Origin of the sequence: Pseudomonas sp. NFACC10-1, assembly GCF_900119195.1 — a bacterium.
Classification (GTDB): domain Bacteria; phylum Pseudomonadota; class Gammaproteobacteria; order Pseudomonadales; family Pseudomonadaceae; genus Aquipseudomonas; species Aquipseudomonas cerasi.
In genome coordinates this window covers 540699-598369 of sequence record NZ_FPJB01000003.1, presented here as the reverse complement: position 1 = coordinate 598369, position 57671 = coordinate 540699, and the positions used below count along the sequence as shown (strand labels likewise).

At 58.8% G+C, this 57671-nt stretch carries 51 protein-coding genes and 1 pseudogene (2 of these 52 cut by a window edge); 16 read left to right on the top strand and 36 right to left on the bottom strand.

What is annotated here, in order from left to right:
* From recA to BT119_RS27185, 3 genes are all read right to left on the bottom strand, one after another.
* A protein-coding gene (gene recA, locus BT119_RS11390; protein WP_002554688.1) for a recombinase RecA crosses the window boundary here: on the bottom strand, nt 1-764 show its 5' portion. Its footprint begins 301 nt before the window's first position; 764 of the gene's 1065 nt are visible here — the first part of the coding sequence; the start codon lies at nt 762-764; its stop codon lies off the left edge, out of view.
* 93 nt (nt 765-857) lie between these two features.
* On the bottom strand, nt 858-1373 hold the full coding sequence (locus BT119_RS11385; protein WP_003433344.1) for a CinA family protein: 516 nt from the start codon (nt 1371-1373) through the stop codon (nt 858-860).
* A 76-nt stretch (nt 1374-1449) separates the two neighbouring features.
* Nucleotides 1450-1692 carry a damage-inducible protein CinA gene (locus tag BT119_RS27185; RefSeq protein ID WP_158226020.1) on the bottom strand — a complete coding sequence of 81 codons (243 nt, stop codon included), beginning with the start codon at nt 1690-1692 and terminating at the stop codon, nt 1450-1452.
* A 153-nt stretch (nt 1693-1845) separates the two neighbouring features.
* Between BT119_RS27185 and mutS the strand changes: the two genes are divergently transcribed.
* Both mutS and fdxA read left to right on the top strand, forming a co-directional pair.
* Nucleotides 1846-4413, top strand: a complete 2568-nt coding sequence (gene mutS / locus BT119_RS11380) for a DNA mismatch repair protein MutS (protein WP_161937152.1) — start codon at nt 1846-1848, stop codon at nt 4411-4413.
* A 259-nt stretch (nt 4414-4672) separates the two neighbouring features.
* On the top strand, nt 4673-4996 hold the full coding sequence (fdxA, locus tag BT119_RS11375) for a ferredoxin FdxA (protein ID WP_003433347.1): 324 nt from the start codon (nt 4673-4675) through the stop codon (nt 4994-4996).
* A 545-nt stretch (nt 4997-5541) separates the two neighbouring features.
* On the opposite strand, the gene rpoS is transcribed toward fdxA, so the two are convergent.
* The 8 genes from rpoS to BT119_RS11335 form a co-directional block, all read right to left on the bottom strand.
* Nucleotides 5542-6549 carry an RNA polymerase sigma factor RpoS gene (gene rpoS / locus BT119_RS11370; protein ID WP_003364793.1) on the bottom strand — a complete coding sequence of 336 codons (1008 nt, stop codon included), beginning with the start codon at nt 6547-6549 and terminating at the stop codon, nt 5542-5544.
* Between the two features lie 103 nt (nt 6550-6652).
* Nucleotides 6653-7519: a peptidoglycan DD-metalloendopeptidase family protein gene (locus BT119_RS11365; protein WP_003364795.1), complete on the bottom strand. Its 867-nt coding sequence runs from the start codon at nt 7517-7519 to the stop codon at nt 6653-6655.
* A 207-nt stretch (nt 7520-7726) separates the two neighbouring features.
* Nucleotides 7727-8362, bottom strand: coding sequence for a protein-L-isoaspartate(D-aspartate) O-methyltransferase (locus tag BT119_RS11360; RefSeq protein ID WP_003364797.1), 636 nt, complete (start codon nt 8360-8362; stop codon nt 7727-7729).
* Between the two features lie 41 nt (nt 8363-8403).
* Entirely contained in the window at nt 8404-9153 is a 750-nt protein-coding gene (surE, locus tag BT119_RS11355; protein WP_003364800.1) for a 5'/3'-nucleotidase SurE, read from the bottom strand.
* Nucleotides 9141-10199 carry a tRNA pseudouridine(13) synthase TruD gene (truD, locus tag BT119_RS11350; RefSeq protein ID WP_003433352.1) on the bottom strand — a complete coding sequence of 353 codons (1059 nt, stop codon included), beginning with the start codon at nt 10197-10199 and terminating at the stop codon, nt 9141-9143. The genes surE and truD overlap by 13 nt, the downstream gene beginning before the upstream one ends.
* Nucleotides 10196-10669 carry a 2-C-methyl-D-erythritol 2,4-cyclodiphosphate synthase gene (gene ispF, locus BT119_RS11345; protein ID WP_058398124.1) on the bottom strand — a complete coding sequence of 158 codons (474 nt, stop codon included), beginning with the start codon at nt 10667-10669 and terminating at the stop codon, nt 10196-10198. Before ispF ends, truD begins: the two co-directional genes overlap by 4 nt.
* Before the next feature lie 54 nt (nt 10670-10723).
* Nucleotides 10724-11569, bottom strand: a complete 846-nt coding sequence (gene fghA, locus BT119_RS11340; protein ID WP_058398125.1) for an S-formylglutathione hydrolase — start codon at nt 11567-11569, stop codon at nt 10724-10726.
* 96 nt (nt 11570-11665) lie between these two features.
* Nucleotides 11666-12778 (bottom strand): S-(hydroxymethyl)glutathione dehydrogenase/class III alcohol dehydrogenase, encoded by a 1113-nt coding sequence (locus tag BT119_RS11335; protein ID WP_003391047.1) that lies wholly within the window; start codon nt 12776-12778, stop codon nt 11666-11668.
* Nucleotides 12779-12882: 104 nt separating this feature from the next.
* Between BT119_RS11335 and BT119_RS11330 the strand changes: the two genes are divergently transcribed.
* On the top strand, nt 12883-13779 hold the full coding sequence (locus tag BT119_RS11330; protein WP_003433355.1) for a LysR family transcriptional regulator: 897 nt from the start codon (nt 12883-12885) through the stop codon (nt 13777-13779).
* Here the strand turns inward: BT119_RS11330 and ispD are convergent.
* From ispD to rpsB, 23 genes are all read right to left on the bottom strand, one after another.
* Nucleotides 13739-14497: a 2-C-methyl-D-erythritol 4-phosphate cytidylyltransferase gene (gene ispD / locus BT119_RS11325; protein WP_003433358.1), complete on the bottom strand. Its 759-nt coding sequence runs from the start codon at nt 14495-14497 to the stop codon at nt 13739-13741. The genes BT119_RS11330 and ispD overlap by 41 nt on opposite strands.
* A 13-nt stretch (nt 14498-14510) precedes the next feature.
* Nucleotides 14511-14789 (bottom strand): cell division protein FtsB, encoded by a 279-nt coding sequence (gene ftsB, locus BT119_RS11320; RefSeq protein ID WP_003314315.1) that lies wholly within the window; start codon nt 14787-14789, stop codon nt 14511-14513.
* Between the two features lie 190 nt (nt 14790-14979).
* Nucleotides 14980-16266 carry a phosphopyruvate hydratase gene (eno, locus tag BT119_RS11315; RefSeq protein ID WP_003339565.1) on the bottom strand — a complete coding sequence of 429 codons (1287 nt, stop codon included), beginning with the start codon at nt 16264-16266 and terminating at the stop codon, nt 14980-14982.
* A 139-nt stretch (nt 16267-16405) separates the two neighbouring features.
* Complete coding sequence (kdsA, locus tag BT119_RS11310; protein WP_003314314.1) at nt 16406-17251, bottom strand: 3-deoxy-8-phosphooctulonate synthase; 846 nt, start codon at nt 17249-17251, stop codon at nt 16406-16408.
* A gap of 14 nt (nt 17252-17265) precedes the next feature.
* On the bottom strand, nt 17266-18897 hold the full coding sequence (locus BT119_RS11305; protein WP_003364819.1) for a CTP synthase: 1632 nt from the start codon (nt 18895-18897) through the stop codon (nt 17266-17268).
* Between the two features lie 263 nt (nt 18898-19160).
* Entirely contained in the window at nt 19161-20498 is a 1338-nt protein-coding gene (tilS, locus tag BT119_RS11300; RefSeq protein WP_072365695.1) for a tRNA lysidine(34) synthetase TilS, read from the bottom strand.
* Between the two features lie 135 nt (nt 20499-20633).
* Entirely contained in the window at nt 20634-21581 is a 948-nt protein-coding gene (gene accA / locus BT119_RS11295) for an acetyl-CoA carboxylase carboxyl transferase subunit alpha (RefSeq protein WP_003364825.1), read from the bottom strand.
* 128 nt (nt 21582-21709) lie between these two features.
* Entirely contained in the window at nt 21710-25231 is a 3522-nt protein-coding gene (gene dnaE, locus BT119_RS11290; protein WP_003433366.1) for a DNA polymerase III subunit alpha, read from the bottom strand.
* A 68-nt stretch (nt 25232-25299) separates the two neighbouring features.
* A complete protein-coding gene (gene rnhB, locus BT119_RS11285) occupies nt 25300-25953 on the bottom strand; it encodes a ribonuclease HII (RefSeq protein ID WP_003433370.1) in 654 nt (217 codons plus the stop codon).
* Between the two features lie 11 nt (nt 25954-25964).
* A complete protein-coding gene (gene lpxB / locus BT119_RS11280) occupies nt 25965-27107 on the bottom strand; it encodes a lipid-A-disaccharide synthase (protein ID WP_072365689.1) in 1143 nt (380 codons plus the stop codon).
* Between the two features lie 2 nt (nt 27108-27109).
* A complete protein-coding gene (gene lpxA / locus BT119_RS11275; protein WP_003364836.1) occupies nt 27110-27886 on the bottom strand; it encodes an acyl-ACP--UDP-N-acetylglucosamine O-acyltransferase in 777 nt (258 codons plus the stop codon).
* Nucleotides 27883-28323: a 3-hydroxyacyl-ACP dehydratase FabZ gene (gene fabZ, locus BT119_RS11270; protein ID WP_002554719.1), complete on the bottom strand. Its 441-nt coding sequence runs from the start codon at nt 28321-28323 to the stop codon at nt 27883-27885. The genes lpxA and fabZ overlap by 4 nt, the downstream gene beginning before the upstream one ends.
* 109 nt (nt 28324-28432) lie before the next feature.
* Entirely contained in the window at nt 28433-29488 is a 1056-nt protein-coding gene (lpxD, locus tag BT119_RS11265) for a UDP-3-O-(3-hydroxymyristoyl)glucosamine N-acyltransferase (protein ID WP_072365688.1), read from the bottom strand.
* A 2-nt stretch (nt 29489-29490) separates the two neighbouring features.
* Nucleotides 29491-29994 (bottom strand): OmpH/Skp family outer membrane protein, encoded by a 504-nt coding sequence (locus BT119_RS11260; RefSeq protein ID WP_003364839.1) that lies wholly within the window; start codon nt 29992-29994, stop codon nt 29491-29493.
* A gap of 45 nt (nt 29995-30039) precedes the next feature.
* A complete protein-coding gene (gene bamA / locus BT119_RS11255; RefSeq protein ID WP_072365685.1) occupies nt 30040-32436 on the bottom strand; it encodes an outer membrane protein assembly factor BamA in 2397 nt (798 codons plus the stop codon).
* A 74-nt stretch (nt 32437-32510) separates the two neighbouring features.
* Entirely contained in the window at nt 32511-33863 is a 1353-nt protein-coding gene (gene rseP / locus BT119_RS11250; protein WP_072365682.1) for a sigma E protease regulator RseP, read from the bottom strand.
* Nucleotides 33864-33980: 117 nt separating this feature from the next.
* The gene (gene ispC / locus BT119_RS11245) at nt 33981-35171 is read right to left on the bottom strand and encodes a 1-deoxy-D-xylulose-5-phosphate reductoisomerase (protein WP_003364848.1); all 1191 of its coding nucleotides are present in this window, start codon (nt 35169-35171) and stop codon (nt 33981-33983) included.
* Nucleotides 35168-35983 (bottom strand): phosphatidate cytidylyltransferase, encoded by an 816-nt coding sequence (locus BT119_RS11240; protein WP_003415535.1) that lies wholly within the window; start codon nt 35981-35983, stop codon nt 35168-35170. Before BT119_RS11240 ends, ispC begins: the two co-directional genes overlap by 4 nt.
* Entirely contained in the window at nt 35983-36738 is a 756-nt protein-coding gene (gene uppS, locus BT119_RS11235) for a polyprenyl diphosphate synthase (protein ID WP_024661502.1), read from the bottom strand. The genes BT119_RS11240 and uppS overlap by 1 nt, the downstream gene beginning before the upstream one ends.
* 16 nt (nt 36739-36754) lie before the next feature.
* On the bottom strand, nt 36755-37312 hold the full coding sequence (frr, locus tag BT119_RS11230; protein ID WP_003433381.1) for a ribosome recycling factor: 558 nt from the start codon (nt 37310-37312) through the stop codon (nt 36755-36757).
* Nucleotides 37312-38052 carry a UMP kinase gene (pyrH, locus tag BT119_RS11225; protein ID WP_003364856.1) on the bottom strand — a complete coding sequence of 247 codons (741 nt, stop codon included), beginning with the start codon at nt 38050-38052 and terminating at the stop codon, nt 37312-37314. The genes frr and pyrH overlap by 1 nt, the downstream gene beginning before the upstream one ends.
* A 205-nt stretch (nt 38053-38257) precedes the next feature.
* Nucleotides 38258-39121, bottom strand: a complete 864-nt coding sequence (gene tsf / locus BT119_RS11220) for a translation elongation factor Ts (protein ID WP_003364858.1) — start codon at nt 39119-39121, stop codon at nt 38258-38260.
* 190 nt (nt 39122-39311) lie between these two features.
* Complete coding sequence (gene rpsB, locus BT119_RS11215; RefSeq protein WP_003314293.1) at nt 39312-40055, bottom strand: 30S ribosomal protein S2; 744 nt, start codon at nt 40053-40055, stop codon at nt 39312-39314.
* 313 nt (nt 40056-40368) lie between these two features.
* Between rpsB and map the strand changes: the two genes are divergently transcribed.
* The 4 genes from map to BT119_RS11195 all read left to right on the top strand — a co-directional run bounded on the left by map (nt 40369) and on the right by BT119_RS11195 (nt 46135).
* The gene (gene map / locus BT119_RS11210) at nt 40369-41151 is read left to right on the top strand and encodes a type I methionyl aminopeptidase (protein ID WP_003391089.1); all 783 of its coding nucleotides are present in this window, start codon (nt 40369-40371) and stop codon (nt 41149-41151) included.
* Nucleotides 41152-41216: 65 nt separating this feature from the next.
* A complete protein-coding gene (locus BT119_RS11205; RefSeq protein WP_072365680.1) occupies nt 41217-43913 on the top strand; it encodes a [protein-PII] uridylyltransferase in 2697 nt (898 codons plus the stop codon).
* A 51-nt stretch (nt 43914-43964) separates the two neighbouring features.
* Entirely contained in the window at nt 43965-45158 is a 1194-nt protein-coding gene (gene dapC, locus BT119_RS11200; RefSeq protein ID WP_058416023.1) for a succinyldiaminopimelate transaminase, read from the top strand.
* Between the two features lie 131 nt (nt 45159-45289).
* Nucleotides 45290-46135, top strand: a complete 846-nt coding sequence (locus BT119_RS11195) for a matrixin family metalloprotease (RefSeq protein ID WP_072365678.1) — start codon at nt 45290-45292, stop codon at nt 46133-46135.
* 94 nt (nt 46136-46229) lie between these two features.
* Here the strand turns inward: BT119_RS11195 and BT119_RS27180 are convergent, their stop codons facing one another.
* The gene (locus tag BT119_RS27180) at nt 46230-46460 is read right to left on the bottom strand and encodes a hypothetical protein (protein WP_003314288.1); all 231 of its coding nucleotides are present in this window, start codon (nt 46458-46460) and stop codon (nt 46230-46232) included.
* Nucleotides 46461-46692: 232 nt separating this feature from the next.
* On the opposite strand from BT119_RS27180, the gene BT119_RS11185 reads away from it, so the two are divergent.
* Genes BT119_RS11185 through BT119_RS11170 form a run of 4 tightly spaced genes read left to right on the top strand, consistent with a single transcriptional unit; the run spans nt 46693 to nt 49791 of the window.
* Nucleotides 46693-47040 (top strand): ArsC family reductase, encoded by a 348-nt coding sequence (locus tag BT119_RS11185; protein ID WP_003364871.1) that lies wholly within the window; start codon nt 46693-46695, stop codon nt 47038-47040.
* 47 nt (nt 47041-47087) lie between these two features.
* Nucleotides 47088-48122, top strand: coding sequence for a 2,3,4,5-tetrahydropyridine-2,6-dicarboxylate N-succinyltransferase (gene dapD / locus BT119_RS11180; RefSeq protein WP_003364873.1), 1035 nt, complete (start codon nt 47088-47090; stop codon nt 48120-48122).
* 59 nt (nt 48123-48181) lie between these two features.
* Nucleotides 48182-49387 (top strand): aminotransferase class V-fold PLP-dependent enzyme, encoded by a 1206-nt coding sequence (locus tag BT119_RS11175; protein WP_003364876.1) that lies wholly within the window; start codon nt 48182-48184, stop codon nt 49385-49387.
* Complete coding sequence (locus BT119_RS11170) at nt 49384-49791, top strand: SufE family protein (RefSeq protein WP_003364878.1); 408 nt, start codon at nt 49384-49386, stop codon at nt 49789-49791. Before BT119_RS11175 ends, BT119_RS11170 begins: the two co-directional genes overlap by 4 nt.
* Here BT119_RS11170 and tcdA read toward each other — a convergent pair.
* A complete protein-coding gene (gene tcdA / locus BT119_RS11165; protein WP_072365676.1) occupies nt 49782-50612 on the bottom strand; it encodes a tRNA cyclic N6-threonylcarbamoyladenosine(37) synthase TcdA in 831 nt (276 codons plus the stop codon). The two genes, BT119_RS11170 and tcdA, sit on opposite strands and share 10 nt — an antisense overlap.
* A gap of 283 nt (nt 50613-50895) precedes the next feature.
* On the opposite strand from tcdA, the pseudogene BT119_RS11160 reads away from it, so the two are divergent.
* The 5 genes and pseudogenes from BT119_RS11160 to plsB all read left to right on the top strand — a co-directional run.
* Nucleotides 50896-53409 (top strand): annotated as a pseudogene (locus tag BT119_RS11160) (glycosyltransferase family 2 protein).
* Nucleotides 53410-53508: 99 nt separating this feature from the next.
* Nucleotides 53509-54660 (top strand): succinyl-diaminopimelate desuccinylase, encoded by a 1152-nt coding sequence (gene dapE / locus BT119_RS11155; protein WP_003433402.1) that lies wholly within the window; start codon nt 53509-53511, stop codon nt 54658-54660.
* Nucleotides 54660-55469 (top strand): putative RNA methyltransferase, encoded by an 810-nt coding sequence (locus BT119_RS11150; protein ID WP_003433405.1) that lies wholly within the window; start codon nt 54660-54662, stop codon nt 55467-55469. Before dapE ends, BT119_RS11150 begins: the two co-directional genes overlap by 1 nt.
* Before the next feature lie 19 nt (nt 55470-55488).
* On the top strand, nt 55489-55866 hold the full coding sequence (locus tag BT119_RS11145; protein ID WP_003433406.1) for a hypothetical protein: 378 nt from the start codon (nt 55489-55491) through the stop codon (nt 55864-55866).
* Between the two features lie 177 nt (nt 55867-56043).
* Nucleotides 56044-57671 carry the 5' portion of a glycerol-3-phosphate 1-O-acyltransferase PlsB gene (gene plsB / locus BT119_RS11140; protein ID WP_072365674.1) on the top strand. The gene runs 874 nt beyond the window's last position, so only the first 1628 of its 2502 coding nucleotides appear in the window; it begins with the start codon at nt 56044-56046; its stop codon lies off the right edge, out of view.

Sequence of the window (57671 nt, the reverse complement as noted above, 5' to 3'; positions counted from 1 at the left end):
CGGAACGGCGGAGCTACCTTGTTCTTCACGACCTTGACGCGGGTTTCGCTGCCGACAACTTCATCGCCTTCCTTGACCGCGCCTGTACGGCGGATGTCCAGACGTACCGAAGCGTAGAACTTCAGCGCGTTACCACCGGTGGTGGTTTCCGGGCTGCCGAACATCACGCCGATCTTCATGCGGATCTGGTTGATGAAGATCACCAGGCAGTTGGCGTTCTTGATGTTGCCGGTGATCTTGCGCAGCGCCTGGGACATCAGACGCGCCTGCAGACCCACGTGCATATCACCCATTTCGCCTTCGATCTCTGCCTTGGGTACCAGCGCAGCAACGGAGTCGACCACGATCACGTCGATGGCATTGGAGCGCACCAGCATGTCGGTGATTTCCAGCGCCTGCTCACCGGTGTCCGGCTGCGAAACCAGCAGGTCGTCGACGTTGACGCCCAGCTTGCCGGCGTATTCCGGATCCAGTGCGTGCTCGGCGTCGACAAAGGCACAGGTAGCACCCATTTTCTGGGCCTGAGCGATGACCGACAGCGTCAGTGTGGTTTTACCGGAAGACTCAGGACCGTAGATTTCCACGATCCGGCCTTTCGGCAGACCGCCAATACCGAGTGCGATATCCAGACCCAGCGAACCGGTGGAGATGGCAGGGATCGCCTGGCGATCATGATCGCCCATGCGCATCACGGCGCCTTTACCGAACTGACGCTCGATCTGACCCAAGGCCGCAGCCAAGGCTTTCTTCTTGTTGTCGTCCATTGAAGTCCTCACGTAATCAAATTCAATTAGGGCCTTGATGGCCACAACACCTGTATAAGTAGACAGTATTATTCCACAGCAGTGAGCGCGCGCCTACCCCTGTTTTGGCATTTCTCCGCGTGCAAGCTGTATCAGCCCGTGCAGCGCGGCTTCGACCGTCTGTCGACGGACCTGATCACGGTCGCCATCGAAGTGGCAACGCCGGGCGATCAGCGCATCATCCTTGCCCCAGCACAGCCACACAGTACCGACCGGTTTGTCCGGCGAACCGCCGCCAGGCCCCGCGACACCGCTGACCGCGACGGCGAATCGTGCACCGCTTTCACGCTGCGCGCCTCGCACCATGGCCTCGACAACCGGCTGACTGACCGCCCCGACCTGTGCGAACAACACCTCGGGCACCCCTAACTGGCGGGTCTTCTGGGCATTCGAATAGGTCACGTAGCCCGCTTCGAACCACGCCGAGCTGCCGGCAATGCGCGTGATCGCTTCGGCTATTCCGCCCCCCGTACAGGATTCGGCAGTGGTCACTTGCGCGCCCATTGCACCCAGAAGCCTGCCAAGCGTATCGGCAAGCCCGGTTATCTCATCCTCGGTGTAATCGTTCATGCTGGAAAGCCTGTAAAGGTGAATCCTGAGGCAGCGCACCTGCCGCGCAACGGGGCTGAGCATGCTGCTTTACTGGTCATTTTTCCTGCGCCCGGGCTTTTTGACCGTTTCCACCGTGGTTTCTCTCGGCCTTTTTCTGGCTTCTTCCAAAGGAATGAAGCGCCCGCTGACAGAGTCCCTTGCTCGTTTGTTCTTCATATAAAAATCCTTTTTTATAAGTTACCGCCCGGTTATCGGGTGGCAGCGATGAAAGTCTATACGCCAAATCGGGATGCATGGCTGTCTGGAAACGCCCGGTCACCAATACGCCGGAAGCCACGCGGTCACTGCACCACCCGGTCGAGCGTGATAACCTTGCCGCCATCGCACATACCCGGCAGACGCCCCTTGCTTCAGACAAGGGCCACCCGTCGCGTCTCAAGGTTGCCTCACTCCTCTCAAGAACTTGCCTAAGCCACTGATGAATAAAGCAATTTCCGACCTCTCCGCACACACTCCGATGATGCAGCAGTACTGGAAACTGAAAAACCAGCACCTGGATCAACTGATGTTTTATCGCATGGGCGATTTCTACGAGATCTTCTACGAAGATGCGAAGAAAGCCGCCAAGCTGCTCGATATAACCCTGACCGCACGCGGCCAGTCGGCAGGTCAGAGCATTCCCATGTGCGGGATTCCCTACCACGCAGCCGAGGGTTACCTGGCCAAGCTGGTGAAACTGGGCGAATCAGTGGTGATCTGCGAGCAGATCGGCGACCCGGCCACCAGCAAGGGGCCGGTGGACCGTCAGGTGGTGCGGATCATCACGCCAGGGACCATCAGCGATGAGGCATTGCTCGACGAGCGCCGCGATAACCTGATCGCCGCCGTGCTGGGTGACGAACGTCTGTTCGGCCTCGCGGTACTGGATATCACCAGCGGTAACTTCAGTGTGCTGGAGATCAAGGGCTGGGAGAACCTGCTGGCCGAGCTCGAGCGCATCAACCCGGTCGAGCTGTTGATCCCGGACGATTGGCCACAAGGTCTGCCTGCCGAGAAGCGCCGTGGTTCTCGACGTCGCGCGCCTTGGGATTTCGAGCGCGACTCAGCGCATAAAAGTTTGTGTCAGCAGTTTGCAACCCAGGACCTGAAGGGTTTCGGTTGCGAAAACCTGACGCTGGCCATCGGTGCTGCCGGCTGCCTGCTGAGCTATGCCAAGGAAACCCAGCGTACCGCCCTACCCCATCTGCGCAGCCTGCGTCACGAACGTCTCGACGATACCGTGATCCTCGATGCCGCCAGTCGCCGTAATCTGGAACTGGACACCAACCTGTCCGGAGGCCGTGACAACACCCTGCAATCGGTCATGGACCGCTGCCAGACCGCAATGGGGACACGGTTGCTGACCCGCTGGCTGAACCGGCCATTGCGCGACCTGACCATCCTTCAGGCACGCCAGACGTCGATCACCTGTTTTCTGGAACGCTATCGCTTCGAAAACCTGCAGCCACAGCTTAAGGAAATCGGCGACATCGAGCGGATTCTGGCGCGCATCGGCCTGCGTAACGCGCGGCCACGTGACCTCGCTCGCCTGCGCGACGCCCTGAGCGCCCTGCCCGAGTTGCAACAGGCGATGACCGATCTGGAAGCGCCGCATCTGCAGCAACTTGCGCAGACCGCCAGCACCTATCCCGAGCTGGCCGATCTGCTGCAGCGCGCGATCATCGACAACCCGCCAGCCGTCATTCGTGACGGTGGCGTTTTGAAGACTGGCTACGACGCTGAGCTGGATGATCTGCAGTCTCTGAGCGAAAACGCCGGCCAGTTCCTGATCGACCTGGAAGCCCGCGAAAAAGCCCGCACCGGTCTTGGCAACCTGAAAGTCGGCTACAACCGCGTACATGGCTACTTTATCGAGCTGCCAAGCAAGCAGGCCGAGCAGGCGCCGGCTGATTACATACGCCGCCAGACCCTGAAGGGCGCCGAGCGCTTTATCACACCCGAGCTCAAGGAGTTCGAAGACAAGGCGTTGTCGGCCAAGAGCCGCGCCTTGGCTCGGGAAAAGATGCTCTACGAAACGCTGCTCGAAGACCTGATCGGTCATCTTGCGCCGCTTCAGGATACGGCGGCGGCGCTGGCCGAACTGGACGTGCTGAGCAACCTTGCGGAGCGCGCGCTGAATCTGGACCTCAATTGCCCACGCTTTGTCGCCGAACCCTGCATGCGCATCGAGCAAGGCCGTCATCCGGTGGTGGAACAGGTTCTGAGCACGCCTTTCGTTGCCAACGACCTGGCGCTGGACGACAGCACTCGCATGCTGGTCATCACCGGCCCGAACATGGGCGGTAAATCGACCTATATGCGTCAGACGGCGCTGATCGTGCTGCTGGCCCATATCGGCAGCTTCGTGCCCGCTGCCAGCTGCGAACTGTCGCTGGTCGACCGGATCTTCACCCGCATCGGCTCCAGCGACGACCTGGCGGGCGGACGCTCGACGTTCATGGTCGAAATGAGCGAAACGGCAAACATCCTGCACAACGCTACCGATAAAAGTCTGGTGCTGATGGACGAAGTCGGGCGCGGCACCAGTACTTTCGACGGCCTTTCGCTGGCTTGGGCGGCAGCCGAGTGCCTCGCGCAGCTGCGCGCCTATACACTGTTCGCCACGCACTATTTCGAACTGACGGTATTGCCGGAAAGCGAACCGCTGGTGACCAATGTGCACCTCAACGCCACCGAGCATAATGAGCGCATCGTGTTCCTGCACCGGGTCCTGCCAGGGCCTGCGAGCCAGAGCTACGGTCTGGCCGTGGCGCAACTGGCCGGGGTGCCGGGCAAGGTCATCAGCCGCGCCAAGGAACACTTGCAGCGTCTGGAAACCACCAGCCTGCCGCACGAGCAGCCGCGCGCCAAACCCGGCAAGCCCGCAGTCCCGCAGCAGAGCGATATGTTCGCAAGTCTGCCGCACCCGGTGCTCGACGAGCTGTCGAAGGTCAAGGTCGACGATATGACCCCGCGGCAGGCGCTGGATTTGCTATACACATTGCAAACTCGCCTGTGACGCGAAGCGTTACATACTGTTAGAATCCCGCGCGGTTTGGGACGCTCTCGGCTTTTAGCCTGGTCGAGGCGTTTTTCGAGCCGCGTGAAAATGCAGCGAACCATCGGTAGGTAGCAGGGACAGGTAGCAGACGCCGCAGTCTTACCGCTTCAAGGCCACCCACCAAAAGCACGTGTTTTCATAGGGCCGGGAAACCTCCCGAACCTGGCACCCCTGTCTGGAAGGGCTCTGCCGCAGCCGCCTGAGGAGAAAATTAGAAATGACCTTCGTCGTCACCGACAACTGCATCAAGTGCAAGTACACCGACTGCGTAGAAGTCTGTCCGGTGGACTGCTTTTACGAAGGCCCGAATTTCCTGGTGATCCACCCGGACGAGTGCATCGACTGCGCGCTCTGCGAGCCAGAGTGCCCTGCCGTAGCCATTTACTCGGAAGACGAGATCCCTGCCGGCATGGAAAACTTCATCGAGCTCAACGCCGAGCTTGCCGAAGTCTGGCCCAATATCACCGAAAAGAAAGACGCTATGCCGGAAGCGGCAGAGTGGGATGGCAAAACCGGCAAGATCGCTGATCTGGAACGCTAGATTCCAGACAGACAAAAGGCCCTCAAGAGGGCCTTTTTTATTGAATGCGCTTTTCTGCAGACAAAAAAAGGGGCGGTATAACCCGCCCACGTTTTTCCCTGATCCCTGTATTCCCTTGTCATCATCCTGATGAATCGCATCCCGCGATGTCCTTGACCGTCATCCTTGATGGCCCGTGCCTGTCCGTTGGCACAGCTTCGATATTAGAGATTTAACCCTGGAGAGCAACACCCGAAACGCTCCAGAATATTTCCCGGTCGATTGTTTTACAGGATTAAAACCTTTTCTAAAACAAAGCCTTGCAACGAAAAAACCGTGAAATTGGCGACTAGCCTTACTCCGATTACCTGAATGACTTACAGCAAGCGTGCGCAATGACTTACAGGCTTTGAACCTTCCAAGTACACCGACCGCGAGATTGAACAGGCAAAACCGTATTGGCGGGTCCCGTGAGCAGCAATATTGAAATGACGAAAGACATATAAAAAGGCCGATATACACACACTGTGTTATATCGGCCCTGGATGGATGCTGCAGAGGGGGGATTACTGGAAGAGGGATTCGCTGGACAGACCATTTTTCTCGAGGATCTCACGCAGACGCTTGAGTCCTTCAACCTGAATCTGCCTTACACGCTCACGCGTCAGGCCGATCTCAAGCCCTACATCTTCAAGCGTGCTGCTTTCATGCCCGCGCAAACCGAAGCGGCGAATCACCACCTCGCGCTGCTTCTCGGTCAGTTCAGACAGCCATTGATCGATACTCTGTGAGAGATCGTCGTCCTGCAGCAACTCGCAGGGGTCTGTCGGACGGTCGTCGGTCAAGGTATCGAGCAGCGTCTTGTCCGAATCCGGGCCCAGCGAAACGTCCACTGACGAAACACGCTCGTTCAAGCCCAGCATGCGCTTGACCTCGCCTACCGGTCTTTCCAGCAGGTTGGCGATCTCTTCAGGAGAAGGTTCGTGATCCAGCTTCTGGGTCAGCTCTCTGGCCGCACGCAGATAAACGTTCAGCTCCTTGACCACATGAATCGGCAGTCGGATGGTCCGCGTCTGATTCATGATCGCGCGTTCAATGGTCTGACGAATCCACCAGGTGGCGTAGGTAGAGAAACGAAAACCGCGCTCCGGGTCGAACTTCTCAACCGCCCTGATCAACCCCAGGTTGCCCTCCTCGATCAGATCAAGCAATGACAGCCCACGATTGACATAGCGTCTGGCAATTTTCACTACCAGCCGCAGATTGCTTTCAATCATGCGTTTGCGCCCGGCCGGATCTCCACTTTGCGACAGACGCGCAAAATGCACTTCTTCTTCCGGGGACAATAGAGGAGAAAAACCGATTTCATTGAGGTACAGCTGGGTAGCATCAAGCGCCCGCGTGTAGTCAATGTACTTGTGTTGTTTGAGCGATGTTGATTGCTTGACCTTGGTACGTCCCGAGACAGCGGCTGGCTGCTTCTCGTTTGACGCTTCCTTCAGGACAATGCCGGCTTCCATAAGGAGCACTTCATCATCGATGTCAAACTCCGGCGCTTCGTTGCCAAGAGCCATTGTTTTAGTCCTTTGGTGAGTTCGACCTCAAGCTCCAGCATCGCCTGGTTCCATGGCAACGCTTGAGCCTGTTCCTATTACGCCTGGAACAGGCTGGCAACTATCAACGACGTGGCAAGAATCCTAACGGATCTACAGGTTTCCCTTGGCGGCGAATCTCAAAATGCAGTTTCACCCGGTCAGTTCCTGTTGACCCCATTTCGGCAATCGTCTGCCCTGCCTTGACCTGTTGTCCTTCCCGTACCAAAAGCCTGCGGTTATGACCGTAGGCACTGACGTAGGTATCGCTGTGTTTGATGATGATCAATTCGCCGTAGCCCCGTAATCCACTTCCGGCGTAAACAACTGAACCATCAGACGCTGCCAAAACAGGCTGTCCCAAATCACCAGCGATATCAATTCCTTTATTCAAACTGCCGTTTGAGGAAAATTTTCCTATCAAAATGCCACTCGAAGGCCAGGTCCAACCTGTCGGGGACTTGCCGGCCGGGCCTGTCCCGGTGGTCGCCGAGGGAGGTATAACCACAGGTACAACCGCAACAGGTTTGGACATAACCGTGGTTTTGACGGATCCGGAACTGCTGGTAGTGGTTGACGTGGACGTCACTGGACGCCCGGCGCCCGACGTTGAAACCACGCTCGGTGTTGAAGAGGAGCGTCCGTCAAAGCGAATTGTCTGACCAGGCTTGATGGTAAACGGCTCCGGGATCTGGTTACGGGCAGCCAGCGCCTTCCAGTCCCAGCCGTAACGAAATGCAATGGAAAAAAGTGTGTCACCGCGCCTGACCACGTATTGGCCAGTGGTCACCGTCGGACGCTGGGCTACGGCATTGCCGTTGCGATCAACGACGCGAACGCCGCCTGAGGGCGAGCTGGAGCAGCCGACCAAAAGGACACTGAGAGCAATGCCAATCACCAGACGCTGATAACTTCTTGAAGACCTGAGCTGCTGAATGACTGTGAGACTCACCCGCCACTCCCTTTACTGGTGACTGAATTCAAAAAAGATGCCTATTGTGCCGTAATAGCGACGGGCAGCCAGTGATATCCGCTGAAAAACGCTGTTAAGTATCAATCAGCTGCATGGAAATGATGCCATCAGGCCATTCAACATTCCGGGCCGCGCGCTGTAGACAGATGACTGACGCCAGAATTCATTGTTTACCGCAGACAATCTTCAAGCGATGGGTCCATTGAGCAATGGCACGAAGCGCACAGCCCCCAGCACGTGCCGGGAAAAACCGTGTTCCTCACGGATGATCAGCATCAACTGCTGAACCTCCCCCGAGCCCACGGGAATGACCAGACGGCCTCCCGGTGCCAGCTGATCGAGCAATGCCTGCGGTACATCGGTTGCCACCGCCGTGACGATGATGCCGTTATAGGGCGCCAGGGCTGGCCAGCCTTCCCAGCCGTCACCCCAGCGGAACACCACGTTGCGCAGATTGAGCTCGACCAGACGTTCCTTGGCGCGATCCTGAAGCACCTTGATGCGCTCGACCGAGAACACTCGTTCTACCAGCTGCGCCAGCACAGCAGTCTGATAGCCTGACCCCGTACCGATCTCCATGACCTTGTCCAGCGGCCCGGCTGCCAACAGCAGCTCGCTCATCCGCGCGACCATGTAAGGCTGGGAAATGGTCTGGTTGTGACCGATGGGCAATGCGGTGTCTTCGTAGGCGCGATGCGCCAGCGCTTCATCGACAAACAGATGCCGTGGCGTCTTGCGAATGACGTCCAGTACCCGCTGGTTGGAAATGCCCTCTTCACAGAGGCGCTGAATCAGACGCTCGCGGGTACGCTGCGATGTCATTCCGATCCCTCGACGCAATAAATCATCCTGCTCGCGTGACATCAACGAAGTCCCTCCAGCCAGGTGTTCAGGCTGCTGAATCCGTCCTGATAGGTTCTATCCAGCTGCAACGGCGTGATCGATACATAGCCTTGTACGACCGCATGAAAGTCGGTCCCGGCGCCGCCGTCCTCGACATCACCGGCAGCAGCGATCCAGTAGCCAGCGCGGCCACGCGGGTCGACGACCTTGATCGGCGCCGCAGCGCGGGCACGATGCCCCAATCGGGTCAGTTGAATGCCGCGGATGTGCTCGAGCGGCAGGTTGGGAATATTCACGTTCAATACCGTGCGGGGTGGCAGGTCGAGTTGCTCATGGGCCTCGACCAGCAAGCGCGCGTAATGCGCCGCCGTCGCCAGATTATCCGGCTGACGTGACAGAAACGAAAAGGCAAACGACGGGCGCTGCAGAAAACGCCCTTCAAGCGCTGCGGCGACCGTTCCGGAATACAGTACATCGTCGCCCAGATTAGCCCCCAGGTTAATGCCTGAAACCACCATGTCCGGTTGCCGCTCCAGTAGCCCGTGAATGCCCAGATGCACACAATCGGTGGGCGTACCGTTGACACTGATGAAGCCGTTTTCCAGGGTGTGCGGATGCAAGGGCCGGTCGAGTGTCAGAGAACTGCTGGCACCACTTTTGTCCTGATCAGGCGCAATCACCACGCAGTCGGCGTAGTTCGCCAACGCCGCATGGAGCGCGACAAGACCGGGCGCATTCACCCCGTCATCATTTGATATCAGAATACGCATGAGCTGTCCGTCTGCCCAACCGGCACCAGATCGATGAGTTCGCGTACCAAGACGGTCGCAAAGCATCCGGGCGGAAGGACGAATTCCAGTTGCAGAATGTCAGACTCGGGATAATGCCACGTCAGCCGCCCAATGGGCAGTCGCAGGATGCGACGTTCGTGCTCCATGCCCGCTCTGACCAGCCAGTCACGCAACACGGATTCGTCATCGGCAACGGTATTTTCCAGCGCTGCCGTCGCACCGCCAGCTGGCGAAGGGCCTTCACCCCACTGAGGACCGGTGGGGTGCAGATCGAGGATCGCCAGACGAGGATCGCTGCATTCATCCAATCCGGCCGGGAAAAAACTGCGACTGTCGGTGAACGCAAGCAAATCCCCGACCTGAGCCTTCTGCCAGCTGCCATCGGCAACCCGGGCGGCCAACACCCGGTTGAACAGGTAACTGCGCGCCGTGGACAACAGTCGCGAACGCACGGCGCGCTGCTCAGGCAGCGCCTTGCGGGCGGCGTAATCGCGTGCCTCGCCAAGATTTCCGCCCTGATAGCCAAAACGCTGCGTGCCGAAATAATTGGGGATGCCCTGCCGGGCAATGGTTTCAAGGCGCTGATTCAACGCGCCCTGATCTGCATCCAGCTGAGTCAGACGCAGGGTGAAGCCATTGGCCGCATGGGCGCCACGTTGCAGCTTGCGTTTGTGACGACCGCTTTTGAGAATCTTCAGCGTGTCGTCCTGCGCAGCAGACAGATCAGGATCGGCCTTGCCCGGCAGTTGAATACTGAACCACTGACGGGTCAATGCCTGGCGATCCTTGAGACCGGCGTAGCTGACTGTGCGCAACTGAACGCCCGCAGCCCGGGCCAGCCGGCGCGCCGCCTCTTCCGTGTTCAGGCCGCGTTTCTCGACCCATAGCCACAAGTGCTCGCCATCCCCGGAAAGCGGAATGTCCAGCACTTCATCGACCTGAAAGTCTTCGGCAGTCGCCTTGAGCACTGCACGCCCCAGTGCATCGCCGTAAGCTCGCGGGCCCAGCAGTTCAAGTTCATTCATGCGCGCAGCAACAACGCAACGGCATGCACCGCGATGCCTTCTTCACGCCCGGTAAAGCCAAGCTTTTCGGTCGTTGTGGCCTTGACGTTGACCTGATCCAGCTCAACATGAAGGTCTTCGGCGATCAATGCACGCATGGCATCGATGTGCGGTGCCATTTTCGGTGCCTGAGCGACGATGGTCGCGTCGACATTACCGACCTTCCAGCCTTTGCCATGGATCAGCGTGAGGACATGACGCAGCAGCACGCGGCTGTCGGCGCCCTTGAACCGCGGGTCGGTGTCAGGAAAGTGCTTGCCGATATCGCCCAGCGCTGCGGCGCCCAGAAGCGCGTCGCTCAAGGCATGCAGCAGGACATCGCCATCGGAATGGGCCAGCAGGCCGAACCCGTGTGCAATCCGCACGCCGCCCAAGGTAATGAAGTCGCCTTCAGCGAAACGGTGCACATCATAGCCATGGCCAATACGCATAAAAAAAACGCCCTGAAAAAAGTCAGGGCGTGATTCTACCTGCTTTGGCGCGCGTTAGCTGTTCAAGGCTGCAGCGTGATGCCTGAGATGGTCTTCGATGAAGCTGGCGATGAAGAAATAGCTGTGGTCGTAACCTGGCTGCATGCGCAGGGTCAGCGGGTAATCCGCAGCCTTGGCCGCCTGAACCAGCACCTCGGGTTTGAGCTGGTTGACCAGAAAATCATCACGATCGCCCTGATCGACCAGGGTCGGCAGCTTTTCGGACGCCTGCGCAATCAGCACGCTGGCATCCCACTCGCGCCAGCGAGAACGGTCTTCGCCCAGATAACGGGAGAATGCCTTTTGCCCCCAGGGGCAATCGATCGGATTACTGATCGGCGAAAACGCCGACACCGAGCGATAGCGGCCAGGATTGCGCAATGCGCAGACCAGCGCGCCGTGACCGCCCATCGAGTGGCCGCTGATACTGCGCACCTGCGACGCCGGGAAATGCCCCTCGATCAACGCCGGCAGTTCCTTGACCACGTAATCATGCATTTGGTAATGCCGCGCGTAAGGCTGCTCGATAGCGTTAAGGTAGAAGCCCGCGCCCTGACCGAAGTCCCAGGCGCCGTCAGGGTCATCTGCCACGTCGGCACCGCGCGGACTGGTATCAGGCGCCACGATGATGATGCCCAGCTCGGCCGCCAGTCGATGGGCCGCTGCTTTCTGCATGAAGTTCTCATCCGTGCAGGTCAGGCCGGACAGCCAGTACAACACCGGCAGCTTGCCGCCCTGCTCCGCCTGTGGCGGCAGGTAGACGGCAAACACCATGTCGCAACCGAGCACTTGAGAATGATGCTTGTAGCGCTTGTGCCAGCCGCCGAAACTCTTTTGGCAGGAAATATTTTCCAAAGGCATAGGGTTTCCTCCAGTTGCAGGCGTCAAGCCTCAGGCTGCAGGCATGGACCAGAGCATCCTGCTTGCTGCTTGAAGCCGAGCGCCTGCCGCTGCTCCTTAAAAATGAATGACCGTGCGGATGCTTTTGCCTTCATGCATCAGGTCGAATGCCTTGTTGATGTCTTCCAGGCCCATGGTGTGGGTGATGAACGTATCCAGCGGGATTTCACCGGTCTGCGCCATGTCCACGTAGCTTGGCAATTCGGTACGACCACGCACGCCACCAAATGCCGAACCGCGCCAGACGCGCCCGGTCACCAGCTGGAACGGACGAGTAGCGATTTCCTGACCGGCACCGGCCACGCCGATGATGACCGACTCGCCCCAGCCCTTGTGGCAGGATTCCAGCGCTGCACGCATCAGTTGCACATTACCGATGCACTCAAACGAGAAGTCGACGCCGCCATCGGTCATGTCGACAATGACTTCCTGGATCGGACGGTCGAAATCCTTCGGGTTGACGCAATCAGTCGCGCCCAGCTGTTTGGCGATTTCGAACTTGGCCGGGTTGATGTCGATGGCAATGATTCGAGCTGCCTTGGCTTTGACCGCACCGATCAATGCCGAAAGGCCAATACCGCCCAGGCCGAAGATGGCCACGGTATCGCCAGGCTTGACCTTGGCGGTGTTGAGCACCGCACCGATACCGGTGGTGACACCGCAACCCAGCAGGCAGACCTTTTCCAGCGGTGCCTGCTTGTCGATTTTGGCCACCGAGATTTCCGGCAGTACGGTGTACTCGGAGAAGGTCGATGTGCCCATGTAGTGGAAAATCGGCTCGCCCTTGTAGGAAAAGCGCGTGGTGCCATCCGGCATCAGGCCCTTACCCTGAGTGGCACGAATCGCCTGACACAGGTTGGTCTTGCCCGAGCGGCAGAACTTGCACTGACGGCATTCCGGGGTGTACAGCGGAATCACGTGGTCGCCGACCATCACCGAGGTCACGCCCTCTCCCACCGCTTCGACAATCGCACCGCCTTCGTGACCGAGGATCGACGGGAAAATCCCTTCAGGGTCAGCCCCGGACAGGGTGTAGGCATCGGTGTGGCAGACGCCGGAGGCTACTACTCTGAGCAGCACTTCTCCCGCCTTGGGCATGGCGACATCGACTTCAACGATCTCCAATGGCTTTTTGGCTTCAAAAGCGACAGCAGCGCGCGACTTGATCATCAATCTTCTCCGACGGGTAAAAACAAGGATTGCAGTGTAGTACAGTGCCAATTGACGAGTAATGCGGCTAAAAGCAAAACATTAATGCTGTACAGGGATAATCGATGTACACCAATCGCTGGGAAGGTCTGGATGAGTTCGTTGCCGTTGCAGAATGTGGGCAGTTCACAGCGGCGGCTCAGCGGCTCGGGGTCTCCTCGTCGCATGTGAGCCGTCAAATCGTTCGTCTTGAAGAGCGCCTGCAGACCCGTCTGCTCTACCGCAGCACACGCAAGGTCGCGCTGACGGAAGCCGGGCAAACCTTTCTGCACCACTGCCAGCGCCTGCAGGACGGCCGCGAAGAAGCTCTGCGCGCCGTGGGCGATCTGGCCAGCGAACCGAAGGGTTTGTTGCGCATGACCTGCGCGGTGGCCTATGGCGAGCGCTTCATCACGCCGCTGGTCACGCGTTTCATGGACGTTTACCCGCACCTGCGGGTCGATATCGAGCTGAGCAACGACACGCTGGACCTGGTTCATGAAGGCATGGACCTGGCGATTCGGCTTGGCCGGTTACAGGACTCGCGTCTGGTCGCGACCCGCCTCGCGCCACGGCAGATGTACCTGTGCGCTTCGCCGTCCTACATCGAGCGTTACGGCAGACCGCACAGCCTTTCGGAACTGAATCGCCATAATTGCCTGATAGGAGGCAGCGATACCTGGCAGCTTCAGCAGAACGGGCGTGAGTTTTCCCAGCGTGTACAAGGCAACTGGCGCTGTAACAGCGGCCAGGCCGTGCTGGATGCCGCGCTGCACGGAGTCGGTTTGTGTCAGTTGCCGGATTACTACGTGCAGAAACATCTCAACGACGGCACGCTGGTTTCATTGCTGGAGGCGCATCAACCGCCTAACACTGCAGTATGGGCGCTCTATCCGCAGCAAAGGCACCTGTCACCCAAGGTGCGCAAGCTGGTGGATTATCTTAAGGAGGGGTTGGCGATGAGGGATGAGTATCGCCAGTAGCGGAAACCTGGCGCCCGAACTTGCTGCGGCGCTGGCGCAGCCACTCCAGGTCTTCGGGACGCGTGACCTTGATGTTGTCGGAACGTCCCTCGATCAGGCGTGGCGACTGCCCCGCCCACTCGATGGCCGATGCCTCATCGGTGATGCTGACGTTAGAGACCAGGCTGTCCGCCAGGGCGCGATGCAGGGCACCAAGACGAAACATCTGCGGCGTGAAGGCTTGCCAGATCAGGCTGCGATCCACTGTTTCCAGCACGCGACCGCTGCTGTCGGCACGTTTGAGCGTGTCGCGGGCCGGCACGGCCAGCAGGCCGCCGACAGGGTCATCGGCCAGTTCGCCGAGCAGATTGTCCAGATCGCTGCGCGCCAGGTTCGGACGCGCAGCGTCATGAACCAGCACCCAGTCATTGTCACTGGCGCCCTGCGCATGCAGGTGCAGCAGCGCATTGAGTACCGAGCCTGAGCGCTCGCTGCCGCCGTCCACGCGCTGAATGCGAGTGTCATGCGCGCAGGGCAATGCAGCCCAGTAAGGGTCGTCCACAGCCAGACTGATCACCAACCCCTTGAGCCGGGGATGATCGAGAAAGCAAAGCAGGCTGTGTTCCAGAATTGTCAGGCCGCCCAGTGGCAGGTACTGCTTGGGACGGTCGGCTGCCATGCGAGCACCAATGCCCGCTGCAGGTATCACTGCCCAGAAGGCAGGAAGAAAGTCTTTCATCGCACCAACTTGATTATTGCGCGAGCTGGTAAAGGGTTTCGCCGTCCTTGACCATGCCCAATTCATGTCGGGCACGCTCTTCGACGGTTTCCAGACCTTTTTTCAATTCCATGACCTCGGCATCAAGCACGCGGTTGCGCTCCAGCAGCACCTGATTTTCAGCATGCTGGTCGGCAATCTGCTGAGTCAGGCTGGCCACTTGCGCAAGGCTTCCGTTACCGACCCAAAGGCGGTACTGCAAGCCAGCCAGCAACAGGAGCAGGACGAGGAACAACCAGTTAGGACTGCGCATTGAAATATCAGGTACCCAGTAAAAAAGACAGCAGAGCCAACGTGAACAACAAACGACTGAGGGCATTGAGCCTGACATAAGCCAGGCTCAATCACTCCAGATTACCGCGGAGCGTCAGCATCGGAGCTGCACGGGCAAGTCAGGGGACTCGAATCCGTGCAGCACTCTGCGTCTTTTTACCATCTATGGCTCAGCCGCGAAACTCGGCACGACCACGATACACAGCCTTGGAGCCCAATTGCTCCTCGATGCGCAGCAATTGGTTGTACTTGGACACGCGGTCGGAGCGGCACAGCGAACCGGTTTTGATCTGACCGGCAGAGGTGCCCACAGCCAGGTCGGCAATGGTCGAATCTTCGGTCTCGCCGGAACGGTGAGAGATGATCGCCGTGTAACCGGCAGCCTTGGCCATCTGAATGGCTTCCAGGGTTTCGGTCAGCGTGCCGATCTGGTTGAACTTGATCAGGATCGAGTTGGCGATCTTCTTGTCGATGCCTTCCTTGAGGATCTTGGTGTTGGTCACGAACAGGTCGTCACCCACCAGCTGGGTTTTCTCGCCGATCTTGTCGGTGAGGATTTTCCAGCCATCCCAGTCGGACTCGTCCAGACCGTCTTCGATGGAAATGATCGGGTGCTTGCGAGTCAGCTCGGCAAGGTATTCGGCGAACTCGGCAGAGCTGTATTCGCCCTCTTCGCTCAGTTTGTACTTGCCGTTCTTGTAGAACTCGCTCGCTGCGCAGTCCAGCGCCAGGGTCACGTCGGTGCCCAGCGTATAACCCGCATTGGCAACAGCCTCGGCGATAGCGTCGAGCGCTTCCTTGTTGGATGCCAGGTTAGGCGCGAAGCCACCTTCGTCACCCACTGCGGTGTTCAGGCCACGCGCCTTGAGGACCGCCTTGAGGTGATGGAAAATCTCGGTGCCCCAGCGCAGGCCTTCAGCGAAGGACTTGGCGCCGACAGGCTGGATCATGAATTCCTGGATGTCGATGTTGTTATCGGCATGCTCGCCACCGTTGATGATGTTCATCATCGGCACCGGCATGGAGTACACACCCGGGGTGCCATTGAGGTTGGCGATATGCGCGTACAGCGGCAGGTCCTGATCCTGTGCCGCCGCCTTGGCAGCTGCCAGGGAGACCGCGAGGATGGCGTTTGCGCCCAGGCTTGCCTTGTTTTCGGTGCCGTCCAGCTCGATCATCGCGTGATCCAGCGCCTTCTGGTCGACCGGATCCTTGCCCAGAAGCAGGTCACGGATAGGGCCATTGATGTTGGCCACAGCTTTCAGAACGCCCTTGCCCATGTAACGGCTCTTGTCGCCATCACGCAGCTCCAGCGCTTCGCGCGAGCCGGTTGAAGCACCGGACGGCGCGCAGGCGCTGCCGATGATGCCGTTATCGAGGAGCACATCTGCTTCCACGGTGGGATTGCCACGGGAGTCGAGAACTTCACGACCTTTGATGTCGACGATTTTTGCCATTGTTGTAAACACTCCAAGATTGACGAAAACGACGCAGCTGGGAAAACAATGCTCGCAATCAGACGCAGGAAAAGGCAGGTCTGAATGCGACAACCCCGTCACGGATGACGGGGAACGGCACTTTACCGGAGAACCCTGTTCAAGCGGTCTCTACGATCGGAAAACTCTTTACAAGTTCATCCAGGGACTTGAGTTGGGCCAGAAACGGCTCGAGCTTGTCCAGACGCAGGGCACATGGCCCGTCGCATTTGGCGTTGTCAGGATCCGGATGGGCTTCAAGGAACAGACCGGCCAGATTCTGACTGATACCGGCCTTGGCAAGATCCAGCACCTGGGCGCGGCGCCCGCCCGCAGAATCGGAACGACCGCCCGGCATCTGCAGGGCATGGGTCACGTCGAACAGGATCGGGTACTCGAACTGCTTCATGATGCCAAAGCCAAGCATGTCCACGACCAGATTGTTGTAACCGAAGCTGGAGCCCCGCTCACAGAGAATCAACTGATCGTTCCCCGCCTCTTCGCACTTGGTCAGGATGTGTTTCATTTCCTGGGGTGCAAGGAACTGGGCTTTCTTGATGTTGATGACTGCACCGGTTTTCGCCATCGCGACGACCAGATCGGTCTGCCGCGACAGGAAAGCCGGCAGTTGAATGATGTCGCAGACTTCGGCCACCACGGCGGCCTGATGAGGCTCGTGAACATCGGTGATCAGCGGCACGTTGAAGGTGCGCTTGATCTCTTCGAAAATACGCATGCCTTCTTCAAGGCCCGGCCCACGGTAGGAGTTCACCGAAGAGCGGTTGGCCTTGTCGAAGCTGGCCTTGAACACGTAAGGGATACCGAGCTTTTCGGTGACCTTTACGTATTCTTCACAGACCTGCATGGCCATATCCCGGGATTCGAGTACGTTCATGCCGCCGAACAGCACCATTGGCTTGTCGTTGGCGATCTCGATCGAACCTACGCGGATGATTTTCTGAGCCATGTCTGCAGTCCCTGTCAGGAATTTTTCTGATGTTGAGCCAATGCCGCCTTGACGAAGCCGCTGAACAGCGGATGACCGTCACGGGGCGTTGAGGTGAATTCCGGGTGGAACTGGCAAGCGACGAACCATGGATGATCCGGTGCTTCGACCACTTCAACCAGTGCGCCATCGCCCGAGCGGCCGGAGATCTTCAGGCCCGCCTCGATCAGTTGCGGCAACAGATTGTTGTTCACTTCATAGCGATGACGATGACGTTCGACGATCACGTCCTTGGTGTAGCAATCGTGGACCAGCGAACCGGCTTCAAGCTGGCACTCTTGCGCGCCCAGACGCATGGTGCCGCCCAGATCGGAGCTTTCGGTACGGGTTTCGACTGCACCGGTGGCGTCTTCCCATTCGGTGATCAGACCCACTACAGCGTGTGCGCTGGTACGGTCGAACTCGGTGGAGTTGGCGTCTTTCCAGCCCAGCACGTTACGCGCGAACTCGATGACCGCGACCTGCATGCCCAGGCAGATGCCGAGGTACGGAACCTTGTTCTCACGGGCGAACTGAACGGCAGTGATCTTGCCTTCGACGCCGCGCAGACCGAAGCCACCCGGAACCAGGATCGCGTCCACGCCTTCCAGCAGGCCGGTGCCCTGGTTTTCAATGTCTTCAGAGTCGATGTAGCGCAGGTTGACCTTGGTGCGATTGGTGATACCGGCGTGGCTCATGGCTTCGATCAACGACTTGTAGGCGTCGAGCAGCTCCATGTACTTGCCGACCATCGCGATGGTCACTTCGTGTTCCGGGTTGAGCTTGGCGTCGACGACCTTGTCCCATTCGGACAGGTCGGCACCACCACATTGCAGACCGAAGCGCTCGACTACAAAATCGTCCAGGCCTTGCGAATGCAGAATGCCCGGGATCTTGTAGATGGTGTCCGCGTCTTCGAGGGCGATGACCGCACGCTCTTCGACGTTGGTGAACTGAGCGATCTTGCGACGCGAGGAAACGTCGATCGGGTGATCGGAGCGGCAGACCAGCACATCAGGCTGCAGGCCGATGGAGCGCAGTTCCTTCACCGAATGCTGGGTCGGCTTGGTCTTGGTCTCGCCGGCAGTAGCGATGTACGGCACCAGCGTCAGGTGCATCAGCATTGCGCGGCGTGCGCCGACTTCGAAACGCAACTGGCGGATGGCTTCAAGGAACGGTTGGGACTCGATGTCGCCTACGGTACCGCCGATCTCGACCAGCGCCACATCAGCATCGCCTGCACCCTTGATGATACGGCGCTTGATTTCATCGGTGATGTGCGGGATGACCTGAATGGTCGCGCCCAGGTAATCACCACGGCGCTCTTTGCGCAGGACGTGCTCGTACACACGGCCGGTGGTGAAGTTGTTGTTCTGGGTCATGGTGGTGCGGATGAACCGCTCGTAGTGACCAAGGTCCAGGTCGGTCTCGGCGCCGTCGTGAGTGACGAACACCTCACCGTGCTGGAACGGGCTCATGGTGCCTGGGTCCACGTTGATGTAGGGATCCAGTTTGAGCATGGTGACCTTGAGTCCCCGCGCCTCCAGGATGGCCGCCAATGAAGCCGAGGCAATGCCTTTCCCCAATGAAGAAACAACACCGCCCGTGACGAAGATGTAGCGCGTCATGAAAAACCCTAGAAGTCTGCGTTAAAGCGGTCAGAGCCGCCGGGGATAGCGAAGGAAGGCCGAAGCCCCCGATTACCGACAAAATTCACGGTGCACTCCCGAAACTGCTGCGTTGAAACCGACCGGCCGAAGCCAGTGTGGTGTGCGCTACATTTTAAGAATTACCCAGTAAATACTGGTTGGTAACCGGCAACTCATGTCGTTTCAAAAGAACCGACAGAAGCTGTATCAAGAAGGGAGCGTAGTCTACCTGAAAGGGCCTTTCAGCTCAAACTTTGGTCGCCGGTCGGCGCAACCCAGCGCAAACGCCAGTTTTCATTGGGCGAACCGTCCAGTCCAGGCAGGTTGGCGACGGCCAGCAGCACGTTATCGAGGTAGAGCAGCGGCAATCTGCCGCGCAGAAACGCCGGCACTGACTGTTCGTTGAGCAGGCGCTTGAGATCACGTCTGCCACGCCCGTCCAGGCGTAACACCTCACCGCCCTGCCGATAGCGGACTTGCAGACACCCCGACGGCGCCTCGCCCTCCAGAACCACGCGGCCATTGCCGGGCAAGTCCAGCGCCACACCAGGGTCCGTCCAGTCCATTGCCTGATGACAGAGCCGCTCCCAGGCAGCCGGCACCCACCAGATGCAGCCCTGCGCCCTGTGCAACGTTCCATCGGCGAGCCGCCACAGCGGACCCGCGTCCTGCGCCGCATCGCGCAACGCCTCCCAGCCAGCCCAGTGATCGGTGTCCGGCAGACGCGTCAGTGGCGCAAGCCAATGACGCACTGCATTGCGCTGCCGGGCTGCGGACAAAGCGGCAATCGGCCCGAGACTCAACACCGGCAGGCCAACCCAGCTAAACGACGTAGCAGCCTGAGCATTGGCAATATCCTGCAGCGCAAGCTCATCGAGCAATTGCTGCGCTTCGCCGAGGTGGTGTGCGGTACGTGCCAGACTGGCGGCTGCCTGCGGCCATCTGGAGGTCAGCAACGGCAGTACCTGATTGCGCAGAAAATTGCGCGAAAACTGCTGATCGTCATTGCTGGCATCTTCGATCCAGTTCAGTCCATGTCGACGCGCGTAATCTTCCAGCTGCATACGCGATACATCCAGCAGCGGCCTCAGTAGATGCCCACGGCCCAGCACTCGCTGATAGGGCATGGCAGCCAGACCACGAACGCCTGCGCCGCGCAGCAGACGGAACAGCAGGGTCTCGGCCTGATCATCGCGATGCTGCCCCGTCAGCAGCACCTCGCCCTCACCCAGCCGCTCAGTGAAGGCGCCGTAACGCGCCTGACGGGCAGCCTGCTCGAGACTTGCAGCGGGCTCGACCTGAACGCGAACAGACTCGAATGCAACGCCGAGCGCCTTGCAGACCTGCTGACAATGCTCTGGCCAGGCATCGGCAGCGGTCTGCAGACCGTGGTGCACATGGATTGCGTTGAGCGCAGGCAGGGTTTCGCGGTCGGCGAGTTCAGCCAGAAGATGCAAAAGCACGGTTGAGTCGAGGCCGCCGGAGAAACCGACATGCCAGACAGGCGAATTGCGCCAGGGGGCCAGAACTTGAAGAAGCCTGACAGAAAGATCATGACCGGCGCGTGATGGAGTGGTCATGGATGTTTTTCACCGGTCTGGCGGGTTCGCACACTAAACGCTTCAGTGCTCAAGCCAGTCCTTTCGCGAACAGGTTCGCTCCCACGCCTTCCGGGCAGAAGCCCGCAAGACGTGGAAGCAATCGGGCGACGCAGCTTACAGACCGTAGCTCATCAAGCGGTCATAACGGCGGGCCAGCAGCTCATCGTTATCGAACTCCTTGAGCATCGCCAGCTGACTGCTCAACTCTTCGCGAATCAAGGCAGCGGCGGCGACCGGATCACGATGCGCGCCACCCAGTGGTTCGGCGATGACCTTGTCGACGATACCCAGGCCTTTCAGGCGGTCAGCGGTGATACCCATGGCTTCGGCAGCATCCGGTGCCTTCTCGGCGGTTTTCCACAGAATCGACGCGCAGCCTTCCGGAGAGATTACCGCGTAGGTCGAATACTGCAGCATGTTCAACTGGTCGCATACGCCAATCGCCAGCGCACCACCGGAACCACCTTCACCGATAACAGTAGCGATGATCGGGGTCTTGAGACGGGCCATCACACGCAGGTTCCAGGCAATTGCCTCGCTCTGGTTGCGCTCTTCCGCGTCGATACCAGGATAAGCGCCCGGCGTATCGATAAAGGTCAGGATCGGCATCTTGAAGCGCTCGGCCATTTCCATCAGGCGGCAGGCCTTGCGATAGCCTTCGGGGCGCGGCATGCCGAAGTTGCGACGAACCTTCTCGCGCACTTCCCGGCCTTTCTGATGACCGATAACCATGACTGGCTGGTTGTCGAGACGTGCAATACCGCCGACGATCGCCGCATCATCGGAGAAATGACGATCACCGTGCAGCTCATCGAACTCGGTAAAGATGTTTTCGATGTAGTCCAGCGTGTAGGGACGACGCGGATGGCGCGCCATGCGCGCGATCTGCCAGCTGGTCAGGTTGCCGAAGATGCTTTCGGTGAGCGTCTTGCTCTTGTCTTGCAGCCGGGAGATCTCGTCGCCGATGTTCAGCGAGTTGTCATTACCCACCAAGCGCAGTTCTTCGATTTTGGCCTGCAAGTCAGCGATAGGCTGTTCGAAATCAAGAAAATTCGGGTTCATAGGCATCCGTCTTGGGTCGACGGCCAAGAGGCCGGCCGGTTGATCCGTCTGCGCCGTTCCTGTTCGGAACCGGCGCGTTCAGGTCGAAATTAAAATTCAGGGTTGAGCGCAAGTCGAGCCTGCGACGTTCAACGATACTGGAGAAAGACGTTCTCACGTCCGAACTGGTCACGCAGAGCTTGAATCAAGCTGTCCGCAGGATCAATCCGCCATGCTTCTCCCAATTGCAGCAATGCGCGGGCGTCCTGCCCCGTGTAGTCCACCGTGATCGGACAGGCACCGCGATGGCGCTTGCACAGATCGCCCAGCCAGCGCAGCCGGTCGCCCTTGAGCGCTTCGGCACGCACCGTCACACGCAGACTCTCGGCCAGATTGGTGCGGGCATCCTCGATACTCATGACACGCTTGGCCCGCAGGCGCAGCCCACCGGAGAAGTCATCATTACTGACTTCGCCCTCGACCACCACCATAGCATCGGTCTGCAACAGTGACTGAGCCGAATGAAACGCTTCGGCAAACAGCGACGCCTCGATGCGCGCCGAGCGATCGTCCAGGGTAATGAACCCCATCTTGTCGCCCTTCTTGTTCTTCATGACGCGCAGGGCAATGATCAGGCCTGCGACCGTCTGGGTGTCTCTTGCGGGCTTGAGATCAATGATCCGTTGCCGGGCGAAACGGCGGATCTCGCCTTCATATTCATCGATCGGGTGCCCGGTCAGGTACAGCCCCAGGGTTTCCTTTTCACCACGCAGACGATCCTTGAGGCTCAGCTCACGGGTCTTGCGATGATTCGCATAAACATCGGCGTCCGCTTCGACGAACAGGCCGCCGAACAGGTCCGAGTGACCACTGTCGCGACTGCGCGCTGTCTGCTCGGCAGCCTGAATGGCCTCTTCCAGCGCCGCAAGCAATACCGAACGGTTACGATCGATATTGGCCTGATAAGCCTTGGGCTCGAGTTCGAAGTACGGCCCGAGACGATCCAGCGCACCGCTGCGAATCAGGCCATCCAGCGTTCGCTTGTTGACGCGCTTGAGGTCGACGCGGGCGCAGAAGTCGAACAAGTCCTTGAACGGCCCGTTCTGGCGCGCATCGGTAATCGCCTCGACCGGCCCCTCGCCTACGCCCTTGATCGCGCCAAGGCCATAAAGAATGCGGCCATCGTCACTCACCGTGAACTTGAACTCCGAGGTGTTCACGTCCGGCGCGTCGAGGCGCAGCTTCATCGTGCGCACTTCTTCGATCAAGGTCACGACCTTGTCGGTGTTGTGCATATCCGCCGACAACACCGCCGCCATGAACGGCGCCGGGTAGTGAGTCTTCAACCAGGCAGTCTGGTACGACACCAGCCCGTAGGCCGCAGAGTGGGACTTGTTGAAACCGTAACCGGCGAATTTTTCCACCAGGTCGAAGATGTTACCGGCCAGGTCCGGGTCGATGTTATTGGTCTTGCAGCCATCGATGAAACCACCGCGCTGCTTGGCCATTTCCTCGGGCTTTTTCTTGCCCATTGCGCGACGCAGCATGTCCGCACCGCCAAGGGTGTAACCGGCCATGACCTGAGCGATCTGCATCACCTGTTCCTGATACAGGATAATGCCGTAGGTCGGTGCCAGTACCGGCTTGAGGCCTTCGTACTGGTAATCGACGTGCGGATAGGACAGCTCGGCGCGACCGTGCTTACGGTTGATGAAGTCGTCCACCATGCCCGATTGCAGCGGGCCGGGGCGGAACAACGCCACCAGTGCGATCAAGTCTTCCAGACAGTCAGGCTTGAGCTTTTTGATCAGCTCTTTCATGCCGCGCGACTCGAGCTGGAACACCGCCGTGGTCTCGGCGCGCTGCAGCAACTGATAGGTCGGCATGTCGTCGAGCGGGATGAACGCGATGTCCAGCGGTTCTTCGTTGACCTTGGCGCGGTCGCGGTTGATGGTCTTGAGCGCCCAGTCGATGATGGTCAGGGTACGCAGACCGAGGAAGTCGAACTTCACCAGCCCCGCAGCCTCGACATCGTCCTTGTCGAACTGGGTCACCAGACCGTCACCGGCCTCGTCGCAATAGATCGGCGAGAAGTCGGTCAGCTTGGTCGGGGCAATCACCACACCACCGGCGTGCTTACCGACGTTACGCACAATGCCTTCGAGCTTTAGCGCCATCTCCCAGATTTCCGCAGCTTCCTCATCCACCTTGAGGAAATCGCGAAGAATCTCTTCCTGCTCGTAGGCTTTTTCGAGGGTCATGCCGACTTCGAACGGGATCATCTTCGACAGACGATCCGCCAGCCCGTAAGACTTGCCCTGCACCCGCGCCACGTCACGCACCACCGCCTTGGCGGCCATGGAACCGAAGGTGATGATCTGGCTCACCGCGTTGCGACCGTACTTCTCGGCCACATACTCGATCACCCGGTCACGACCATCCATGCAGAAGTCGACGTCGAAGTCGGGCATGGAGACCCGCTCCGGGTTCAGGAAGCGTTCGAACAGCAGGTCGTATTCCAGCGGGTCGAGGTCGGTGATCTTCTGCACATAGGCAACCAGCGATCCGGCCCCCGAACCACGACCCGGCCCCACCGGTACGCCGTTGCTCTTGGCCCACTGGATGAAGTCCATCACGATCAGGAAGTAACCGGGGAAGCCCATCTGGATAATGATATCCAGCTCGAAATTCAGCCGATCGACATACACCTGACGCCTGGCTTCGTAATCTTCGGTCGTGTCCTTGGGCAGCAGGACTGCAAGACGCTCTTCGAGACCGTCGAAGGAGACCTTGCGGAAATACTCATCGATGGTCATGCCATCGGGAATCGGGAAGTTGGGCAGGAAGTGCGTGCCCAGCTTGACGTCGATGTTGCAGCGCTTGGCAATCTCGACGGTGTTTTCCAGCGCTTCCGGCAGGTCGCTGAACAGCTCGGCCATTTCTTCCGGGCTTTTCAGGTATTGCTGATCGCTGTAATTGTGCGAGCGACGCGGGTCGTCCAGCGCACGGCCTTCACCGATGCATACGCGGGTTTCGTGGGCTTCGAAATCGGCCTGTTTGATGAAGCGCACATCATTGGTCGCCACCAACGGCGCGCCGTGACGCTCGGCCAGGGCCACCGCAGCGTGCAGGTGTTCTTCGTCATTGGCGCGGTTGGTACGCTGCACTTCGATGTAGAAGCGGTCAGGAAAGACTTCCAGCCACTCGCGCAACAGTTCGTCGGCCTCCCCCGGATTGCCGCCGAGCAAGGCCATGCCGATCTCGCCTTCCTTGGCCGCGGAAAGCGCAATCACGCCTTCGCTGGCCTGCGCGACCCACTGGCGCTGAATGACGATCTGACCGTTGCGCTGGCCTTCGATAAAGCCTCGGGAAATCAGCTCGGTCAGGTTGCGGTAGCCCTGGGCATTCATGGCCAGCAGGCTGATGCGGCTGAGCGCGGCATCTTCGTCCCTGCCTGCCAGCCATAGGTCGACGCCACAGATCGGCTTGATGCCGGAGCCCTGGGCGGCCTTGTAGAACTTGACCAGCGAACACATGTTGTTCTGGTCGGTCACCGCCACGGCGGGCATGTTCATGCCGGTCAGCGCCTTGATCAACGGTTTGACCCGGACCAGACCGTCAACCAGAGAATATTCGGTGTGCAGGCGTAGATGAACGAAAGAAGCCGGCATGGTGATCCTATAAAACGCGAAAATACAAAAAACGAAGGGCAGGATTGTAGCTGGCCCGGAGTGAAACGTCAGTCCTGCAGCAAACCGGCTGACAACGGAAGCGAGCCGCCGAGCATTAGCGTGGCGCGCGCTTCATGGGCTGCACGCACCGGAGCGAAGGAACGCCGATGAATGGGCGTAGGCCCAAGCCGGGCCAGTGCTTCCAGATGCACCGGCGTAGGATAACCCTTGTGCCCACCGATGCCATAACCCGGATAGATGAGTTCAAACGCCGCCATTTCCCGGTCCCGGCTTACCTTGGCGAGAATCGATGCGGCGGCGATGGCGGGTACCTTGGAGTCACCCTTTACCACCGGCGCCGAAGGCACCGACAACTGCGGGCAGCGGTTGCCGTCGATAAGCGCCAGTCTGGGCGTGATACTCAACCCTTCGACGGCGCGCTGCATGGCCAGCATCGTGGCGTGCAGGATATTCAACTGGTCGATCTCTTCGACTTCAGCCCTGGCGATGAACCAGCACAGGGCTTTCTCCTGAATTTCGACGTAGAGCTTTTCGCGCCTGGCTTCGGTCAGTTTCTTCGAGTCATTGAGACCGCGAATGGGCCTGGCCGGATCGAGAATGACGGCGGCGGTTACCACTGCACCGCACAGCGGACCGCGACCCACTTCATCGACACCCGCCACCAGGTCCTCGACGAGGGTAAAATCCAGACCTGTTTGCATCATGGGCGACCTCACAGTGAAGGCGACCGTCCGAGCAGGCTCAATACCGCATCGGCGGCCTGATTGGACGCATCGCGGCGCAGAACCCGGTGAATAGCGTCAAAACCGGCGGTTTGCTCGCGACCGTCTTCGATCAATGGCAGCAGCGTACGCGCCAGGGCTTCTGGCGTAGCGTCGTCCTGCAGCAGTTCAGGCACCAGCAGACGCTGGGCCAGCAGGTTCGGCAGCGACACATAAGGGCTCTTGACCATTCGCTTGAGTATCCAGAAGGTCAGCGGCGCCAGGCGGTAGGCAACCACCATAGGACGCTTGTAAAGCAGCGCTTCCAGGGTCGCCGTGCCGGAGGCGATCAGTACCGCATCGCAGGCGGCCAGAGCAACGTGCGACTGGCCGTCGAGCAGCGTGACGGGCAAATCACGACCCTGCAGCAACTGTTCCACCTGAGCCCGCCGCTGCGGGCTGGCGCACGGCAGTACGAGGCGCAGGCCCGGGCGCCGGGCAAGCAACAGTTCGGCCGTGTCGAAAAACAATGCGCCCAGACGCCCCACTTCACCGCCCCGGCTGCCCGGCATCAATGCCACAACCGGCGTATCCTGCGCGAATCCCAGGCCAGCGCGAGCACCTGCACGATCGGACTCCAGGGGGATGGTGTCTGCCAGCGGATGCCCGACGAAGCGCACCGGTACGCCCTGCTCTTCGTAGAAACGCGCCTCGAACGGCAACAGGGTCAGCATCAGATCACAGCCTTCACGAATCTTCAGTACACGCTTCTGGCGCCAGGCCCAGACTGAGGGGCTGACGTAGTGCACGGTCTTGATGCCGGCGCGACGCAGCTGAAGTTCGATATTGAGCGTGAAATCAGGGGCGTCGATGCCGATGAAGACGTCCGGCTTTTCAGTGATCAGGGTCTGGACCAGCAGCTTGCGCCGGGCCAGCAGCTCGCGCAGTCGCCCGAGCACTTCAACCAGCCCCATCACCGACAGGCGTTCCATCGGGAAGAAGGACTGCATGCCTTCGGCTTCCATCAACGGACCACCGACACCAATGAAGCGGATATCGGGATGGCGCACCTTGAGGGCACGCATCAAACCGGATCCGAGGATATCGCCGGATGCTTCACCCGCGACCAGAGCGATACAGAGCGGACTGGTCATGATTAGCGAATGATGCCGCGAGTCGACGTCTGAATGGACTGAAGAAATATGGCCACTTCAGGAAACTGCGCCGCAGGCTCTGCCAGATCGGCCAGCGCCTGGCCGATGGTCAGACCCTGACGATAAACCGTCTTGTAGGCTCTGCGCAGCGCATGAATGGCTTCTTCGGAGAAACCCCGACGGCGCATGCCCTCGAAGTTCATGCTGCGCGCCTCGGCCGGATTGCCAAACACCGTGACGAACGCAGGTACATCCTTGCCGATCGCAGTGCCCATGCCGGAGAAGCTGTGCGCACCGATATGGCAGAACTGATGGACCAGAGTAAAGCCCGACAGGATAGCCCAGTCATCCACATGAACATGGCCTGCCAGGGCGGTGTTGTTGACCAGAATCACGTGGTTGCCGATCACGCTGTCGTGCCCGATATGGGCATAGGCCATGATCAGGTTGTGATCGCCCAGCGTGGTTTCGGCACGGTCCTGAACGGTCCCGCGGTGAATGGTCACGCCTTCGCGGATCACGTTGTGATCGCCGATGACAAGGCGGGTTTCCTCGCCCTTGTATTTCAGATCAGGCGTGTCTTCACCCACCGATGAAAACTGGTAGATACGGTTGTGCTTGCCGATTCTGGTTGGCCCCTTGAGGACAACGTGAGGACCGACAACTGTACCCTCGCCAATTTCCACACCGGGTCCGATGATCGACCAAGGGCCGACCTCAACATTGTCGGCCAGAACGGCCGTCGGATCGATGATTGCGCGAGGGTCAATCAAACTCATAGTTTGCGTTCCGCACAGATGATTTCGGCAGAGCAGACTGCCTTGCCATCAACGGTAGCCTTGCATTCGAACTTCCAGATCTGACGTTTGCTGCTCAGGAACTTCGCCTCGAGAACCAGTTGGTCGCCCGGCAGGACCGGCTGACGGAAACGCAGTTTGTCCGAGCCCACGAAATAATAGAGCGTGCCGTCCGAAGGCTTGGAATCGAGCATCTTGAACGCAAGAATACCGGCAGCTTGCGCCATCGCTTCGATGATCAGCACGCCGGGCATGATGGGATGCTCGGGAAAGTGACCGTTGAAGAAAGGCTCATTGACGCTGACATTCTTGTAGGCGCGAATGTTCTTGTTCTCGATATCCAGCTCGGTCACGCGATCCACCAGCAGGAACGGGTAACGATGAGGCAGGTATTCGCGAATTTCTTTGATGTCCATCATTTCGAGGGGAAGCCTGTAGTAAAGATTAGGAGTGCGTCGCGACTGCGCAGCACCCCTCTACATCAAGGAGGCAGTTTATCGACTGAGCACGCTTGATATTAAAAAGGTATCAGCCATCAGATGAGCGATTATCAGCGCAGGTCACCGTCTCTATGGCCTTTTCAAGCTTTTGCAGACGTCGCGCCATATCATCGATTTTGCGCAGACGAGCTGCACTCTTGCGCCACTCGCCGGCCGGCTGCATGGCCGTACCGGACGAGTAGGAACCCGGCTCGGTAATGGAATGCGTCACCATCGTCATGCCGGTGATGAAAACACCATCACAAATCTCGATATGCCCCACCAGACCAACACCACCAGCAAGCATGCAATGCTTGCCGATTTTAGTGCTTCCGGAAATGCCGACACACGCGGCCATCGCCGTGTGGTCGCCAATCTGAACGTTGTGAGCAATCTGAATCTGGTTATCCAGTTTCACGCCATTGCCAATGCGTGTGTCAGCCAGTGCACCGCGATCGATCGCCGTATTAACACCGATCTCGACGTCATCACCCACGGTGACGCCGCCGATTTGTGCGATTTTCTGCCAGACACCCTTTTCATTGGCAAAGCCGAAACCTTCACCGCCCAGCACAGCACCCGACTGAATGACCACACGCTTGCCGATGCGCACATCGTGATAAAGCGTCACACGGGGTGCCAGCCAGCCGCCTTCACCGATCTCGCAGCTAGCGCCGATGAAGCAGTGCGCACCGATGGTGACACCTGCTGCAATGCGCACACCGCTCTCGATCACGGCAAAAGCGCCAATGCTGGCGGCAGGATCAATCAGTGCATCCTCGGCAATCAAGGCCGTCGGATGAACGCCCGCGCTGCTTTTAGGCTTGGGATCGAAAAAATGCGAAATACGGGCATAAGCCAGATAAGGATCCGGGACCAATAGCGCATCTCCGGTGTAGCTGTCGGCATCTGCGGGCTTGAGCAGCACGGCAGCAGCCTGGGCATCGACCAGGAATTGACGGTATTTGGATTTTGCCAGAAAACTGATTTGACCAGGGCCAGCCTCTTCTAAAGAGGCCAGCCCGGTGATGTCCTTGTCCTTGTCGCCACGTAACGTGGCACCAAGGAACTCGGCCAACTGACCGAGTTTGATGGTTATGCTCATGGTTACTTCAGCTGGTTCATGCGCTCGATGACCTGACGAGTCACGTCATACTGAGGCTTGACGTCGATCACCGCACCGCGCTCGAAAACCAGGTCGAAACCACCTTTCTTGATGACTTCTTCTACAGCCTGATCCAGCTTCGGCTTCAACTGCTTGAGCATTTCACGGTCAGCAACGGCCTTGGCTTCGTTCAGTTCCTTGGACTGGAACTGGAAGTCGCGGGCCTTTTGCTTGAATTCAAGCTCCAGACGCTCGCGCTCAGGCTGAGCCATCTTGTCGCCACCGCTGACCAGACGATCCTGGATACCCTTGGCGCTGCTTTCCAGACTTTTCAGCTTGGTCAGTTGCGGACCGAATTTTTTCTCGGCATCGACAGCGTATTTCTTCGCAGCGTCAGATTCCAGCAAGGCCATCTGATAGTTAAGTACCGCAATTTTCATGTCGGCGAATGCAGGGCTTGCGACCAGTACGGTTGCCAGCATTACCAGTTGAGTCAACTTACGCACAATACAACTCCTACAAAATTCGTTGCGTTATCAAAGATCAGACGCTTAGAAGGTCTGACCCAGGGAGAATTGGAAAACCTGCGTTTCGGCTTCGTCGTCCGGCTTCTTGATCGGCATCGCCAGAGCGAAGCTCAGCGGGCCGAGTGCGGTGATCCAGGTGACGCCGATACCCACAGAGCTGGCCATGCCGGAAAGGTCGATGTTGTTGCACTCGACGGACTTGCCAACGGCATTTGTCTTTTTCGAGTCGCAATTGGTATCGAAGACGTTACCCACGTCCCAGAACACAGACGTACGCAGCGAGCGCTGATCCTTGACGAATGGCAGTGGGAACATGACTTCTACGCCCCCCTGAACAAGGGCATTACCACCGAACGGCAGCGGATCCTGATCGGGGTCACGCAGAGTACCGGGCTTGCCCAGGCCGCTGGGATCATCAGCTCCGCGACTAGGCGTACTACGCGGACCGAGAGTGCTGTCCTTGAAGCCGCGTACCGAGTTGAAACCGCCCGCGTAGTAGTTCTCGTAGAACGGCAGACCCGAGGTCGAACCGTAGCCGTCACCGTAACCCAGCTCGGTGTGCAGACGCAGGGTGTAGTTATCGGTGATCGGGTGGAAGTACTGAGCACGGTAATCCAGCTTGAAGAACGACAGGTCGCTGCCCGGCAAGGTGGATTCGAACACCAGGCTTTGCGAGTGACCACGGGTCGCCAGCACGCCTTTGTTCAGAGTCGATTCAGACCAGCCAATCGAGCCCTTGAAGTTCAGGTACTTGTCGCCTTCTTTTTCGACAAAGTCGAAGATCTCGTCAACGGTGTACTTGCCGGTCTTGATCTCATCCTGCTGCACGGTCAGGCCGTAGGTCAGGCGCGAAGTCTCGCTGATCGGGTAGCCGAGGTTGATACCGGCACCCAGGCTGTCAACCGCATAGCTTGCAACATCAACGTCGAGGTCATCGTAGTTAGTGGTGCGGTAGAACGCGCTGTAACCCAGGCTGACACCGTCCGGCGTGTAGTACGGATCGACGTAGCTGAAGTTGTAACGGCTCTGGTATTCGCTGCGGGTCAGACCGATGCTGACCTTGTTACCAGTACCCAGGAAGTTGTTCTGGCTGATCGAACCACCGAGGATCAGACCGGCGCTTTGCGCGAAGCCGACGCTGGCGGTGATCGAGCCGGACGCCTGCTCTTCAACGGCGTAGTTCACATCGACCTGATCGTCGGTGCCTGGAACAGGTGGCGTCTCGACGTTGACTTCCTTGAAGAAGCCCAGACGATCCAGACGGGTTTTCGACTGGTCGATCAGGTAGGTCGATGCCCAGCCGCCTTCCATCTGACGCATTTCGCGACGCAGCACTTCGTCTTCCGACTTGGTGTTGCCGCGGTAGTTGATACGGTTGACGTAGGCACGCTTGCCCGGGTCGACGACAAAGGTGATATCAACCGTGTGGTCTTCGTTGTTCGGCGTCGGCACGCCGTTGACGTTGGCGAAGGTATAGCCTTCGTTACCCAGACGACGGGTGATCAGTTCGGACGTCGTGGTCATGACCTTGCGCGAGAAGACCTGGCCCGGCTGCACCAGCAACAGGGATTTGACCTGGTCTTCAGGGACCTTGAGGTCACCGCTCAGCTTGACCGACTTGACGCTGTACTTCTCGCCTTCGTTGATGTTGACCGTGATGTACACGTTCTTCTTGTCAGGCGTGATAGACACCTGGGTCGAGGCGATATCCATGTTGATATAGCCGCGATCGAGGTAGTACGAACGCAGACGCTCAAGGTCACCCGACAGCTTTTCACGGGCGTACTTGTCATCATTCTTGAAGAACGACAGCCAGTTGCTGGTCTTGAGCTCGAACAGGTCGGTCAGGTCTTCATCGGAGAAGACCGTGTTGCCCACCACGTTGATGTGTTGAATGGAGGCTACGGTGCCTTCATTGATGTTGATCTTCAGGCCTACACGGTTGCGCGGCTGAGGAACGACCTCGGCGTCAACCTCGGCAGAGTAACGGCCCTGGGCAACGTATTGACGTTGCAGCTCGTTACGCACACCTTCGAGGGTTGCACGCTGGAAAATCTCACCTTCGGCCAGACCGGACTGTTTCAGCCCCTTCATCAGGTCCTCGGTGGAAATGGCCTTGTTACCCTCGATTTCGATACTCGCAACCGAAGGGCGCTCGACGACATTGATGACGAGCACGTTGCCGTCGCGACCCAGCTGGATATCTTGAAAGAAACCGGTTTTAAACAGCGAACGGGTAGCATCGACCAAACGACCATCGTCCGCCTGCTCGCCTACGTTCAGCGGCAATGCACCAAAGACACTGCCGGCGGATACCCGCTGCAGGCCGTTGACACGGATATCGGAGATGGTGAAGGACTCGGCGTGAACTTCAGCGATCATCAGTGCGGAAAGAACCGCAGTTAGCAGCAGACGTTTCATGAAGTCCTTTCTTATTCCAACTGGCAATAAACAAACTGCCGCAAAATGCGGCAGATTCGCAACTCGGCAACGCTTTACAGTCGGCCCAGATCGTTGACCAGCGCGAGCAACATTACGCCCACTACCAGACTGATACCGATCTGTGCCCCCCAACTTTGAACCTTTTCCGAAAGGGGACGACCACGCGCCCACTCGATCAGATAAAACAGCAAATGCCCCCCGTCCAGGACGGGAATGGGCAGCAGATTCAGAACACCCAGGCTAATACTCAGATAAGCGAGGAAGTTCAGAAAATCTCCGATGCCCGACTGGGCCGAAGCGCCCGCCACTTTAGCAATGGTTATCGGTCCACTCAAGTTTTTTACCGAGAGCTCGCCGAACAACATTTTCTTCAGCGAGTCCAGGGTCAGCACACTCATGTTCCAGGTGCGCTTCACACCCTCGGCCATCGCCGCGAAAGGCCCGTAACTGACCTCGCGCAGCATTTCCGGTGGCCAATCGACAGCTTTCACACCAGCACCGAGGTAACCCGCGGCAGCCTTGCCCTCGCCCTTGGCCGCGAGAGTCACCGGCACGTCCATTTGCACGCCGTCGCGCTCGATGCGCAGCGAAATCTTCGCCTCAGGACGCTCGCGTACCCGATCGACAACCTGTTGCCACTCATTGAGCGACTGACCGTCCATCGAAACCAGACGATCACCTGTTTTAAGCCCCGCGCTCTGCGCTGGACCTTTCGGATCGATTTCTGCCAGCACCGGCAACAGCGCGGGACGCCACGGACGAATACCCAGCGACTTGATCGGATCAGGCTCTTCTGCGCCCCTCAGCCAGTCATTGAGTACCAGCTCATGGGAGGTGTCGACCGTAGAACCCTGATCCCTGACCTTCAAAGCGATAGTACCGCTTTCACCCAGACGACGGACCAGTTGCAGGTTGACCCCGGCCCAACCAGAAGTAGGCTCGCCATCGACAGCGACGATTTCCTGTCCAGCCGTCAGGCCAGCCTGCTGGGCGATACTTCCGGCCTCCACTGCGCCGATAACCGGACGCACCTGCTCACTGCCCATCATCGCCAGCACCCAGAAAAATGCGATGGCGAGAAGGAAGTTGGCTGTCGGGCCGGCGATCACGATGGCGATGCGCTGCCCTACTGTCTTGCGATTGAACGATTGGTCAGCGAGCTCGGGCGGAACATTACCCTCGCGCTCGTCGAGCATTTTCACATAGCCGCCCAGAGGGATGGCAGCCACCACGTATTCTGTGCCCTGACGGTCATGCCAGCGCAGCAGAGGCGTGCCGAAGCCTACTGAAAAACGCAGCACTTTGACGCCACAACGACGCGCCACCCAGAAGTGGCCGAATTCGTGGAAGGTCACCAGCACGCCCAGCGCAATCAGGGTGCCGAGAATCATGTATAAAGCGCTCATCAGTCTTCTCCGGGTACCGACTGGTCGGCCAGTGTGTTAATCATTGCAGGCCTTCAGGCCCGCCGTTGACGCACCACATCAACCCTTTCACTCACACCCTGACGGGTTTTCAGGTCGCTATCGCCCGTGTCTCTCAAGCCATTGGCCTGCCAGCAAACGCGCCTTCGCGTCAGCTGCGAACACCGCATCCAGCCCTTCGACCGCGGTGACAGGCTCGTGATCGAGAACCTCCTCGATAATACCGGCGATTTCCAGGTAGCGGATACGCCCTTCGAGGAATGCCGCAACGGCCACTTCATTGGCCGCGTTGAGCATGGCAGGTGCACTGCCCCCAGCCTCCGCCGCCTGTCGGGCCAGCCGCAGACAAGGGAATCGTTCCTCGTCCGGCGCCTGAAAATCAAGCTGGCCGATACGAAACAGATCCAGTGGCGCAACGCCAGAGTCTACACGCGCAGGCCATGCCAGTGCATTGGCGATGGGGGTACGCATGTCGGGATTTCCCAACTGAGCCAGCACCGAGCCATCGACATAGTCGACCAGCGAGTGGATCACGCTTTGCGGGTGAATGACCACCTCGACCTGATCCGGACGCGCATCGAACAGCCAGCAGGCTTCGATCAGCTCGAGCCCCTTGTTCATCATGGTCGCCGAATCGACGGAGATCTTGCGCCCCATCGACCAGACCGGATGGGCACAAGCCTGCTCTGGCGTAACATTCTGCAACTGCTCCAGCGGCGTTTCGCGGAACGGTCCGCCCGAGGCAGTCAGCATGATCCGCCGGACACCGACGGCACCCAGCCCGCGGGCGAAGTCGCCGGGCAGGCACTGGAAGATCGCATTGTGCTCGCTGTCGATGGGCAACAGCACAGCGCCATTTTGCCTAACAGCCTGCATGAACAGGGCGCCGGACATGACCAGCGCTTCCTTGTTGGCCAGCAATACCTTCTTGCCCGCTTCCACCGCAGCCAGCGTCGGACGCAAGCCGGCAGCCCCGACAATGGCGGCCATGACCGCATCGACCCGTGGGTCAGCGGCCACTTCGCACAAACCGCCCTCGCCGACCAGCACCCGGGTATCGAGCCCGGCAGCCGCCAGGTCATCCTGCAGTTTGCGGGCGACCACCTGATCAGGCACTACGGCGTATTGCGGCGTGTGCCTGATGCACAAGGCCAGCAGTTCGTTCAGACGGCTGAAGCCGGTGAGCGCGAACACTTGATAAAGCGTTGGATGACGGGCAACGACATCCAGAGTGCTCAGTCCGATGGAACCGGTTGCACCCAGAATGGTAATTTGTTGCGGCCCACTCACATGACACCCCAGTCAGCGGCCCAGAGCAGAACGGCAAATACCGGGATGGCCGCCGTGAGGCTGTCGATACGGTCCAGCACCCCGCCGTGGCCAGGCAACAGATTGCTGCTGTCCTTGACCCCGGACTGGCGCTTGAACATGCTTTCGGTCAGGTCGCCAATCACCGAGATGAATACGATCACCGCTGCGCCGAAGAGCGCCGCAATGAACTGCGCAACCGTCCAGTCGCGGGAAAAGCCCACTGCTGCCGTGATGCCCAGACTGACCACCAGACCGCCATATACGCCCTCCCAGCTCTTGCCAGGGCTCACCTTGGGCGCAAGCTTGCGCTTGCCAAAAGCCTTGCCGGAGAAATAAGCACCAATGTCGGCGGCCCAGACCAGCACCATTACCGACAGAATCAGCCAGTTACCCAGCGGCCATTGCTTGATCAGAACCAGACCCTGCCATGCAGGCAGCAGAATCAGAAGACCGATGACCAGCTTGCACGCTGCACTTGCCCAGTGACTGCTCGAGTCCGGATAGGTAAGGACCAGAAAGGTCGCAACGCCCCACCAGATGACTGCGGCAACCAGCACCCAGGGCTCCAGCCCCGGCAGCAGGTACATGAGAAAAAGCAGAACAGCGACCACAGCCGCATAGCCGATACGCATCGACTGTGCGGCAAAACCTGCGAGTCGTGCCCATTCCCAGGCACCCAGAACCACGACCACCCCGATGAACAGGGCGAAGTACATGCCGGTCAGCAGGAAAAACCCGCACAAGGCGATAGGCAACAGAATGAGTGCCGTGATGATCCGTTGTTTCAGCATTAAGCCCGGGCTCCAGCTTCTACCTGTTCGCTGGTTTTACCGAAGCGACGTTGGCGAGAAGCGAAATCTGCCAGCGCAGCGCGCATGGCATCGTGTTTGAAGTCCGGCCAGAACAGGTCGGAGAAGTACAGCTCGGCGTAGGCCAGCTGCCAAAGCAGGAAGTTGCTGATGCGGTGCTCACCGCCGGTGCGGATGCACAGATCCGGCAACGGCAGGTCGCCGGTGGCCAGACAGGTCTGCAACAACTGGGGAGTAATGTCCTCCGGCTGCAGATGTCCGGCCTGAACCTCACGCGCCAGCCGCTGGGCGGCCTGCGCGATGTCCCACTGCCCACCGTAGTTGGCAGCGATCTGCAGCACGAAGCGGCTGTTGCCGGAGGTGCGCACTTCCGCCTCGCGCATGGCCGCCTGAAGTTCAGGGTGAAAGCGCGAGCGGTCGCCGATGATACGCAGGCTGATCTCGTTTTCGTTCAGGCGCTTGGTTTCACGGCGCAACGCCGTGAAGAACAGCTCCATCAGCGCACCCACCTCTTCGGCCGGGCGCTGCCAGTTTTCACTGGAAAACGCGAACAGTGTCAGCACTTCGACCCGGGCTTCAGCGCAGACCTCGATAACGGCCCGCACAGCATCGACACCCGCCTTGTGGCCTGCAACGCCTGGCAGCAGGCGCTTCTTGGCCCAGCGATTATTACCATCCATGATAATCGCGACATGGCGCGGCACCGAAGGCGTCACGGCCGGTTTTATCTTTTCCATGAAAGCGTCCGAAACCTTAAACAGCCATCAGATCGGCTTCTTTCTGCTTGACCGCAACTTCGATTTCCGCCACGAACTTGTCAGTCAGCTTCTGTATGTCGTCAGCCGCACGACGCTCTTCGTCTTCGCTGATTTCCTTCTCCTTGACCAGGTCTTTCAACTGGCTCAAGGCGTCACGGCGAATGTTACGGACGGCCACACGGGCATCTTCTGCGGCATCACGCGCCTGCTTGGTGAAGCCCTTACGGGTTTCTTCGGTCAGCGCCGGCATGGAGATCAGCAGCAACTCACCCAGGTTGGTCGGGTTGAAACCCAGACCGGAGCTCTGGATGGCCTTGTCGACAGCGGCCAGCATGTTGCGCTCGAACGCTACGACCTGAAGGGTACGCGAGTCCTTGACGGTGACGTTGGCCACCTGGCTGAGCGGGGTATCGGCACCGTAGTAAGGAACCATGACACCACCAAGGATGCTCGGATGCGCTTTGCCGGTACGGATACGGGTGAACGCATGGGTCAGCGATTCCAGACTCTTCTGCATGCGGGTCTGAGCGTCTTTCTTGATTTCGTTGATCATTATTGTGCTTCCTCGATCAGGGTCCCTTCAGCGCCACCATGGACGATATTCAGAAGAGCACCCGGCTTGTTCATGTTGAAGACGCGCAATGGCATCTTGTGATCGCGACACAGGCAGATTGCGGTCAGATCCATCACACCCAGCTTGCGATCCAGCACTTCATCGTAGGTCAGATGATCGAACTTCTCGGCATTCGGGTCCTTGAACGGATCTGCAGTGTAGACACCGTCCACCTTGGTGGCCTTGAGCACTACATCGGCGTCGATCTCGATCGCTCGCAGGCAGGCAGCCGAGTCGGTCGTAAAGAACGGATTACCAGTGCCGGCAGCAAAAATCACCACTTCCTTCGAGCTGAGATGGCGCATGGCCTTGCGGCGGTCGTAATGATCGGTCACGCCTACCATGGAAATGGCCGACATCACGATGGCGGTGATATTAGCGCGCTCCAGCGCATCGCGCATTGCCAGGGCGTTCATCACAGTGGCCAGCATGCCCATGTGATCGCCTGTCACCCGATCCATGCCCGCAGCACTCAAGGCCGCGCCACGAAACAGGTTGCCGCCGCCGATCACCAGACCGACCTGAACGCCGATACCGACCAGCTGGCCGACTTCCAGCGCCATGCGATCCAGCACCTTGGGATCGATGCCGAACTCTTCCGAGCCCATGAGGGCCTCACCGCTAAGCTTGAGTAGAATGCGTTTATAGCGAGCCTGATAACCACTGCCCTGCTGAGCCATTGCGAATCTCTCCTGCGGCGTTTTCTGAAAAAAATCTGTGCGGGCTATTTCAAGCCTGCGCTTACTTTAGCTTGACGCTTTGCGCGCGTCGGGAGAATGCAGCCTTGTGGGCACAATCTCCAAGGAAAATTTCCCTTTCTCTTTCGACAAAGAGGCCGCACGCGTGAGCGGGCAGCCTCTTTGGGGCGACAGTTGAAAAACCGTCTTACTGCTTGGCGGCAGCCAGTTGAGCAGCCACTTCGTCAGCGAAGTTATCAACTGGCTTCTCGATGCCGTCGCCTACTTTGAAGTAGGTGAAGGAAACGATTTCAGCGCCGGCTTTCTTGGCCAGATCACCGACCTTGACTTCCGGGTTCTTGACGAAGGCTTGCTCGACCAGGCTGGCTTCTGCCAGGAACTTGGTGATACGACCGCCAACCATTTTCTCAACGATGTCAGCCGGCTTGCCTTTGATCTTGTCTTCGTTCAGTTGCAGGAAGACATTCTTCTCGCGCTCGATCGCTTCAGCAGACACTTCCGAAGGGAACAGGAACTCAGGGTTGCTTGCCGCTACGTGCATGGCGATATCTTTGGCCAGCTCGACGTCGCCACCCTTGAGGGTAACAACTACGCCGATCTTGTTGCCGTGCAGGTAAGTACCTACAACATCACCTTCGATACGCTTCAGGCGACGGATGTTGACGTTTTCGCCAACCTTGCCGACCAGTACCAGACGTGCAGCTTCCTGAGCTTCGATCAACGGAGCGGCATCAGTCATCTTGTCAGCGAAGGCTTTTTCGACGCTTGCAGCAACGAAAGCCTTGAAGTCGTCTTGCAGGGCCAGGAAGTCGGTCTGCGAGTTGACTTCGATGATGACAGCGGCTTTACCGTCGTCCTTGATGGCGATAGCGCCTTCAGCAGCCACGTTACCTGCTTTCTTGGCGGCCTTGATGGCGCCGGAAGCACGCATATCGTCGATTGCTTTTTCGATGTCGCCGCCAGCCTTGGTCAAGGCCTTTTTGCAATCCATCATGCCTTCGCCGGTACGCTCGCGCAGTTCTTTGACCAACGCTGCAGTAATCTCTGCCATTTCAAAATCCTCTTGGATAGGTCTTCAACCATTCCACCCGACAGGCCGGGCGTGCAATTCTTGAAAAATCAGGGTGGCAGCAACACATGACAGCGAGGTCATGGTTACAGACCGACAAATCATTTCCTAGGTGGCAAAAAGGGGGCTAAGCCCCCTTTTCGCGTACTGAGTAAACGCCAGGCGTTTGTACTCAGCCTTCTACAGCAGCTGCAGCTGGAGCTTCTTCGACGAAAACGTCGGTGCCGCCAGCAACATTGTTACGACCACGGATAACAGCATCAGCCATCGAACCCATGTACAGCTGGATGGCGCGGATTGCGTCATCGTTGCCCGGGATGATGTAGTCAACGCCTTCCGGGCTGCTGTTGGTATCGACGACGCCGATAACCGGGATGCCCAGCTTGTTGGCTTCGGTGATCGCGATGCGCTCGTGATCAACGTCGATGACGAACAGAGCGTCCGGCAGACCGCCCATGTCCTTGATACCACCCAGGCTGCGATCCAGTTTTTCCAGATCACGGGTACGCATCAGGGCTTCTTTCTTGGTCAGCTTGGCGAAAGTACCGTCTTCAGCCTGTACTTCCAGCTCACGCAGACGTTTGATCGACTGACGGATGGTCTTGAAGTTGGTCAGCATGCCGCCCAACCAGCGATGGTCGACGTACGGCGAACCGCAACGTGCTGCTTCTTCAGCAACGATCTTGCCAGCGGAACGCTTGGTGCCGACGAACAGAATCTTGTTTTTGCCCGAAGCCAGGCGCTCAACGAAAGTCAGAGCTTCGTTGAACATAGGCAGGGTTTTTTCAAGGTTGATGATGTGAATCTTGTTACGCGCGCCGAAAATGTACTTACCCATTTTCGGATTCCAGTAACGGGTCTGGTGGCCGAAGTGGCAACCAGCCTTCAGCATATCGCGCATATTGACTTGGGACATAAATAGTTCCTTGATAAGTCGGGTTAGGCCTCCACGTATCCCAATGACCAACCAATGGCATCTGCCAAGGGCACCCAGGTCATCGTGTCGACACGTGTGTGGGTTTGTGCTTCAAGGACGGACCTTGGAAAGCGGCGCATTTTATATCATAAAAGGGAAGAGAACGGAACTCCCATCAAGTGCTTGTTTTGCGGTGACTTTGCAGCTTCATGGACAGCCTATAGAAGGAAGCGATGATTACCCGGCACCGGCGGTCTGATAGAATTGCGCCTTTGCGCACCAACCGCGTGCCTGCCACGCCGAGAGAATTCGTATGACCATCACCCTCAAAACCCCGGAAGACATCGAAAAGATGCGCATCGCCGGTCGCCTGGCCGCCGATGTTCTGGAAATGATAGCGCCGCACGTCAAGCCCGGTGTGACCACCGAAGAGCTGGACCGCCTCTGCCACGACTATATCGTCAACGAACAGAAGGCGATCCCGGCCCCGCTGAACTACAAGGGCTTCCCCAAGTCGATCTGCACCTCGATCAACCAGGTGGTCTGCCACGGCATCCCGAGCGACAAGAAGCTGAAGGACGGTGACTCGCTGAACATCGACGTCACTGTCATCAAGGACGGCTACCATGGCGACACCAGCAGGATGTTCCATGTCGGCACCGTTCCGGTATGGGCCGAGCGCCTGTCGAAGGTGACTCAGGAGTGCCTGTACAAGGCCATCGAAATCGTCAAGCCCGGCACGCGCCTGGGGGACATCGGCGCCGTCATCCAGAAACACGCTGAAAAGAACGGTTTCTCCGTGGTTCGCGAGTTCTGTGGTCATGGCATCGGCAAGGTGTTTCATGAAGAGCCGCAGGTCATGCACTTTGGCGAGGCCGGAACCGGTATCGAACTGCAGGAAGGCATGACCTTCACCATCGAGCCGATGATCAACCAGGGGCGCCCTGAAACCAAGATCCTCGGCGATGGCTGGACGGCGATCACCAAGGACCGCAAGCTCTCGGCGCAATGGGAACACACGCTGCTGGTGACCGCCGACGGTTACGAAATCTTCACCTTGCGCAGCGACGACACCATTGCCCAAAAGGCTCCCTGACCCGAGTCTGCCCCGCTGAACCCAGGCCCGTCACTTGCACAGCCCGACACGAGGAATACTGCTCAATGCCGCAAGTAGATCCAGACTTGTTCGATCGTGGCCAGTTCCAGGCCGAACTGGCCTTGAAAGCCAGCCCCATCGCTGCGTTCAAGAAGGCCATCCGCAAAGCGAGAGACGTCATTGATGAGCGCTTCCGGTCGGGCCGTGACATTCGACGACTGATCGAGGACCGGGCATGGTTTGTCGATAACATCCTGCAAAAGGCCTGGGATCAGTTCGAATGGAGTGAAGACGCCGACATCGCGCTCCTGGCAGTGGGTGGCTATGGCCGCGGCGAGCTGCACCCGTACTCGGACATCGATCTGCTGATCCTGCTGGACAGCGACGACCACGAAGTTTTCCGCGAACCCATCGAGCGGTTTCTGACGCTGCTGTGGGACATCGGCCTGGAAGTCGGACAGAGCGTACGCTCGGTCAACGAATGCGCACAGGAAGGCCGCGCCGACCTGACCGTGATCACCAATCTGATGGAAAGCCGCACCATCGCCGGCCCCGAGCATCTGCGCCAGCGCATGCTGGAAGTCACCAGCACCGAGCACATGTGGCCGAGCAAGGAGTTCTTCCTCGCCAAGCACGCGGAACAGAAAAAACGTCACCACAAGTACAACGACACCGAATACAACCTGGAACCCAACGTCAAGGGTTCTCCAGGCGGCCTGCGCGATATTCAGACCATCCTCTGGGTAGCGCGACGCCAGTACGGCACGCTGAACCTGCATGCGCTGGCAGGCGAAGGCTTCCTGCTGGGCAGCGAAAACGCCCTGCTCGCCTCCTCTCAGGAGTTTTTGTGGAAGGTGCGTTACGCGCTGCACATGCTGGCCGGACGCTCCGAGGACCGGCTTCTGTTCGATTATCAGGTACGCATCGCCGGCTTGCTGGGCTATGAAGACAACGATGCCAAGCTGGCCATAGAGCGCTTCATGCAGAAGTACTACCGAGTGGTCATGAGCATCGCCGAACTCAGCGATCTGATCATCCAGCATTTCGAAGAAGTGATTCTTTCCGACGACAGCGGTACGGCACAGCCGATCAATTCACGCTTTCAGTTGCACGACGGGTATATAGAAGCTACCCACCCGAACGTCTTCAAGCGCACCCCGTTTGCCATGATCGAAATCTTCGTGCTCATGGCCCAGCATCCGGAAATAAAGGGTGTGCGTGCCGACACCATTCGTTTGCTGCGTGAACATCGTCACCTGATCAACGATGACTTCCGCAATGATATTCGCAACACCAGCCTGTTCATCGAGCTGTTCAAGTGCGAAATCGGCATTCATCGCAACCTGCGCCGGATGAACCGCTACGGCATTCTCGGCCTGTACCTGCCCGAGTTCGGCCATATCGTCGGCCAGATGCAGCATGACCTGTTTCACATCTATACCGTCGATGCGCACACGCTGAATCTGATCAAACACCTGCGCAAGCTGCAATACACCGAAGTGTCCGAGAAATTTCCGCTGGCCAGCAAGATCATGGGCCGTCTGCCCAAGCCGGAGTTGATCTACCTGGCCGGGCTTTATCACGACATCGGCAAGGGTCGTGGCGGTGATCACTCGGAGCTGGGCGCAATCGACGCACAGGCGTTCGGCACGCGCCATCATCTGCCTGCGTGGGACACCCGGCTCATCGTCTGGCTGGTGAGCAACCACCTGGTGATGTCGACCACCGCCCAGCGCAAGGACCTTTCCGACCCGCAGGTCATCCACGACTTTGCCCAGTTCGTGGGCGATGAAGTGCATCTGGATTACCTGTATGTGCTGACCGTCGCCGACATCAATGCGACCAATCCGACGCTCTGGAACTCGTGGCGTGCCAGCCTGCTGCGCCAGCTGTACACCGAGACCAAGCGAGCCTTGCGCCGCGGCCTGGAAAATCCGGTCGACCGCGAAGAACAGATTCGTCGCACACAGACTGCCGCGCTGGATATTCTGGTACGCAACGGCACCGATCCGGATGACGTCGAGCAGCTCTGGTCAGCGCTGGGCGACGATTACTTCCTGCGTCACACCGCAGGCGATGTGGCCTGGCATAGCGATGCAATTCTGCAGCAACCGGCCGACGGCGGTCCGTTGGTGCTGATCAAGGAGACCACGCAGCGTGAATTCGAGGGCGGTACACAGATCTTCATTTACGCCCCGGATCAGCATGATTTCTTCGCGGTGACCGTGGCGGCGATGGACCAGCTGAACCTGAACATTCATGACGCGCGCATTATTACGTCCAGCAGCAAATTCACACTCGACACCTACATCGTTCTCGACCATGAAGGCGGTTCGATCGGCAACAATCCGGAGCGGATTCAGGATATCCGCGAAGGCCTGACCGAGGCCCTGCGCAACCCGGATGATTACCCGACAATCATTAAGCGCCGCGTGCCACGGCAGCTCAAGCACTTTGCTTTCGCACCGCAAGTCACCATTCACAACGACGCCCAGCGTCCGGTGACCGTACTCGAGTTGCTGGCACCGGATCGCCCCGGCCTGCTGGCGCGCATCGGCAAAATCTTCCTGGAATTCGACCTGTCCCTGCAAAACGCCAAAATTGCGACGCTGGGCGAACGTGTGGAAGACGTGTTCTTCATCACCGACGCCAACAATCACCCACTGTCCGATCCACAATTGTGCCGCCAGTTGCAGGATGCAATCGTCAAGCAACTGAGCGTCAACTCAGAGCCAGGCGGCGATTTACGGATCAGCATATGAATACTCGGTCATACGAATCGACTCAACGCAGCTCATTGAGGAACACGTTCCATGAATAACGCCATGCAACTGCTTCAGCCTTACCCATTCGAGAAGCTGCGCGCTTTGCTGGCCGGCGTAACGCCCAATCCGGAAAAGCGTCCGGTAGCGCTGTCGATTGGCGAACCGAAGCACCGCTCCCCCGATTTCGTTGCCAAGGCGCTGGCCGACAACCTTGATCAGATGGCGGTTTACCCGACCACGCTGGGTATTCCGGCACTGCGCGAAGCCATTGCCGGCTGGTGCAGCCGTCGGTTCGATGTGCCACAGGGCTGGATCGATCCGGCGCGCAATGTACTACCGGTCAATGGCACGCGCGAAGCGCTGTTCGCCTTCACCCAGACCGTGGTCAATCGCAGTGATGACGGCCTGGTGATCAGCCCGAATCCGTTTTACCAGATCTATGAAGGCGCCGCTTTTCTGGCCGGAGCCCAGCCGCACTACCTGCCATGCCTGAGCGAGAACGGTTTCAATCCCGATTTCGATGCCGTCAGCCCGGATATCTGGAAGCGTTGCCAGATCCTCTTTCTGTGCTCGCCGGGCAACCCGACCGGCGCACTGATTCCGGTTGAAACCCTGAAAAAGCTCATTGCCCTGGCTGACGAACATGACTTTGTCATTGCTGCGGACGAGTGCTACAGCGAGCTGTACTTCGACGAACAAACCCCGCCGCCGGGCCTGCTCAGCGCCTGCGTCGAGCTGGGCCGCAAGGATTTCAAACGCTGCGTGGTCTTCCACAGCCTGTCCAAGCGCTCCAATCTGCCGGGCCTGCGCTCCGGTTTTGTGGCGGGTGACGCGGAGATCCTCAAGGCCTTCCTGCTGTATCGGACCTACCACGGCTGCGCCATGCCGGTTCAGACTCAACTGGCCAGCATCGCGGCCTGGAATGATGAGGAGCACGTACGCGCCAACCGTGATCTGTACCGCGAGAAGTTCGCTGCGGTGCTCGACATCCTGAGCCCGGTGCTCGACGTTCAGCACCCGGACGGCGGCTTTTACCTGTGGCCGAATGTTGGTACCGATGACGCTGCATTTTGCCGCGATCTGTTCGTCGATCAGCACGTCACCGCAGTACCGGGCTCGTACCTTTCCCGCGAAGTGGACGGCGTCAACCCTGGCGCAGGCCGGGTGCGTCTGGCACTCGTGGCACCGTTGGCGGAATGCATCGAAGCGGCCGAACGTATCCGCGCCTTCCTGAGCAAGTAAAAGCCAAACCCAAAAAAATCACCCCGCCGCATGCAATGTGCGGCGGGGTAATTAGTTACCACCTCCCGCCCGCTGCGTGAACGTACTCTCAACCTTCATTTTTCATGCTTCCGGACACGGAGCGAATCACCATGAAGGCCAATCCCATGCCCGCATCCACTGCTCCCAAAGGCGTAAAACTGCCCGCATCCTGCTGCATGCGCAGCGCTGGAAATCACCAGGCTTCGTATGAAGCAGCGATTCACGAAAATCCCGCCAACGCGGCTATCAACCCTGCGTACAACTCAGAAACCGACGACACCGGCCAGCCAAGGCAGCAGGTGCGCCTGCTGGTTTCGTTCAGCAAATACTGGGCTCGCGGGCGAACCCTGAAAGTTCTTTTCCTTAAGAATCCTCCAGCCACCCTCACAGCCCCCATCGTGGAAGCGGCAAGCAAATGGCTGCCGCACATAAACCTGAAATTCGAGTTCGTGACGGACGGAGCGAGCGATATCCGAATTGGCTTCAATGAACATCTGAACTGGAGCGCCATAGGCACCGATACCCTGCTGGCCGAGCCTGATGAATCGACCATGGAGTTCAACGTCAAAGAACTGTACGCGGCGGACCTGAAACCAATGCCGGACCTGACGCGTATCGTTCTGCATGAATTCGGACACGCATTGGGCGCGGTTCACGAGCATCAACATCCGCAGGCAAACATCCCCTGGAACGAACCACTGGTGCGCTCACTGCTTTCGCAAACCGGGTTGAGTGACGAAGAGATCAATACCAATTTCTTCGACAGGTACGAGGCCGCCGATTTCCACCATTCGGCTTACGATCGTGATTCGGTCATGCATTTCGATATCCCCAACGGCCTGACCCTCGGCGATTTCGAGATCATCAATGTGGGCAAGACGCTCAGCAGCAATGATATCGCCGTGATGAGCGCCATCTACGCGGACCGGAGCAACTCGAAATTCGAAACGCCCTGACAGGACAGCGTTCGAACAGGTGCTGATCCTGCTGCAATCAACAGTGCGCCATACGTTTCGCACGTGTGGCGTGACCGCCTGAGAAAAGTGCTGACTATTCTCGGGTTCGCAGCTTTTCAGCTACCCAGCCGACCGCCCAACTGACAGGATCATGAGACTGCATGGGCAGCAACGGCTTTCCTTCACGAGCAGCCAGCCTGCCCTGGGCTTCGGCTTCACCGTGAATCCAGAGGGTACTTTGCTTGAATCCCTCGGCACGTTGACGCTCCCTGTAATAACGCTGCCGGACAAGCGCTTCCTGACGCTTCTTCTCTTGCTCAGACATAACGCACCCAAACTTCAAATGACGGGTAATAATTGCCCGCAGCAGCCAGCGACTCAAGCGTGAGCGGGTGAAGTTTTCTTAATGATGGTTAGCCTTATTATCTAGTTTCCGTTCAGTCTCCGTACTGGCGCTGTCACAACACTGAACGGAATGACGTGGCATAATAGTCGGCTAAATTGCGAGGAGAGGACGTGGGGAGTATCGAGCAAGATCAGCCACCCCACCTTAAACAATGACTTACACTCTGTTTGGCATCAAAGCCTGCGACACGATGAAAAAGGCCCGTACCTGGCTCGACGAGCATTCGGCGAGCTACGAATTTCACGACTACAAGACCCAGGGCATCGACCGCGAGCACCTCGAGCAGTGGTGCAATGAACACGGATGGCAGGTTGTGCTGAACCGCGCAGGCACGACCTTTCGCAAGCTCGAAGACGGACAAAAGGCCGATCTCGACCAGGCGAAAGCCATAGAACTGATGCTCGCGCAGCCGTCCATGATCAAGCGTCCAGTGCTTGATCTGGGCAATAAAACCCTGATCGGCTTCAAGCCTGACCTGTATGCAGCGGCTTTACAGTAAGCCAGAGCGCTACTGAAAGCCCCTTGATAAAGCCACGAGGTATTTACATGTCCACCACCCTGTTCAGCCTGGCCTTCGGCGTCGGCACCCAAAATCGTCAAGGCGCATGGCTTGAAGTATTTTATGCTCAGCCTCTGATCAATCCTTCTGCGGAACTGGTCGCGGCCATCGCACCGGTTCTGGGTTACACCGGCGGCAACCAGGCAATCACCTTCAATGTCGATCTGGCCTACAAGCTGGCCGAAGCGGTCAAATCCGTGGACACGACTCAAGCCGCACTGCTGACTCGACTGGCCGAAAGCCAGAAGCCGCTGGTCGCGACCCTGCTGGCTGAAGACGCCACACTGACGTCGACTCCCGAGGCGTACCTCAAGCTGCATCTGCTGTCGCACCGCCTGGTCAAGCCGCACGGTCTGAACCTGGCAGGCATCTTCCCTTTGCTGCCAAACGTGGCCTGGACCAGCCAGGGCGCGGTCGACCTGGTCGAACTGGCCGAGCGTCAACTCGAAGCACGCCTCAAGGGCGAGCTGCTGGAAGTATTCTCGGTCGACAAATTCCCGAAAATGACCGATTACGTTGTGCCGAGCGGCGTTCGTATCGCTGACAGCGCTCGCGTGCGTCTGGGCGCCTATATCGGCGAAGGCACGACCGTCATGCACGAAGGCTTCGTCAACTTCAATGGCGGCACCGAAGGCCCGGGCATGATCGAAGGCCGCGTTTCCGCCGGCGTATTCGTCGGCAAGGGTTCGGATCTGGGCGGCGGCTGCTCGACCATGGGTACGCTGTCCGGTGGCGGCAACATCGTCATCAAGGTCGGTGAAGGCTGTCTGATTGGCGCCAACGCCGGCATCGGCATCCCGTTGGGTGATCGCAACACCGTGGAGTCGGGTCTGTATGTGACCGCAGGTACCAAGGTCGCGCTGCTCGACGAAAACAATGAGCTGGTCAAGATCGTCAAGGCCCGTGAGCTGGCAGGTCAGACAGACCTGCTGTTCCGTCGCAACTCTCAGACCGGCGCAGTGGAATGCAAAACCCACAAGTCGGCCATCGAGCTGAACGAAGCACTGCACGCTCATAACTGATGCTGTGTGCGGGTTCGAGGCCGATGGCGTTGAACCCGCCTCCACACGCTGGACGAACAATGCCCCTCTTCTCTCCCTGGCGCAGCGACTTCCCCGCACTCGCCGCTCTGCAACGGCAAGGCCAGACCTATCTGGACAATGCCGCCACGACGCAGAAGCCTCAGGCGCTGATCGACGCCCTGACTCATTACTACACCAACGGTGCCGCCAACGTGCATCGTGCCCAGCATCTGCCCGGCGCGCACGCCACCCAGGCGTTCGAGGCCAGCCGTGGCAAGGTCGCCCACTGGCTGAATGCCGGTGAACACGGCCAGATCATCTTCACCCACGGCGCAACGTCTGCGCTGAACCTGCTGGCCTACGGGCTGGAACATGAATTCGCTGCGGGCGACGAAATCGCCATCAGCGCGCTGGAACATCACGCCAATCTGCTGCCATGGCAGCAACTGGCTCAGCGACGCGGCCTGAAACTGGTAATTCTGCCGCTGGACATTGATGGCGTGATCGACTGCGATGCGGCAGCCAACCTGATCGGACCGCGCACACGCCTGCTCGCAGTCACCCAGCTCTCAAACGTGCTCGGCACCTGGCAACCCTTGGCCCGCCTCATCGCACTGGCCAAGACCCAAGGCGCACTCACCGTCGTGGACGGCTCACAAGGCGTGGTGCACGGACGCCACGATGTGCAGGCGCTGGGTTGCGATTTTTATGTGTTTTCCAGCCACAAACTGTACGGCCCGGAAGGACTCGGCGTGCTTTACGGACGCAACGAGGCGCTGCCCAGCCTCGCGCATTGGCAGTTCGGCGGCGAGATGGTGCTGACGGCCGATTATCAGCACGCGAAATTTCGTCCGGCACCCCTGGGTTTCGAAGCCGGCACCCCGCCCATCGCCAGCGTGATCGGTCTGGGCGCTACGCTGGGTTATCTGGACAGTCTCGACCATCAGGCGGTTGCAGAACATGAAGCCAGACTGCACCGTCGCCTGCTCGAGGGCCTGCAGCAGCGGGACGGCATTCAGGTCCTGGGCTCGCCGGATCTGGCACTGGTCAGCTTCGTCGTCGACGGTATTCACAATGCCGATGTGGCCCACCTGCTGACCGAACAGGGCATAGCCGTACGCGCCGGTCATCACTGCGCGATGCCGCTGTTCAAGACCCTTGGCCTGCCCGGCGCGATTCGGGTGTCACTGGCGCTGTACAACGATTCGGACGATCTGCTGCAGTTCTTCAGCGCACTGGATCAGGCACTGGAGCTGCTTCGATGAGCCTGCCCGCATTGGCGCAAACTGCGCTCGACAGTTTTTCCCGGCAACAAGGCTGGGAACAGCGCGCGCGCCTGCTGATGCAATGGGGCGATCAACTGGCGCCGTTGAGTGACGAAGAAAGGACCGACGACAATCTGGTGCACGGTTGTGAAAGCAAGGTCTGGCTGACCGGCGAAGTCAGCGACGACGCTTGGCTGTTTCGAGCTGCGAGCGACGCTCGACTGATTCGCGGTCTGGTAGCGCTGCTGCTGGCGCGTGTCAACGGCCTGTCGGAACGAGAACTGGCAGCCGTGGATTTACCTGACTGGTTCAATCGATTGGGACTCGCCCGCCAACTCTCACCCTCGCGCAGCAACGGCCTGAATGCCGTACTGCAGAAGATGCGCCATCTGACTCAAGCCTGATCGGGCGTTGCAGCCGCTGGCTTGACCCGCTCCGAAGGCCGTCGCGTGCCCGCCACCAACTTGTCCACTGCACGGGTGGCGGCAACCATGCCAAAGGTCGCGGTCACCATCATCACGGCACCGAAACCACCGGCGCAATCGAGCTTTACGCCCTCGCCGACGAATTTCTTTTCCAGACAAATGCTGCCATCCGGCTTGGGGTAGCGCAGTTGCTCGCTGGAAAACACGCAAGGCACGCTGTAGTGACGGTTCGGCGTACGTGAAAAACCATAATCCCGACGCAGGGTCGAGCGCACCTTGGAGGCCAGCGGGTCATTGAAGGTGCGGTTCAGGTCGGCGATCTGAATCAGGGTCGGATCGATCTGCCCACCCGCCCCGCCGGTGGTGACCATCTGAATCTTGCGTCGTTTGCACCAGGAAATCAGCGCAGCCTTGGCATTGACGCTGTCGATACAGTCGATCACGAAGTCCATGTCAGGGGTAATGCACTCGGCCATGGTGTCGCGGGTCACGAAATCAGCCACGGCGTGGACAATGCAATCGGGGTTGATCGCGCGGATACGCTCAGCCATCACCTCGACTTTCGGCTGGCCGACCGTACCGCTCAGCGCATGCAACTGGCGGTTGCTGTTACTGACACAGACATCGTCCATGTCGAACAGCGAAATCTCGCCCACGCCACTGCGCGCCATCGCTTCCGCCGCCCAGGAGCCCACACCGCCGATACCCACCACCGCCACATGAGCCGCGCGCAGGCGTGCCAACCCCTCGATGCCATATAGACGGGCGATACCCGAGAACCGTGGATCTTCTGCGCTCATGATCAATACCTCAAAAACCGGCGCGCATTATAGGGGTTTGTCGACGGCAAGACACCTGACTTGTTCCCGGCAGGCGAGGTCGTTGTCCGTTGACAAGCTGCCCCAGAGACTCAAGGGAAGTAAAAAATAATGATCTCAGAACGCGATCAACGCTGACTGCTTAAACGCCATTCCGTTTTTGGAAAAGCCCGAGGAAAAGAGTCTAAGCATTGCAAACGGCAATGAATGAGGACGACTAAGGTTAATCAACGCGAAGGGAACTCGCGGCACCGGCGCAACAAGCATGGAGCACATTGCAGACATGGATGAATATTCAAACAAGGCAGGCACGTGGCTGAAAAACCTGTTCAAAACCAGGTTCAACTATCCGCCCAACTGGCCTGCAATGATCTCTGGCGTGGCCTACGCCCCTTTTCGACCGGGCCAAAGCCCCTACAAACAGATTTTTCCGACGCGTGATCAGATAAAAGAAGACCTGCTGCTACTTCGAAGCATTACACGTAATATAAGAACGTACTCGGTGGAAGGGACATTGATGCATATCCCCGAACTCGCCGAAGCACTGGGCATGAATGTCACGCTTGGCGTGTGGATAACAGAGGACGAAACGCACAATATCGAGGAAATAAATGCAGGGATCGAACTCGCCAACCGTTACTCCAGCGTGCAACGCCTGGTCTTGGGATAATGAAGTCCTGTTTCGTGATGATGTTCCCATCGACCTGCTTATTCTCTATCTGCAGACCGCACGACGCGCCGTCAATGTGCCTGTTTCGACCTCCGAGATATGGACACAATGGTACGAGACGCCGGAACTCGTCAGGTATGTCGACTTCATTGCCGCCCATATTTTGCCTTTCTGGGAAAGCGTTTCAGCGCTGGACGCGACCGCGATCACTCTGGCACACGCGAACGAACTGAGAACGAGATTCCCCGACACCCCCCTCATACTTTCCGAGATTGGCTGGCCGAGCAAGGCCATCGCCAAGAGGCGCATGACGACCTCTGACGCAGAGCACTCGATATACCTGCGCAACCAGATTCCATTACTGGATCAGCACGACCATGACTATTTCGTGATAGAAGCCTTCGATCAGCACTGGAAGACTGAAGAAGGTCTGCCCGGGCCTAATTGGGGTTTGTTCGATGCAAAGCGCAGATTAAAACTGCACATCAACGGCCCGGTAAAAATGCCGGTCAACATGCTCTCGGAAATACTCAGGCTTATCACCCGCCTTAAACCGGAGTCGTGGCCTACAGGCGCCTTGATAATCGTGCTGGCTTATTGCGTATTGTCAGGGTTCGGCATGCACTACTCACAGCCACTGCCCGCTTGGCTCGCGCTGCCTGTCGCCTTTATCTGGGCTGCCAGCGTGCTGACTTACGTGGGTATCGAAACGCACGAATTCCTCGAAGCCTGCTGGGGACCGGACACCCCACGGTCTTTCCGCCCCGTCCATCGTCCTGTTGGTCCCGCCCCGAAAGTTTCCCTGCATGTTCCGTGCTGCAACGAACCTCCGGATATGGTGAAACGGACCCTCGACTCGTTGCAAAAGCTGGACTACCCGGACTTCGAGGTGCTGGTCATCGACAACAATACTCAGGACCCGGCCATCTGGAAGCCTATCGAGCGATACTGTCAGCAGCTCGGCCCTCGGTTCCAGTTTTTTCATGTCAGTCCACTTCCCGGATTCAAAGCGGGTGCACTTAACTATCTCCTGAGACATACCGCTGAAGACGCAGAAGTAGTGGCAGTCATCGACGCTGATTACTGCGTCCATCGACAGTGGCTCAAACATATGGTGCCCCACTTCACGGACCCGAAGGTTGCAGTCATTCAATCGCCGCAGGATTATCGCGACGGTCACGAAAGCCTGTTCAAGTATTGCTGTCAGGCCGAGTACCAAGGTTTTTTAACATCGGCATGGTGATCCGTAACGATCACGATGCAATTATCCAGCACGGCACCATGACACTGATCCGCCGATCAGCACTGGACCGACTGGGCTGGGCGGAGTGGTGCATATGCGAAGACGCCGAACTTGGCCTGCGTATGCTGGAAAGTGGTTTCTCCACGGGTTACGCCGCTATCAGCTATGGCAAAGGGCTGACTCCCGATACGTTCATGGACTTCAAGAAACAACGATATCGCTGGGCATATGGAGCTATGCAGATCGTCAAGCGGCACGCCGGAAGCCTGATTGCAGGAAACTGCGCGTCCCTGAGCGCGATGCAACGCTACCATTTCATCGCGGGGTGGATGCCGTGGGTGGCAGAAGGCATGAATTATCTGTTAACGCTGGCTGCGTTGGCCTGGTCGATGGCAATGATCCTTAAGCCCGAGACTTTCGGGCCGCTGCCATGGATATTTTCCACGTCGTTGATACTGATGTTTGCCCTGCGCTCGTTAAAGATGATTGTGCTCTACCGGCAGTTGGTCAGCACACATACCAAAGAGGCACTGGCGGCGATACTGACCGGCATGGCGCTTTATCCGACCTTGGGCAAGGCAGTGCTGGCGGGGCTTTTCACCTCGGCAATGCCTTTCTACAGAACGCCCAAACATACCTCTGCAAACCGGATCGGACAAAACCTGCTCGATGTAAGGGAAGAACTGTCTACCTTGGCGATCTCCTGGATCGCGATTGTGCTTTTGCTCACAGGCAGGGCATCCATCGATATGAATTCCGGTTTCTGGATAACCATGCTGTTCGCACAATCACTCCCTTATCTGGCAGCCATTACCATGGCAATCCTGTCCGCTCGCGCAACCCGCCCCGCCCCATCCACAACCTGACCTATCCACAGCGCACGATAAACGACGGCCTCAGGTCGTCGTTTTGCTTTAAGATATCTGCCTTTTCGCGCCCAAAGTCTTGCTACCGGAGTTCTGTACATGACGGCCCCAGCCGACCTCTCGCCCACCCTCCAACTCGCCTGCGATCTGATCCGCCGTCCTTCAGTGACGCCGGTCGATGCCGATTGCCAGACCGTGATGATGCAGCGCCTGGGCGATGCCGGCTTCAAGCTGGAGCCAATGCGTATCGAAGACGTCGACAACTTCTGGGCCACCCACGGCACCACCGACGGCCCGGTGCTGTGTTTCGCCGGTCATACCGACGTGGTTCCGACCGGTCCGCTGCAGAACTGGCAGAACGATCCGTTCGATGCGTTGATCGACGAGCACGGCATGCTCTGCGGGCGCGGCGCGGCAGACATGAAAGGCAGTCTGGCGGCCATGCTGGTGGCGGCCGAGCGCTTTGTCGCCGATCATCCTGATCATAAGGGCTCGGTGGCATTTCTGATCACCAGCGACGAAGAAGGCCCGGCGCATCACGGCACCAAGGCTGTCGTAGAGCGCCTCGCGGCCCGTAACGAGCGTCTGGACTGGTGCATCGTCGGTGAGCCTTCGAGCACCACACTGGTCGGCGATGTGGTCAAGAACGGTCGACGCGGCTCGCTGGGGGCCACGCTGACGGTGCGCGGCAAGCAAGGCCATGTGGCTTACCCGCATCTGGCGAAGAACCCGATTCATCTGGCCGCGCCGGCCCTGGCCGAACTGGCCGCCGAGCACTGGGACCATGGCAACGATTTCTTCCCGCCGACCAGCTTCCAGATCTCCAACCTGAACGCTGGCACCGGCGCCACCAACGTCATCCCGGGCGATCTGGTGGCGGTCTTCAACTTCCGCTTTTCCACCGAATCTACCGTCGAAGGCTTGCAGCAGCGCGTTGCCGACATCCTCGACAAGCATGAACTGGACTGGCACGTGGACTGGGCATTGTCCGGCCTGCCATTCCTGACCGAGCCGGGCGCGTTGCTGGACGCCGTGTCCTCAAGCATCAAAAGCGTCACGGGCCGTGACACCAAAGCCTCGACCAGCGGCGGAACCTCCGATGGTCGCTTCATTGCCACCCTCGGCACCCAGGTGGTCGAGCTGGGGCCGGTCAACGCGACGATCCACCAGGTCAACGAACGTATTCTGGCCAGCGATCTGGATGTGCTGACCGAGATCTACTACCAGACCCTGGTCAAGTTGCTCGCCTGATGCTGACCTGCCCGATCTGCTCAGCGCCGCTCAGCACTGCCGACAACGGCGTTGTGTGCCCGGCCAATCATCGCTTCGACCGCGCCCGTCAGGGTTATCTGAACCTGTTGCCGGTGCAGCACAAGAACAGCCGCGACCCTGGCGACAATCAGGCCATGGTCGAGGCGCGACGCGACTTTCTCAACGCCGGGCACTACGCTCCGGTAGCCCGACGTCTGGCTGAACTGGCCGCCGAGCGATCCCCCGCGCATTGGTTGGACATCGGCTGTGGCGAAGGTTATTACACCGCGCAGATTGCCGAAGCCTTGCCTCATGCCGATGGCTATGCGCTGGACATCTCCCGTGAAGCGGTCAAGCGCGCCTGCCGTCGTGACCCAACGCTGACCTGGATGGTCGCCAGCATGGCGCGTGTGCCACTTCCGGATGCCAGTTGCCAGTTTCTGGCCAGCGTGTTCAGCCCGCTGGACTGGCAGGAAGCCAAACGCCTGCTGACCCCAGGCGGCGGACTGATGCGGGTCGGCCCGACCAATGAGCATCTGATGGAGCTGCGTCAGCGGCTCTATGATGAAGTGCGCGATTATGCCGATGACAAGCACCTGTCGCTGGTGCCGCAAGGCATGCAGCTGCAACACAGCGAAACCCTGCGCTACACGCTGAAGCTGATCGACGGCCAGTCCCGCGCCGATCTGCTGGCCATGACACCGCACGGCTGGCGCGCCAGCGCCGAACGTCGGGCAGCGGTCATCGAGCAACCAGGACCTTTCAAGGTCACCGTTTCCATGCGCTACGATTATTTCGTGCTGCAATAAGCATTCAACAGAGGCCCCCATGCGCCAACCCGATATCGAGATTTACCTGAAAGACGAAGACGTCGATCACAAGGCCATTGCCCAATGGCTCGGCGACGCGCTGGGCTCCTGCAGCGAATGGAAGCAGAAAGGCCAGACCTGGAAATGCACAGCGGGCACTGTGGCCGTCACCTGGCTGCCCAAAGCGGTCGGCAAATGGAACAGCCTGCACCTGGACAGCGATCAGACCCCGTGGGAAGACGACATCGCCTGCGCCCGCGCTGCATTCAAGGCCTTGAACGTTGAGGTACGTTGCGCCCCGGGCACCTGGGTTGAAGAAGAAAGCGACGAGACTGCCGATCGCTGGATACGCGTGAGTGCCGACGGCGAAGAAGAGATAACCTGGCGAACCTCGTAGGATTTTTCGCTGCGACGTTGCCGATACGTGCCGTCGTGAGGTGAACCCGGCTCGGTACGCGGTCATTCAGACTTGATCCGTTCAGCCGGCATACGGCGCTTTTGCCGATCGCTGCGGGATACGTCACACTGGCGCCCATCCAGGGCAATCGCCCGCCCCTCACTCAGCAGAAGCCGTATGACCCGTTCTCCATTCCGTCGTCTTGTGTTCGGCACCCTGCGCCGGTTGTTGTATCTCTGGGTTCGCTCGGAAACCATCAATCAATCGTCTTTCACGCTGAATCTGGACCGCAGTCGCCCGGTGTTCTATGCACTGCAATCGCCGTCGATCAGCGATCTGGCAGTGATCGACACAGAATGCCGCAAGGCCGGTCTGCCTCGTCCGGTGCTGTCGGTGGCGGTCGGTAACCTGATTGAGCCCGCCGCATTCTTTTACCTGACCCCCTCCCCTGACTGGCTCGGTCGCCAGGACAAGCGCGGTGCGCCCCCGACGCTGGAGCGTGTGGTTGCAGCCATCAGCCAGAACCCCGGCGAAGACGCGCAGATCATCCCGGTCAGCGTGTTCTGGGGCCAGTCACCTGACCGCGAGTCCAGTGCCTGGAAGCTGCTGTTTGCCGACAGCTGGGCGGTGACCGGTCGCTTACGCCGTCTGGTCAGCATCCTGATTCTGGGCCGCAAGACCCGCGTGCAGTTTTCTGCGCCGATTCACATGCGCGAACTGGTGGGTGAAAACAAGGGTTACGAACTGACGCTGCGCATGACTCAACGTCTGCTGCGCGTGCATTTTCGCAACCTGAAAAGCGCCGTGATCGGCCCGGACGTTTCGCACCGGCGCACGGTGGTCAAGGGTCTGCTGGATGAGCCACTGGTCAAGCAGGCGATCATCGAAGAGGCCGAGCGTGAACACATCACCCAGGAAAAGGCGCGGGAACGGGCACTGAGCTACGGCAACGAGATCGCCTCGGACTACACCTATTCGGTGATCCGCTTCATGGAAGTGGTCCTCATCTGGTTCTGGAACAAGATCTACGATGGCATCAAGGTCAGCCACATCGAAGGCGTTCAGGAAGTCGCGCCGGGACATGAGGTCATTTATGTACCTTGCCACCGCAGCCATATCGATTATCTGCTGCTGTCTTACCTGCTGTTTCGCAACGGCCTCACGCCGCCGCACATCGCCGCCGGCATCAACCTGAATATGCCTGTGGTCGGCAGCCTGCTGCGACGTGGCGGGGCATTTTTCATGCGCCGCACGTTCAAGGGCAACCCGCTGTATACGGCGGTGTTCACCGAGTACCTGCACACGCTGTTCATCAAGGGCTTTCCGGTCGAATACTTTGTCGAAGGCGGCCGTTCGCGCACCGGGCGCATGCTGCAACCGAAAACCGGCATGCTCGCCATCACTCTGCGCAGCTTCCTGCGCAACTCGCGGATGCCCATCGTCTTCATTCCGGTGTACATCGGCTACGAGCGTGTTCTGGAGGGCCGCACCTACCTGGGCGAGCTGCGCGGGGCAACCAAGAAGAAAGAGTCGATCTTCGATATCTTCAAAGTCATTGGCGCGCTGAAAAAGCGCTTCGGCCAGGTCTCGGTGAACTTCGGTGCGCCCATCAAACTGGCCGAGTTCCTCGATGGCGAGCAACCGGACTGGCGCGAACAGCAACTGGACCCGCAATTTCGCCCCGAATGGCTGAGCGAGACCACGCACCGCCTGGGTGAGCGTGTGGCCCAGCACCTGAACGAAGCCGCTGCCGTCAACCCGATGAACCTGGTTGCCGTGGCGTTACTGTCGACGCAAAGGCTGGC

What these genes read in the sequence shown, in the direction of transcription:
- BT119_RS11175 (WP_003364876.1), top strand. Translation starts at nt 48,182, where the DNA reads ATGCCCCTCTTCTCTCCCTGGCGCAGCGACTTCCCCGCACTCGCCGCT.
- dapC (WP_058416023.1), top strand. Translation starts at nt 43,965, where the DNA reads ATGAATAACGCCATGCAACTGCTTCAGCCTTACCCATTCGAGAAGCTG.
- rnhB (WP_003433370.1), bottom strand. Translation starts at nt 25,953, where the DNA reads ATGCAAACAGGTCTGGATTTTACCCTCGTCGAGGACCTGGTGGCGGGT.
- fdxA (WP_003433347.1), top strand. Translation starts at nt 4,673, where the DNA reads ATGACCTTCGTCGTCACCGACAACTGCATCAAGTGCAAGTACACCGAC.
- BT119_RS11205 (WP_072365680.1), top strand. Translation starts at nt 41,217, where the DNA reads ATGCCGCAAGTAGATCCAGACTTGTTCGATCGTGGCCAGTTCCAGGCC.
- eno (WP_003339565.1), bottom strand. Translation starts at nt 16,266, where the DNA reads ATGGCAAAAATCGTCGACATCAAAGGTCGTGAAGTTCTCGACTCCCGT.
- tsf (WP_003364858.1), bottom strand. Translation starts at nt 39,121, where the DNA reads ATGGCAGAGATTACTGCAGCGTTGGTCAAAGAACTGCGCGAGCGTACC.
- ispF (WP_058398124.1), bottom strand. Translation starts at nt 10,669, where the DNA reads ATGCGTATTGGCCATGGCTATGATGTGCACCGTTTCGCTGAAGGCGAC.
- lpxB (WP_072365689.1), bottom strand. Translation starts at nt 27,107, where the DNA reads ATGACCAGTCCGCTCTGTATCGCTCTGGTCGCGGGTGAAGCATCCGGC.
- bamA (WP_072365685.1), bottom strand. Translation starts at nt 32,436, where the DNA reads ATGAAACGTCTGCTGCTAACTGCGGTTCTTTCCGCACTGATGATCGCT.
- pyrH (WP_003364856.1), bottom strand. Translation starts at nt 38,052, where the DNA reads ATGGCTCAGCAGGGCAGTGGTTATCAGGCTCGCTATAAACGCATTCTA.
- BT119_RS11150 (WP_003433405.1), top strand. Translation starts at nt 54,660, where the DNA reads ATGCTGACCTGCCCGATCTGCTCAGCGCCGCTCAGCACTGCCGACAAC.
- ispD (WP_003433358.1), bottom strand. Translation starts at nt 14,497, where the DNA reads ATGAAAGACTTTCTTCCTGCCTTCTGGGCAGTGATACCTGCAGCGGGC.
- BT119_RS11170 (WP_003364878.1), top strand. Translation starts at nt 49,384, where the DNA reads ATGAGCCTGCCCGCATTGGCGCAAACTGCGCTCGACAGTTTTTCCCGG.
- BT119_RS11185 (WP_003364871.1), top strand. Translation starts at nt 46,693, where the DNA reads ATGACTTACACTCTGTTTGGCATCAAAGCCTGCGACACGATGAAAAAG.
- rseP (WP_072365682.1), bottom strand. Translation starts at nt 33,863, where the DNA reads ATGAGCGCTTTATACATGATTCTCGGCACCCTGATTGCGCTGGGCGTG.
- frr (WP_003433381.1), bottom strand. Translation starts at nt 37,312, where the DNA reads ATGATCAACGAAATCAAGAAAGACGCTCAGACCCGCATGCAGAAGAGT.
- BT119_RS11240 (WP_003415535.1), bottom strand. Translation starts at nt 35,983, where the DNA reads ATGCTGAAACAACGGATCATCACGGCACTCATTCTGTTGCCTATCGCC.
- lpxD (WP_072365688.1), bottom strand. Translation starts at nt 29,488, where the DNA reads ATGAGCATAACCATCAAACTCGGTCAGTTGGCCGAGTTCCTTGGTGCC.
- BT119_RS27180 (WP_003314288.1), bottom strand. Translation starts at nt 46,460, where the DNA reads ATGTCTGAGCAAGAGAAGAAGCGTCAGGAAGCGCTTGTCCGGCAGCGT.
- dnaE (WP_003433366.1), bottom strand. Translation starts at nt 25,231, where the DNA reads ATGCCGGCTTCTTTCGTTCATCTACGCCTGCACACCGAATATTCTCTG.
- fghA (WP_058398125.1), bottom strand. Translation starts at nt 11,569, where the DNA reads ATGCCTTTGGAAAATATTTCCTGCCAAAAGAGTTTCGGCGGCTGGCAC.
- BT119_RS11335 (WP_003391047.1), bottom strand. Translation starts at nt 12,778, where the DNA reads ATGATCAAGTCGCGCGCTGCTGTCGCTTTTGAAGCCAAAAAGCCATTG.
- kdsA (WP_003314314.1), bottom strand. Translation starts at nt 17,251, where the DNA reads ATGGCTCAGAAAATCATCCGCGTAGGTTCGATCGAGATCGCCAACGAC.
- map (WP_003391089.1), top strand. Translation starts at nt 40,369, where the DNA reads ATGACCATCACCCTCAAAACCCCGGAAGACATCGAAAAGATGCGCATC.
- fabZ (WP_002554719.1), bottom strand. Translation starts at nt 28,323, where the DNA reads ATGATGGACATCAAAGAAATTCGCGAATACCTGCCTCATCGTTACCCG.
- BT119_RS11145 (WP_003433406.1), top strand. Translation starts at nt 55,489, where the DNA reads ATGCGCCAACCCGATATCGAGATTTACCTGAAAGACGAAGACGTCGAT.
- tilS (WP_072365695.1), bottom strand. Translation starts at nt 20,498, where the DNA reads ATGACCACTCCATCACGCGCCGGTCATGATCTTTCTGTCAGGCTTCTT.
- rpsB (WP_003314293.1), bottom strand. Translation starts at nt 40,055, where the DNA reads ATGTCCCAAGTCAATATGCGCGATATGCTGAAGGCTGGTTGCCACTTC.
- tcdA (WP_072365676.1), bottom strand. Translation starts at nt 50,612, where the DNA reads ATGAGCGCAGAAGATCCACGGTTCTCGGGTATCGCCCGTCTATATGGC.
- rpoS (WP_003364793.1), bottom strand. Translation starts at nt 6,549, where the DNA reads ATGGCTCTTGGCAACGAAGCGCCGGAGTTTGACATCGATGATGAAGTG.
- BT119_RS11195 (WP_072365678.1), top strand. Translation starts at nt 45,290, where the DNA reads ATGAAGGCCAATCCCATGCCCGCATCCACTGCTCCCAAAGGCGTAAAA.
- truD (WP_003433352.1), bottom strand. Translation starts at nt 10,199, where the DNA reads ATGAATGAACTTGAACTGCTGGGCCCGCGAGCTTACGGCGATGCACTG.
- BT119_RS11330 (WP_003433355.1), top strand. Translation starts at nt 12,883, where the DNA reads ATGTACACCAATCGCTGGGAAGGTCTGGATGAGTTCGTTGCCGTTGCA.
- ftsB (WP_003314315.1), bottom strand. Translation starts at nt 14,789, where the DNA reads ATGCGCAGTCCTAACTGGTTGTTCCTCGTCCTGCTCCTGTTGCTGGCT.
- uppS (WP_024661502.1), bottom strand. Translation starts at nt 36,738, where the DNA reads ATGGAAAAGATAAAACCGGCCGTGACGCCTTCGGTGCCGCGCCATGTC.
- dapD (WP_003364873.1), top strand. Translation starts at nt 47,088, where the DNA reads ATGTCCACCACCCTGTTCAGCCTGGCCTTCGGCGTCGGCACCCAAAAT.
- accA (WP_003364825.1), bottom strand. Translation starts at nt 21,581, where the DNA reads ATGAACCCGAATTTTCTTGATTTCGAACAGCCTATCGCTGACTTGCAG.
- lpxA (WP_003364836.1), bottom strand. Translation starts at nt 27,886, where the DNA reads ATGAGTTTGATTGACCCTCGCGCAATCATCGATCCGACGGCCGTTCTG.
- surE (WP_003364800.1), bottom strand. Translation starts at nt 9,153, where the DNA reads ATGCGTATTCTGATATCAAATGATGACGGGGTGAATGCGCCCGGTCTT.
- dapE (WP_003433402.1), top strand. Translation starts at nt 53,509, where the DNA reads ATGACGGCCCCAGCCGACCTCTCGCCCACCCTCCAACTCGCCTGCGAT.
- BT119_RS11305 (WP_003364819.1), bottom strand. Translation starts at nt 18,897, where the DNA reads ATGACGCGCTACATCTTCGTCACGGGCGGTGTTGTTTCTTCATTGGGG.
- BT119_RS11385 (WP_003433344.1), bottom strand. Translation starts at nt 1,373, where the DNA reads ATGAACGATTACACCGAGGATGAGATAACCGGGCTTGCCGATACGCTT.
- BT119_RS11360 (WP_003364797.1), bottom strand. Translation starts at nt 8,362, where the DNA reads ATGACATCGCAGCGTACCCGCGAGCGTCTGATTCAGCGCCTCTGTGAA.